The 57154-nt window shown below is 67.3% G+C and carries 54 protein-coding genes (2 of these 54 cut by a window edge); 19 read left to right on the top strand and 35 right to left on the bottom strand.

Going from position 1 to position 57154, the window contains the following annotated elements; all coding sequences use genetic code 11:
• A protein-coding gene (locus VMT40_RS28295) for a hypothetical protein (protein ID WP_326361924.1) crosses the window boundary here: on the top strand, window positions 1–46 show its final stretch. The gene continues 149 nt to the left of window position 1, outside the view; only the last 46 of its 195 coding nucleotides appear in the window; the start codon falls outside the window, past its left edge; the stop codon is at window positions 44–46.
• A 20-nt stretch (window positions 47–66) separates the two neighbouring features.
• Here the strand turns inward: VMT40_RS28295 and VMT40_RS28300 are convergent, their stop codons facing one another.
• Window positions 67–669: a DUF6461 domain-containing protein gene (locus tag VMT40_RS28300; protein WP_326361925.1), complete on the bottom strand. Its 603-nt coding sequence runs from the start codon at window positions 667–669 to the stop codon at window positions 67–69.
• 161 nt (window positions 670–830) lie between these two features.
• Between VMT40_RS28300 and VMT40_RS28305 the strand changes: the two genes are divergently transcribed.
• Together VMT40_RS28305 and VMT40_RS28310 are read left to right on the top strand one after the other, a co-directional pair.
• Complete coding sequence (locus VMT40_RS28305; RefSeq protein WP_326361926.1) at window positions 831–1556, top strand: PaaI family thioesterase; 726 nt, start codon at window positions 831–833, stop codon at window positions 1554–1556.
• A gap of 186 nt (window positions 1557–1742) precedes the next feature.
• Entirely contained in the window at window positions 1743–2246 is a 504-nt protein-coding gene (locus tag VMT40_RS28310) for a DUF4231 domain-containing protein (RefSeq protein WP_326361927.1), read from the top strand.
• 47 nt (window positions 2247–2293) lie between these two features.
• Here the strand turns inward: VMT40_RS28310 and VMT40_RS28315 are convergent, their stop codons facing one another.
• Genes VMT40_RS28315 through VMT40_RS28325 form a run of 3 tightly spaced genes read right to left on the bottom strand, consistent with a single transcriptional unit; the run spans window position 2294 to window position 4970 of the window.
• Window positions 2294–3583, bottom strand: a complete 1290-nt coding sequence (locus VMT40_RS28315; protein ID WP_326361929.1) for an acyl-CoA dehydrogenase family protein — start codon at window positions 3581–3583, stop codon at window positions 2294–2296.
• A gap of 2 nt (window positions 3584–3585) precedes the next feature.
• Window positions 3586–4227 (bottom strand): TetR/AcrR family transcriptional regulator, encoded by a 642-nt coding sequence (locus VMT40_RS28320; protein ID WP_326361930.1) that lies wholly within the window; start codon window positions 4225–4227, stop codon window positions 3586–3588.
• Complete coding sequence (locus VMT40_RS28325; RefSeq protein ID WP_326361931.1) at window positions 4224–4970, bottom strand: SDR family NAD(P)-dependent oxidoreductase; 747 nt, start codon at window positions 4968–4970, stop codon at window positions 4224–4226. Before VMT40_RS28325 ends, VMT40_RS28320 begins: the two co-directional genes overlap by 4 nt.
• 183 nt (window positions 4971–5153) lie before the next feature.
• Here VMT40_RS28325 and VMT40_RS28330 point away from each other — a divergent pair, with 183 nt between their 5' ends.
• The gene (locus VMT40_RS28330; protein WP_326361933.1) at window positions 5154–7337 is read left to right on the top strand and encodes a malate synthase G; all 2184 of its coding nucleotides are present in this window, start codon (window positions 5154–5156) and stop codon (window positions 7335–7337) included.
• A 104-nt stretch (window positions 7338–7441) separates the two neighbouring features.
• The gene (locus VMT40_RS28335; RefSeq protein WP_326361934.1) at window positions 7442–8029 is read left to right on the top strand and encodes a Uma2 family endonuclease; all 588 of its coding nucleotides are present in this window, start codon (window positions 7442–7444) and stop codon (window positions 8027–8029) included.
• 61 nt (window positions 8030–8090) lie between these two features.
• Here the strand turns inward: VMT40_RS28335 and VMT40_RS28340 are convergent, their stop codons facing one another.
• From VMT40_RS28340 to VMT40_RS28365, 6 genes are all read right to left on the bottom strand, one after another.
• On the bottom strand, window positions 8091–9239 hold the full coding sequence (locus VMT40_RS28340) for a serine hydrolase domain-containing protein (RefSeq protein ID WP_326361936.1): 1149 nt from the start codon (window positions 9237–9239) through the stop codon (window positions 8091–8093).
• 141 nt (window positions 9240–9380) lie between these two features.
• Window positions 9381–10592, bottom strand: a complete 1212-nt coding sequence (gene mtnK / locus VMT40_RS28345; RefSeq protein WP_326361937.1) for an S-methyl-5-thioribose kinase — start codon at window positions 10590–10592, stop codon at window positions 9381–9383.
• Window positions 10589–11617 carry an ABC transporter permease gene (locus VMT40_RS28350; RefSeq protein WP_326361938.1) on the bottom strand — a complete coding sequence of 343 codons (1029 nt, stop codon included), beginning with the start codon at window positions 11615–11617 and terminating at the stop codon, window positions 10589–10591. Before VMT40_RS28350 ends, mtnK begins: the two co-directional genes overlap by 4 nt.
• A gap of 37 nt (window positions 11618–11654) precedes the next feature.
• Window positions 11655–13202, bottom strand: coding sequence for a sugar ABC transporter ATP-binding protein (locus tag VMT40_RS28355; protein ID WP_326361939.1), 1548 nt, complete (start codon window positions 13200–13202; stop codon window positions 11655–11657).
• On the bottom strand, window positions 13189–14271 hold the full coding sequence (locus VMT40_RS28360) for a substrate-binding domain-containing protein (protein ID WP_326361941.1): 1083 nt from the start codon (window positions 14269–14271) through the stop codon (window positions 13189–13191). Before VMT40_RS28360 ends, VMT40_RS28355 begins: the two co-directional genes overlap by 14 nt.
• A 121-nt stretch (window positions 14272–14392) precedes the next feature.
• Window positions 14393–15529: an FAD-dependent oxidoreductase gene (locus VMT40_RS28365; RefSeq protein ID WP_326361942.1), complete on the bottom strand. Its 1137-nt coding sequence runs from the start codon at window positions 15527–15529 to the stop codon at window positions 14393–14395.
• A 141-nt stretch (window positions 15530–15670) separates the two neighbouring features.
• Here VMT40_RS28365 and VMT40_RS28370 point away from each other — a divergent pair, with 141 nt between their 5' ends.
• A complete protein-coding gene (locus VMT40_RS28370; protein ID WP_326361944.1) occupies window positions 15671–16285 on the top strand; it encodes a TetR/AcrR family transcriptional regulator in 615 nt (204 codons plus the stop codon).
• Between the two features lie 7 nt (window positions 16286–16292).
• Here the strand turns inward: VMT40_RS28370 and VMT40_RS28375 are convergent, their stop codons facing one another.
• The gene (locus tag VMT40_RS28375; protein ID WP_326361946.1) at window positions 16293–17267 is read right to left on the bottom strand and encodes a helix-turn-helix transcriptional regulator; all 975 of its coding nucleotides are present in this window, start codon (window positions 17265–17267) and stop codon (window positions 16293–16295) included.
• Window positions 17268–17375: 108 nt separating this feature from the next.
• Here VMT40_RS28375 and VMT40_RS28380 point away from each other — a divergent pair, with 108 nt between their 5' ends.
• Window positions 17376–18254 carry an alpha/beta fold hydrolase gene (locus VMT40_RS28380; protein ID WP_326361948.1) on the top strand — a complete coding sequence of 293 codons (879 nt, stop codon included), beginning with the start codon at window positions 17376–17378 and terminating at the stop codon, window positions 18252–18254.
• A 198-nt stretch (window positions 18255–18452) separates the two neighbouring features.
• Here VMT40_RS28380 and VMT40_RS28385 read toward each other — a convergent pair whose 3' ends face one another.
• The 7 genes from VMT40_RS28385 to VMT40_RS28415 all read right to left on the bottom strand — a co-directional run bounded on the left by VMT40_RS28385 (window position 18453) and on the right by VMT40_RS28415 (window position 25204).
• Window positions 18453–19415, bottom strand: a complete 963-nt coding sequence (locus VMT40_RS28385) for an NAD(P)-dependent alcohol dehydrogenase (RefSeq protein ID WP_326361950.1) — start codon at window positions 19413–19415, stop codon at window positions 18453–18455.
• Complete coding sequence (locus VMT40_RS28390) at window positions 19412–19639, bottom strand: helix-turn-helix transcriptional regulator (protein WP_326361951.1); 228 nt, start codon at window positions 19637–19639, stop codon at window positions 19412–19414. The genes VMT40_RS28385 and VMT40_RS28390 overlap by 4 nt, the downstream gene beginning before the upstream one ends.
• Window positions 19633–20058, bottom strand: a complete 426-nt coding sequence (locus VMT40_RS28395; protein ID WP_326361952.1) for a hypothetical protein — start codon at window positions 20056–20058, stop codon at window positions 19633–19635. The genes VMT40_RS28390 and VMT40_RS28395 overlap by 7 nt, the downstream gene beginning before the upstream one ends.
• A 71-nt stretch (window positions 20059–20129) precedes the next feature.
• A complete protein-coding gene (locus tag VMT40_RS28400; protein WP_326361954.1) occupies window positions 20130–21398 on the bottom strand; it encodes a cytochrome P450 in 1269 nt (422 codons plus the stop codon).
• A gap of 16 nt (window positions 21399–21414) precedes the next feature.
• The gene (locus tag VMT40_RS28405; protein WP_326361956.1) at window positions 21415–22758 is read right to left on the bottom strand and encodes an NAD(P)/FAD-dependent oxidoreductase; all 1344 of its coding nucleotides are present in this window, start codon (window positions 22756–22758) and stop codon (window positions 21415–21417) included.
• Window positions 22755–23972 carry a cytochrome P450 gene (locus VMT40_RS28410; protein ID WP_326361958.1) on the bottom strand — a complete coding sequence of 406 codons (1218 nt, stop codon included), beginning with the start codon at window positions 23970–23972 and terminating at the stop codon, window positions 22755–22757. Before VMT40_RS28410 ends, VMT40_RS28405 begins: the two co-directional genes overlap by 4 nt.
• Window positions 23969–25204, bottom strand: a complete 1236-nt coding sequence (locus VMT40_RS28415; RefSeq protein WP_326361960.1) for a cytochrome P450 — start codon at window positions 25202–25204, stop codon at window positions 23969–23971. Before VMT40_RS28415 ends, VMT40_RS28410 begins: the two co-directional genes overlap by 4 nt.
• A 207-nt stretch (window positions 25205–25411) precedes the next feature.
• Between VMT40_RS28415 and VMT40_RS28420 the strand changes: the two genes are divergently transcribed.
• From VMT40_RS28420 to VMT40_RS28445, 6 genes are read left to right on the top strand one after another with little or no spacing between them, the layout of a single operon-like run.
• The gene (locus VMT40_RS28420; RefSeq protein ID WP_326361962.1) at window positions 25412–27127 is read left to right on the top strand and encodes an AMP-binding protein; all 1716 of its coding nucleotides are present in this window, start codon (window positions 25412–25414) and stop codon (window positions 27125–27127) included.
• A complete protein-coding gene (locus tag VMT40_RS28425) occupies window positions 27114–27902 on the top strand; it encodes a ferritin-like domain-containing protein (protein WP_326361964.1) in 789 nt (262 codons plus the stop codon). Before VMT40_RS28420 ends, VMT40_RS28425 begins: the two co-directional genes overlap by 14 nt.
• A gap of 9 nt (window positions 27903–27911) precedes the next feature.
• Entirely contained in the window at window positions 27912–28454 is a 543-nt protein-coding gene (locus VMT40_RS28430; protein ID WP_326361966.1) for a PaaI family thioesterase, read from the top strand.
• Window positions 28451–28702 (top strand): acyl carrier protein, encoded by a 252-nt coding sequence (locus VMT40_RS28435; protein WP_326310475.1) that lies wholly within the window; start codon window positions 28451–28453, stop codon window positions 28700–28702. The genes VMT40_RS28430 and VMT40_RS28435 overlap by 4 nt, the downstream gene beginning before the upstream one ends.
• On the top strand, window positions 28699–29595 hold the full coding sequence (locus VMT40_RS28440; protein WP_326361968.1) for an SAM-dependent methyltransferase: 897 nt from the start codon (window positions 28699–28701) through the stop codon (window positions 29593–29595). Before VMT40_RS28435 ends, VMT40_RS28440 begins: the two co-directional genes overlap by 4 nt.
• 17 nt (window positions 29596–29612) lie before the next feature.
• Window positions 29613–30455 carry an acyl-ACP desaturase gene (locus VMT40_RS28445; protein ID WP_326361970.1) on the top strand — a complete coding sequence of 281 codons (843 nt, stop codon included), beginning with the start codon at window positions 29613–29615 and terminating at the stop codon, window positions 30453–30455.
• Between the two features lie 75 nt (window positions 30456–30530).
• Here the strand turns inward: VMT40_RS28445 and VMT40_RS28450 are convergent, their stop codons facing one another.
• Complete coding sequence (locus tag VMT40_RS28450; protein ID WP_326361972.1) at window positions 30531–31010, bottom strand: PaaI family thioesterase; 480 nt, start codon at window positions 31008–31010, stop codon at window positions 30531–30533.
• A gap of 164 nt (window positions 31011–31174) precedes the next feature.
• Here VMT40_RS28450 and VMT40_RS28455 point away from each other — a divergent pair, with 164 nt between their 5' ends.
• Entirely contained in the window at window positions 31175–32395 is a 1221-nt protein-coding gene (locus tag VMT40_RS28455) for a cytochrome P450 family protein (protein WP_326361974.1), read from the top strand.
• A gap of 7 nt (window positions 32396–32402) precedes the next feature.
• Here VMT40_RS28455 and VMT40_RS28460 read toward each other — a convergent pair whose 3' ends face one another.
• Entirely contained in the window at window positions 32403–34973 is a 2571-nt protein-coding gene (locus VMT40_RS28460; RefSeq protein ID WP_326361976.1) for a cytochrome P450, read from the bottom strand.
• Between the two features lie 119 nt (window positions 34974–35092).
• Here VMT40_RS28460 and VMT40_RS28465 point away from each other — a divergent pair, with 119 nt between their 5' ends.
• The 5 genes from VMT40_RS28465 to VMT40_RS28485 all read left to right on the top strand — a co-directional run bounded on the left by VMT40_RS28465 (window position 35093) and on the right by VMT40_RS28485 (window position 39162).
• A complete protein-coding gene (locus tag VMT40_RS28465; protein WP_326361977.1) occupies window positions 35093–36373 on the top strand; it encodes a glycosyltransferase in 1281 nt (426 codons plus the stop codon).
• Window positions 36370–37149, top strand: coding sequence for an ABC transporter permease (locus tag VMT40_RS28470; RefSeq protein ID WP_326361978.1), 780 nt, complete (start codon window positions 36370–36372; stop codon window positions 37147–37149). Before VMT40_RS28465 ends, VMT40_RS28470 begins: the two co-directional genes overlap by 4 nt.
• A gap of 47 nt (window positions 37150–37196) precedes the next feature.
• Window positions 37197–37676, top strand: a complete 480-nt coding sequence (locus VMT40_RS28475; RefSeq protein WP_326361979.1) for a hypothetical protein — start codon at window positions 37197–37199, stop codon at window positions 37674–37676.
• A 97-nt stretch (window positions 37677–37773) separates the two neighbouring features.
• Window positions 37774–38103, top strand: a complete 330-nt coding sequence (locus VMT40_RS28480) for a hypothetical protein (protein ID WP_326361980.1) — start codon at window positions 37774–37776, stop codon at window positions 38101–38103.
• 42 nt (window positions 38104–38145) lie between these two features.
• Complete coding sequence (locus tag VMT40_RS28485) at window positions 38146–39162, top strand: DUF4389 domain-containing protein (RefSeq protein WP_326361981.1); 1017 nt, start codon at window positions 38146–38148, stop codon at window positions 39160–39162.
• A 94-nt stretch (window positions 39163–39256) separates the two neighbouring features.
• Here the strand turns inward: VMT40_RS28485 and VMT40_RS28490 are convergent, their stop codons facing one another.
• From VMT40_RS28490 to VMT40_RS28560, 15 genes are all read right to left on the bottom strand, one after another.
• Window positions 39257–39646, bottom strand: coding sequence for a RidA family protein (locus VMT40_RS28490; protein WP_326361983.1), 390 nt, complete (start codon window positions 39644–39646; stop codon window positions 39257–39259).
• A 22-nt stretch (window positions 39647–39668) separates the two neighbouring features.
• The gene (locus VMT40_RS28495; protein ID WP_326361984.1) at window positions 39669–40616 is read right to left on the bottom strand and encodes a hypothetical protein; all 948 of its coding nucleotides are present in this window, start codon (window positions 40614–40616) and stop codon (window positions 39669–39671) included.
• Entirely contained in the window at window positions 40613–41263 is a 651-nt protein-coding gene (locus VMT40_RS28500) for a nitroreductase family protein (protein ID WP_326361985.1), read from the bottom strand. The genes VMT40_RS28495 and VMT40_RS28500 overlap by 4 nt, the downstream gene beginning before the upstream one ends.
• Window positions 41260–42279, bottom strand: coding sequence for a ScbA/BarX family gamma-butyrolactone biosynthesis protein (locus VMT40_RS28505; RefSeq protein WP_326361986.1), 1020 nt, complete (start codon window positions 42277–42279; stop codon window positions 41260–41262). Before VMT40_RS28505 ends, VMT40_RS28500 begins: the two co-directional genes overlap by 4 nt.
• A complete protein-coding gene (locus VMT40_RS28510; protein ID WP_326361987.1) occupies window positions 42276–43181 on the bottom strand; it encodes a nucleoside-diphosphate kinase in 906 nt (301 codons plus the stop codon). The genes VMT40_RS28505 and VMT40_RS28510 overlap by 4 nt, the downstream gene beginning before the upstream one ends.
• A complete protein-coding gene (locus VMT40_RS28515; protein ID WP_326361988.1) occupies window positions 43178–44272 on the bottom strand; it encodes an SDR family oxidoreductase in 1095 nt (364 codons plus the stop codon). Before VMT40_RS28515 ends, VMT40_RS28510 begins: the two co-directional genes overlap by 4 nt.
• Complete coding sequence (locus VMT40_RS28520) at window positions 44269–44568, bottom strand: acyl carrier protein (protein WP_326361990.1); 300 nt, start codon at window positions 44566–44568, stop codon at window positions 44269–44271. The genes VMT40_RS28515 and VMT40_RS28520 overlap by 4 nt, the downstream gene beginning before the upstream one ends.
• A complete protein-coding gene (locus VMT40_RS28525) occupies window positions 44565–48221 on the bottom strand; it encodes an AMP-binding protein (RefSeq protein WP_326361992.1) in 3657 nt (1218 codons plus the stop codon). The genes VMT40_RS28520 and VMT40_RS28525 overlap by 4 nt, the downstream gene beginning before the upstream one ends.
• 8 nt (window positions 48222–48229) lie before the next feature.
• Entirely contained in the window at window positions 48230–51010 is a 2781-nt protein-coding gene (locus VMT40_RS28530) for a phosphoenolpyruvate synthase (RefSeq protein ID WP_326361994.1), read from the bottom strand.
• 213 nt (window positions 51011–51223) lie between these two features.
• A complete protein-coding gene (locus VMT40_RS28535; protein WP_326361995.1) occupies window positions 51224–52366 on the bottom strand; it encodes an FAD-dependent oxidoreductase in 1143 nt (380 codons plus the stop codon).
• Window positions 52367–52432: 66 nt separating this feature from the next.
• Window positions 52433–53257, bottom strand: a complete 825-nt coding sequence (locus tag VMT40_RS28540) for a carbohydrate ABC transporter permease (RefSeq protein ID WP_326361997.1) — start codon at window positions 53255–53257, stop codon at window positions 52433–52435.
• Window positions 53250–54224, bottom strand: a complete 975-nt coding sequence (locus VMT40_RS28545) for a carbohydrate ABC transporter permease (protein WP_326361999.1) — start codon at window positions 54222–54224, stop codon at window positions 53250–53252. The genes VMT40_RS28540 and VMT40_RS28545 overlap by 8 nt, the downstream gene beginning before the upstream one ends.
• A gap of 3 nt (window positions 54225–54227) precedes the next feature.
• Complete coding sequence (locus VMT40_RS28550) at window positions 54228–55079, bottom strand: metallophosphoesterase (RefSeq protein WP_326362001.1); 852 nt, start codon at window positions 55077–55079, stop codon at window positions 54228–54230.
• Complete coding sequence (locus VMT40_RS28555; protein WP_326362003.1) at window positions 55076–56446, bottom strand: ABC transporter substrate-binding protein; 1371 nt, start codon at window positions 56444–56446, stop codon at window positions 55076–55078. The genes VMT40_RS28550 and VMT40_RS28555 overlap by 4 nt, the downstream gene beginning before the upstream one ends.
• Window positions 56447–56477: 31 nt before the next feature.
• Window positions 56478–57154 carry the 3' portion of an ABC transporter ATP-binding protein gene (locus VMT40_RS28560; protein WP_326362005.1) on the bottom strand. 460 nt of this gene lie beyond the right edge of the window, so the window shows 677 of its 1137 coding nt (coding positions 461–1137); the start codon falls outside the window, past its right edge; it ends in the stop codon at window positions 56478–56480.

Below are 57154 nucleotides of genomic sequence, written 5' to 3' on the forward strand. Positions count from 1 at the left end.
TGTCACCCCCGCGTGGTCGGGCGAGCCGCAGCATGGGCATCCATGACCTGGGACAACTCGACGCGGCTACAACCGTGAGGGTGGTGGCAGCAGACGGGCGCTGAGGACGGGGCGGTCGTTGAGGGCATCCAGCGGGAGCCCGACGCCGAGGTTCTCCGCGAGCCTGTAGAACAGTCCGCGGGGTCCCAAGGGGCCGTCTTCGTCTTCCTCCGGCCGAGCGCCGAGGGCCCGCATCTCGGTGTCGAAGCGGTGCGGATCGCTGCCCGTCCCGTCTGCCAAGGAACGCGTCATCGTGTCGAATCCGGTGACGAGGCGGCCATTCTCGGCGTACCGGAACACCACGCCCGGTTTCTCGTTGGCGTTCAGCACCAACGCCGCGGTTCCGATCGACGCGCGCAGCACCAGACCGCGGTCTTCCATACCTTTCCAACTGCCGTGCTCCCACGCCCAGGCCCAGCTTCGGTAATGCCCTGCGCTGACCACATATCCGTCGGACGCATAGAGAAATCCGCCCAACTCGTAGTGGAAGTCGTCCCGCTCGCGCACCGCCACGGTGTCGCGGTCGACACCCATGCGCTCCAACAGCTCCCGAGCGTTGATCTGACGCGCGAAGGTAAGGCTGAGCAGCGGCAAATCCCTGCCGTACATCCACCCGAGGCCACCGGTCATGGTATTCACCCGACCGACACTGCCATCGGCCACCGACAGACCTACGAAATCGGCGCTGGGCCAGCCGCGGAGGTGCGAAATCTCACGGGAACGGCGGTTGGGGTGGTGGGTATGGTCGAGGTGATGATCGGCCGCGTGGCCGGGAAAGGTTGGCGTTCAGCATGACCCAGGCGGAAGCGCTCACCATCCCCGAGCATATTCACGGGTACCCGGATGTCGCGTTCGGCGGCTATGTCGCGGGCCTGCTGGCACCGCATGCCGGGGCCGACACCGTGCGCATCGACTTCCGGCGCGCGGTCGGCGTGGGCACCCCGATCCTGTTGTCGCGGCCCGAACCCGGCCGCGCCACCTTCACCGCCACCGACGACACCGTGCTCGTCGAGGCGACCGCCGCCACCCTGCGGATCGACCCGGTCCCGGCTCCGTCCTGGTCGGACGCCACGCGCTCGGTCGAGACGGCCCTGTCCTCTCCCGATCGACTCGTCACCGACTGCTTCGGCTGCGGCGTGGCCTGCGCGCCGGGGCGCGGCCTGCGCCTGTTCCCCTGGAGGGTCGCGGGCCAGGAACTCATGGCCGCCGCCTGGACCCCCGATCCCGGCCTGGCCGACGAAAACGGTGAGCTGCCACCGGAAATCGTCTGGTCCGCTCTCGACTGCCCCGGCGGCATCGCGGCGTGGGTCTTCTCCAGGATGGGCCGCGGCGCGTTCACCGCCGCCCTCACCGCCACCCGGTTCGCCCCGGTCCTGGCCGGGGCCGACTACATCTCCCACGCCTGGGTCCTGCACCGCGACGGCCGCAAACACACTGTCGGCGTCGCCCTGTCGACCCGGGAAGGCGAGCTGTGCGCGCTGGCCGAGGCGCTCTGGATCGAACCGCGACACGGCTGAATCGAACCGCGACACGGCTGATGCGCGCCCGCGCGGCTGCTCGAACGCTCACCGGGTGAGTAGGCCCTCCTCGATCACGGCATAGGACAGCCCGGAACGTCTTTGGTTACCACCCGGAATGCCTTGGGTACCAGTCGGTCTCGCGGCCACAGCGCGGCACGCGGCCACTCGTGACACACTGACCGCGTGGCAGGTTCTTCATCGCCGAAAGCCCAGACCGACGCCATGGCCGCGGTCATCGATTGGGACACGGTCGGTTCCGCGTTCAAAGACTTCTGGACCAGCACCTACGCGCGCGAGGTCGCCGCCACCGGTCGACTCACCGGCCGATTCCGTAGCTGGGGACAGTTTCTGCGCTTCACCGCCATGGTCGCCAGCGCCGTGGTCACCGGTCTGGCCGGATTCGAGGGATCGCTCATTCGCGCCGCCACCGCGTGCGCGGGCGGTGTGGCGGTGGTGGCCACCGGCAGCGCCGCCATCTTCCACGCTGACCAGCGGGTCGCGACCAACCGCCGCACCCAGCAACTGCTCCTGTCCGAAGGCTGGCGTTTCGTCGCCGGTGCGGGCGACTACACCGGCGGCCCCACCGCCGCGAACGCCACCAAATTCCTGCTGTCCGTGGAGCAGATCCTCTCCACCTACGTCGACGACTACGTCAAGACCATAGACGACCCCAGCCCCGCACCCTGACCCCGCAGCACGCCGGAATGGCGTGCTGCGCCGAGTGGGCAAGGCGCTCAGAGGTTGCCGACGGTGTGTTCGAGGCGGTCGGCGACCAGTTGGCGGGCCTTTTCGCGGAGGGCGGGGCGATATCCGCTGGGGTACACCGGGTCTGCGGGGGCGTAGGTCTTCAGGACTTCCTTCGCCAGGGTGATCTTGTGGACTTCCGTCGGGCCGTCCGCGATGGCCATGATCTGGGCGTAGGTCATCATGTCGGTGAAGGGCAGGTCGCTGCTCACACCCAGCGCGCCGTGCAGATGCATTGCCCGCTGGGCGATGTCGTGCATGACCTTCGGCATGGCCACCTTGATGGCGGCGATGTCGTGGCGGACCTTGCGGTAGTCCTGCTCCTTGTCGATGCGCCAGGCGGTGCGCAGCACGAGCAGGCGGAATTGCTCCATCTCGATCCAGGATTCGGCGATCTTCTCCTGGGTCATCTGCTTGCCGCCGAGCACGCCGCTGCCCATCGGGCGGGACACGGCACGCTCGCACATCATGTCGAAGGCCTTGCGCACCAGGGCGACCGTGCGCATGGCGTGGTGGACGCGGCCGCCGCCCAGGCGGGTCTGGGCCACGACGAACCCGAGCCCTTCCGCACCCAGCAATGCGTCGGCCGGGACCCGGACGTCGGAGAACCGCAGGTGCCCTTCGTGTTCGCTGAAACCGGGCACGGTGAAGTTCTTGACGATCTCCAGACCGGGCGCGTCGGCGGGCACGATGAACATGGAAAGCCGCTGGTGCGGCGGCGCATCCGGGTCGGTGACGGCCATGACGATGTGGAACGTGGCGAATTCGGCGGCGGAGTTGAACCACTTCTCGCCGTTGATGACCCATTCGTCACCCTCGCGGACCGCCCGGGTCTTGAAGGCCGTCGGATCCGAGCCGCCGGTGGGCTCGGTCATGACGTAGCAGGAGCCGATCTCGCCGTCGAGCAACGGGCGCAGGTACTTCGCCTTCTGCTCCGGAGTGCCGAAGTGCGCGAGGATCTCGGCATTGCCGGAATCCGGTGCCTGACAGCCGAATACCAGCGGAGCCCACTGCGAGGTGCCGAGCATCTCGTTGAGCAGCGCCAGCTTCAGCTGCCCGTACCCGGGCCCGCCCAGCTCGGGACCCAGGTGGCAGGCCCACAACTGCTGCTCTTTCACCTTCTCCTGCAACGGCTTCATCAACGCCCGAATCTCGGGATTGGTGCGGTCGTAGGGGTTCGGGTAGATCAGGTCGAGGGGTTCCACCTCGGTCCTGACGAACTCCGCGACCCAGTCCAGCTTCTTTTGGTACTCCGGGTCCGTCTCGAAATCCCAAGCCATGGTCAGCCTTTCGTGCTCTTACGCGGTTGAATGAGTCCGTCCAGGACGGTGGTGCAGAGAATGTCGGCGATCTCCTCGGGCGTGTGCTGCCCGTCGGCGCGGTACCAGAAGGTCACCGAATTGAGCATGCCGAGCAGACCGTTGGTGACGACGTGGTCGGCGGTGCGCAGCACACCCGACGCCTTGCCCGCGTCGATGACCTGCTGCCACAGGTTTTGGATGCGGTCCCGCAGTTCCTGCAGTTCGCGCCCGCGCTCGCCGGTCAAGGCCGTGACATCGCGCAACTGGATCGCGACGGCCCGCCGATTCTCGAGGATCAGCCGCACATGACTGTGAATCAGCTTGCGCAACTTGGTGACCGGATAGTCGGACCCGCTCACGATCTGCTCGGCCTCGACCAGCATGAGCCGCGTGTAGTCGGCCAGGATCTGCCACAGCAGCTCCTCTTTGGACCCGATGTGGTAGTACAGCGCCCCGCGCTGCACATCGGCCCGATCCCCGATCTCGGCGACGCCGGTGCCGTGGAATCCCTTCTCCGCGAACAACTCCAGTGCCGCCCGCACGATCCGCTCCCGCGTCTCCCCCGGCCCGGCGGCCGAGGCGGGCGGACGTCCGCGTTTGCGGGCCGGTACGGCGGAGGTCACCGGAATCCCCCGTCCAGCGCGAGCGTCGCACCCGTGCAGAACGCGGAGGCGTCCGAGGCGAGGAACAGCGCGGCCCCGACAATGTCCGCGGGCACCCCGATCCGCCCGAGCGCGGTGTGCCGAGCCAACTCCGCGCGCATCTGTTCGGGCCACGCCTTGGCGATATCGGTGTCGAAGGGCCCGCAGCGGATCGTATTGACCCGCACGCCCGGCCCGTAGGTGTGCGCCAAACCCACGGTCAACGCCTCGAGACCGGCCTTGGCGGCGGCATACGGCACCGCCAGCGGCTCGGGATGCGCGGCCTCGATCGAAGATATATTTACGATCGATCCCCCGCCCGACGCGGCCATGCGCGCCCCGATCAGCGCCGAAAGCCGGAACGGCCCCTTCAGATTGGTGGCGATCACCTTGTCGAACATGGCCTCGGAAACCTGGTCCAAGCTGGGGTAGAGCAGTGACATCCCGGCGTTGTTGATCAGGACGTCGACCTTCCCGAATTCGCCGTAAGCCGCCTCGACAAGCTGCTCGCATTGCGCCCATTCGCCGACATTGCAGGCCACCGGCAGTGCCCGTTGCCCGGTCTTGGCTCGCACGTCAGTGGCTGTTTCCTCACACGCCGCAAGCTTGCGACTGGCGATCACGACATCGGACCCCGCCTCGGCGAGCGCGAGGACCATCTCCCGGCCGAGTCCGCGACTGCCGCCCGTTACCACAGAGACCTTGCCGGACAAGGGTTTTCCCATGAATCGCACCCTCCCGGGGAGCCGCCGAAAAATGTTCCACCCAGTACATTAAATGTACCGATCGATACAAACAAGACCCATCGATCGAGGCCCCAACCCCGAGGCCGTGAAATACCGCCCGGTAACCGCGAGTAATATGACGCGCGTACTTTTTCCACCCGGCTTCTCGAAATGAGGCAGTAGATGACAGAGCGGATTCAGGTCGGCGGGCTGCAGGTTGCCAAGGTGCTCCACGATTTCGTGGAGAACGAGGCCCTCCCCGGCACCGGTGTTGATTCCGCCGCGTTCTGGTCGGGTGCCGAGGCCGTCATCAATGACCTCGCTCCCCGCAACCGCGCTTTGCTGGCGGAACGCGACGACATCCAAGCCAAGATCGACGAGTGGCACCGCGCGAACCCGGGCGCAGGCTACGACAAGGCTGCCTACAAGCAGTTCCTCACCGAGATCGGCTATCTCCGTCCCGAACCGGCCGATTTCCAGATCGGTACCGAGAACGTGGACGCCGAAATCGCCACCCAGGCGGGACCGCAGCTGGTCGTGCCGGTGATGAACGCCCGCTTCGCCATCAATGCCGCGAACGCGCGCTGGGGCTCGCTGTACGACGCCCTGTACGGCACCGATGCCATCTCCGAGGCCAATGGCGCGGAGAAGGGCACGGGCTACAACAAGGTCCGCGGTGACAAGGTCATCGAGTGGGCCCGCAACTTCCTCGACGACGCGGTGCCGCTGATCACCGGCTCGCACGTCGGCTCCACCAAGTACTCGATCGAGGACGGCGAGCTCGTGGTCGGCCTCGAGGACGGCACCGAGATCGGCCTGGCCGACAACGATGCCCTGGTCGGCTACCTGGGCGATCCCGCGAACCCGACCTCGGTGCTGCTCAAGCACAACGGTCTGCACATCGAGATCCAGATCGATCCCGAATCTCCGATCGGCTCGACCGACACCGCGGGCGTCAAGGACGTCGTGCTGGAGTCCGCGGTCACCACGATCATGGACTTCGAGGACTCGGTCGCCGCGGTGGACGCCGAGGACAAGGTCCTCTGCTACCACAACTGGCTGGGCCTGATGAAGGGCGATCTCGCCGAGCAGGTTTCGAAGGGCGGCAAGACCTTCACCCGCACCATGAACCCGGACCGCGTGTACACCGCGCTCGACGGCAGTGAGCTTGTGCTGCACGGTCGTTCGCTGCTGTTCGTGCGAAATGTCGGTCACCTCATGACTTCCGACGCGATCATCGACAAGGACGGCAACGAGGTGCCCGAGGGCATCATGGACGGCCTGATCACCGTTCTGATCGCCAAGCACGCCCTCAATGGCGACACCAAGCTGAAGAACACCCGCACCGGCTCGATCTACATCGTGAAGCCGAAGATGCACGGCCCGGACGAGGTGGCCTTCACCAACGAGCTGTTCGGCCGCATCGAAGAGGTCGTGGGCCTGCCGGTCAACACCCTCAAGGTCGGCATCATGGACGAGGAGCGCCGCACCACGGTGAACCTGAAGGCGTCCATCTTCGCCGCCAAGGACCGTGTGGTGTTCATCAACACCGGCTTCCTGGACCGCACCGGCGACGAGATCCACACCTCCATGGAGGCCGGGCCGATGGTCCGCAAGGCCGAAATGAAGGCCCAGCAGTGGATCAAGTCCTACGAGGACTGGAATGTCGACACCGGTCTGGCCACCGGCCTGCCCGGCAAGGCGCAGATCGGTAAGGGCATGTGGGCCATGCCCGACATGATGGCCGACATGCTGGAGCAGAAGATCGGCCAGCCGAAGTCGGGCGCGAACACCGCGTGGGTCCCGTCCCCGACCGCCGCCACCCTGCACGCCACCCACTACCACCGGGTGGATGTGTTCAAGCGGCAGGCCGAGATCGCCAAGGGCGGCCCGCGTGCCACCGTCGACGAGATCCTCGAGATCCCGCTGGCTCAGGACATCAACTGGACCGCCGAGGAGAAGCAGCAGGAGCTGGACAACAACTCCCAGGGCATTCTCGGCTACGTGGTGCGCTGGATCGACCAGGGCGTCGGCTGCTCGAAGGTGCCCGACATCAAGGACATCGGCCTCATGGAGGACCGCGCCACCCTGCGCATCTCCTCCCAGCTGATGGCCAACTGGCTGCGCCACGGCATCGTCACCGAGGCCGAGGTCATCGCCTCCCTCGAGCGCATGGCCCCCGTCGTCGACCGCCAGAACGCCGGAGACCCGAACTACTTCCCCATGTCCCCGGACTTCAACGCCTCCATCGCCTTCCAGGCGGCAAAGGAACTGATCCTCGAGGGCACCACCCAGCCCAACGGCTACACCGAGCCCATCCTCCACCGCCGCCGCCGCGAGGCCAAGGCCTTCAACAAGACGGTGTAGGAACACATCCGCTCCGACACTTGGAACGAATCCCCGGTCGACAGCTGTCGATCGGGGATTCGCTTTACACTGGCGGAAGTTCCCTGACGAAAGGACAGGAGCTGGTGAGTGCCGCCATCCAGGACGAGTACGGCTATGGCCCGTACACGGTGGAAGACCTTCATAACCTGCCGGACGAGGGCAAAGCACACGAACTCGTCGATGGTTGGCTGATCGAATTGTCACCGAGTACCCGCCACGACTACCTCGCGAAAGCCCTGGCCCGCATCCTGGAACGTGCCGCCGAGGACTCCGGGGCAAATATCTACGTCCAAGCACCGATGGATATTTCGACACCGTCCGGCGCACGGAAGCCCGACGTCGCCGTCATGAGCGCGGAAGCTGCCCGGAGCGCACGCGATCTGGGTCTCTCGCTGTACCCCGGAAACGACGTGCGACTGGCGATCGAGATCGTGTCTCGCGGCTCAGGTAGCGAGCGAGAAGACCGTCGCCGCAAGGTGATCGAGTATGCCCGCACCGGAATCGATCAGTACTGGATCGTTGATTTCGAACCGCGCCCACGAATTCAGATCCTGCGCCTCAACGGTGCCGCCTACGGTGAGCCGATCGTCCTCGAGGAAACCGACGTCCTCGAAGTCTCCGACCCGTTCCCGATCGCCTTCCCCCTGTCTCGCCTCGCCGACTTCCGCTGACAATCCGCAAGTGGTGGAGTGGGTCCCCTTGCTGAGCAATGGATGTCGGCCGCGGGAAGGGTCAGGGATTCGGTTTCGAGGGGGCGCTGTCGCAGAGGGCGGTGGCGACGGCGGTGTTCATGTCCGAGATCTGGGCGTCGCCTCCTGGGTATTGGTTGGACATGGCGGTGGCGGTGCGGCCGTCGGTGGTGGCGGCGGTGAGGGTTCGGAATCCGGGGATGCCGCCGTCGTGGCCCCAGGAGAGGCCGCCGCAGGGTAGGGGCGTGCTCATCAGGCCCAGGCCGTAGGCGCTGCCGGAGCCGTCTTCGGCGGGGCGGGTTGTCATCATTGCCTGTAGTTCGGACGGGTGGAGGAGTTGGCCGTTCAGGAGGGCGGTGAGGAAGCGATTCATATCGCCCGCAGTGGAAATCATCGCTCCGGAGGCGCCCGCCACCGTCGGGTTGATCAGCGTCATATCGAGGAGGGCGTCCGCGGGTCGGGCGTACCCCTGCGGATGGACACCCGGGATCGCGGAGTCGTCTCCGGGAACGGAGGTGCCGTCGAGGGCGAGCGGGCGGGTGATTCGGCGCTCGATCTCCTCCGCGTACGGGTGCCCGGTGACCTTCTCGATGAGCATTCCCGCCACCACGTAGTCGGTGTTGGAGTATTGCCACCCGTCGCCGGGCGCGAACAGCCGCGGCTGGTCGAGCGCGAGGTTCACGAGATCGAGTGGATCATGGTGTGCGCCAGGGTTTCTGACCAGCTCCGTCAGGTCCAGATACTGCACGTAGTCGGGCAGGCCGCTGGTGTGCTGGAGCAGGTGGCGCACGGTGATGTCGCGTCCGTCGTTGCCATTGCCCTTGATCACGCCGGGCAGGTACTGCTCGACCGGCGTGTCCAGCGCGATCTTCTGCTCGCCCACGAGTTGCAGGACCACGGTGGCCACGAACATCTTGGTCATGCTGCCGATGCGAAAGCGGCTGTCGCCTGACAACGGGGTGTGGGTGTCGATATTCGCGACGCCGCGCGTCAGCACTGTCCGGCCGTGCGCGTCACGGACTTCGAGCAGTGCGCCGGGTGCGCCGTCGGCGCCGGTCAAGCGGTCCAGGATGGTGCCCACGTCGGCGTAGCTCGGTGCCGCCGGAGCGTTCCCCCGGCCGTCCGATCCGCAGGCGCACAGCGCCAACGCCAATACACAGGCGGCGCCAAACACCTTGGCGTATCTCAGCATTCGTCCTCCACAGCTTGGGCGGACCCTCATGCTAGGAAGCCGTAACCGGAGTACACGTCGGCCCGGGGAGCCAACTGACCCATCGCTATCCGGTACTCCAGAGCCAGACGTCCCTCACCCGTGGGGTGTAGTTGTGAATGCTCAGGCTCCCGCCGATGCGCTCTCGGACAGCACGCTCGACAACGCCGATCCCTCGATGAGCTCGGCGACGGCCGCCGGGTCGGGTAGGGCGGTGCGGCGCAGGATCAGTTCGCGGCCGATGAGGAGGGCGTGGCGGGAGGCCGGGGCCGGGTCGGGGAGGGTGTCGAGATCGGCGAGATGGGCGAACCCGATGATGCGCCGGACGAGTTCGGCTCCGGCGTAGCCGAGGGCATCGGTCCACACGCGATGGAGGAACCGTTCGAGGTAGGTGTCGTCGAAGAAGTGATCGGTCCGGGTGGGCCACAGGCGGCGGAATTCGGTGGTGAACGCCTGCCAGCTCAGCACGAGCTGCTCGCCGGGTGTACTAGGGCGGCCGAGCGCGCGGGCGCGAGCCTCGGCGGCGATGGTGTTTCCCCAGTACAAACCGAGGTCGAAGCCGATCGGCCCAACGAAGGAGAATTCGGGATCGAAAATGCGGACAACCTCCGCACCGTCGCGAGTGCCGACCATGATGCTGCCGGTATGGAGATCGCCGTGCAGCAGCGCCTGGGCACCGGTCATGAAAGTGTGTCGCAGATCGGCGATCTCGGTGCGCAAGGACGCGTCCGCGCGGAAGGCCGCGGCCAGGTCTGCGACCCCTTCATGCCAGTGATTGTGCTCATGCTCGATATACGGCTCCGCGAGCACGACATCCTCGGTGATCTTGCACAGATCGGGATTCACCGACTCCGCGATCAACGTCTTGCGTTCCCCGGAGGACAATCCGAAATCGCTGGTGGCGAAGGACAATCGGGCAACGAACACCCCGACCGCCGTCGAGACACTGCCGTAGCCACCGCCCTCGTTGAGAACACTGCGTAGCACGCGCAGGTCCGACAGATCCTCGAGAATCAGCGCGTAGTTGGCCGGATCGTAGTCGTGCAGCACCGGAACGGTTTCCGCCGCGACCGCCCGAACCCGTTGGTAGGCACGCGCTTCGGCGTCCGCACGGGCGGGACTCATGGGCCACGACGGCCCGGCCACCCGCACCCACGGCAAGGCCTGTTTCACCGCGACACTGCGTCCGTCGTCGCGTCGGGTCGCGATGAACACACGGTTCAGGTTGCCGTCGGACACCTCGTGGACGTCCACCTCGCCCGCTCCCCAGAAACCCCGCGCGCGCAAGTACTCCGGCACATCGGTGGGTTCCAGAATCCGGTAGTTCCCGGTCACGACCTTCTCCCTTCGGACAGTGTGAAACTGCAGACCAGCGCGAGGATGAGCACCACGCCTTCGACGACGTCCTGGGTGTAGTAGGGCAGTCCGGCGATGGTGAGTCCGGAGGAGACTATGCCGATGAGCACCGCGCCCAGCGCGGTCCCCCACACGTTCGGCCGACCCCGGCCCAGCACGGAGGTCCCCACCAGCGCGACCGCCACGGCCTCGAGCAGCTGCGAATTGCCCGCCGACACGTCGCCCTGCCCGATGCGCGCGGCCAGAATGAGACCGCCGGTGGCGGCCAGCAATGCCGAGAGCACGTAGGCCAGGGCGCGATAGCGGCCGACCCGCACCCCGGCCAGCCGCGCCGCCTCCCGATTCGCCCCGATCGCGTACAGCACTCTCCCCCAACGGGTTCGAGCCAGAAGAACCCAGGCCGCGAGCGTCAGTACCGCGAAGATCAGCACCGAGTTGGGTACGCCCAGCACGCTGCCGCGGTCGATGGACAGGAACCCGGAGGTGAATTTGCCGGGTGCGGTCGAACCGTCGGGCAGCGTCATGCCGGGCGAAATCGATTGCCCGTCGACCATCACCAGTTTCAGCCCGGAGATGGCGAACATGGTGCCGAGCGTGGCGAGCATATCGGGCACCCGCAGCAACACCACCAGGACGGCATTCACCAGACCGGCGGCCGCGCCCACCCCGAGCACGGCCAGCACCGCGATGACGCCGATCTGGTTGTGCACCACCATGGTCTGCGCCGCGACCGACACCGCGAGTCCGGCGACCGCGCCCACCGACATGTCCAGCCCGCCAACCGCCATGGTGAGCGTCACGCCCAGCCCGAGGATGGCCGCGACCGAGACGTACCGCAGCACATCCAGCAGGGTGGAGCCGCTGCGGAAGGTCGGTTCGCTGATGCTGAAGTACGCGAACAGCCCGGCCGTCACGACCAGGAAGCCGTATTTGACAACGAGGTCTCCGGCCCGCCGGACGCGCGGCACGGCGGTCGCCGAGGGCGCTTCTTCGATAATCGTCATGGAGTCTCTCTGTGGGACAGCGGAATTCGACATGGCGTCACACCGCCGCCAGGGCCTGCACGATGCGGTCGGGTTCGGGATCGTAGGTATCGAGCCGGATTTCACCGTCGACGAGCACGATCACCCGATCCGCGACCTCGAGCACCTCGTCGACATCGGCGGACAACAGCAGCACCGCACCGCCTTCGGCGCTCACCGCGCGGGCCCGCCGACCGATATCCCGGCGCGCGCCCAGATCGACGCCCCGGAACGGCTCGTCGAGCACCAGCACCCGGGGCGTGCGCGCCAGCCAGCGCCCGACCACCACCTTCTGTTGATTGCCACCGGAGAGTTCCTCGATGCGACTTCCCTCATCGCGTGCGACGACGCCCAGCGTGTCGATGACATGACGACCCGCGGTGGCCTCCCGGCCGTGCCCGATCCACCCCCAGCGACTCGATACCGTGCGCAGGAACGGCAGGGTGACGTTCTCCGCGATTGACCAGCCCGGCACCAAGGCGTCCGCATGCCGATCCTCGGGAACCAAATGCACTCCACCCCGAATCGCCTCGACCGGATGGCGGGGCCGAAATAGCTTGCCGTCCAACAGCATCGAACCACCATCGAACCGGTCCGCACCGAACACTCCGCGCGCCAGTTCGGTCTTGCCCGCACCGAGCAGCCCGACGACACCGGTCACCTCACCGGCCCGCAGGTCCAGATCCAGTGGCCGCCGCCCGGCCCGCAGCGGCACTCCACGCAGCGACAACACCGGTTCGCCACCGCGCGCGCCCGCGTCCTCGGGTCGACGCGTGGCCGCCGAATGCGCGGTGGCCAGCATGGCCCCCAGCGCCGCATCCCAGTCGAAGGGCCGCTGCTGAACATCGCTGATACGCCCCTCATGCAAGACGACCAGATCATCGGCCAGCGAATCGATTTCGCCCAGCCGGTGCGACACGTACAGGATGGCGATCCCGGCATCGCGCAGCCGCTCGACGATGGCGAACAGTCGCCGCGCCTCGGCCGCCGACAGCGCCGAGGTGGGTTCGTCGAGAATCAGCAGCCGGGGCCGCGTGGCCAGGGCACGGGCGAGAATCAGCAACTGCTGATCGGAGATGCCGAGCTCGGCGACATCGCTCCGCAACCGGCGGTCATCCCAATCCAAGTCGAGCACGGCCTGAATTTCCCTGGCGCGGGCCAGGATTCGAGACCCATTCAGCAGCACACCACCCCGTCCGCCCACCAGCTCCTCGAAGACGAGGTTCTCCGCCACCGACAGTCCGGGCACGATCGTGTCGCCGATGTGCTGATGCACGGTGCGAATACCCAGCCCCCGCGCCGCGGCAGGCGAATGCAGCCGCGCGGCAACCCCATCGATGCGAATCTGCCCTCGATGTCCCGGGTACATGCCCGAGAGCACCTTGATCAGCGTCGATTTCCCCGCCCCGTTCGCACCCAACAGCGCGACTACGCGACCCGCCGCGAGCTCCAGCGACACACCCTCGAGCACACTACGCCCGCCGAAGGACATCCCGACCCCGTCCAACTCGACAACGGGCGTGGACGCAGCGGCCTCGGCCGCTTCCCCGGAGTCAGTGCGCGACAACGGGAATCCAGTCCGCCGCACTGACCTGTCCCAGCGCCAGCGCGGGTACGGCCGCGCGCAACTGATCGAGATTCTGAATCTGCTTGGACACCAGCAGATCCCGGGTCACCACCACCGCGGGAAACTGCACGCTCGGCTTCCCGAGCTGCCCGGCCAGCTGCAGGGCAGCCGTCCGCACCACCGCCGCGCCGACCGCCGACGGATCGGTCCCCGCCGTGGCCACCCAGGGGCTGTCCGCCGCGGTAATGGCTTGGATATCGGCATTCGAGATGTCCGCCCCGACCACCTTCACACTGCCGAGCCGCTTGTTCTGCACCGCCAGCGTCGCTCCCTTGGCCAGTTCGTCGTAGGGCGCGAAGATCCCCTTCACCTCGCCGTGCTGGGTCAGCGCGGCGCTGACCAGCGGCACGGTGTCGGTGGCGGTGGAGTCGGTCACCTTCCCCACCTTGAACGCCTGGGTCCAGCCATTGTCGCCGAGTGCCTTCTGCCACACCGCATCTCGACGATCCAGGGGCGCGTATCCCGCGACGTTCACATAGCCGACCGGCGCGTTCTTCCCGATGGCCGTCGCCAGCGCCCCGATGGCGGCAGTGGCGATATCGGCGTCGTTCTGGCTGGTCGTCACCACTTTCGCATTGGTGGTGTCCACGTCGTAGGTCACCACCGTGATGCCCTTGTCGACGGCCTGATCGATCAGCGGTTCCAGCGTCGCCGGAAAGCCGTGGTCCACGATGATGGCCCGCACACCGGAGTTGATCGCGGTGGACAGATCGGTCGCCTGCTTCGCGTTGTCGGCCTGCGCGTCGTACACCGACAGATCGATGCCGAGCGCCTTGGCCTGCGCCTTCGCGCCGGTGCCCCACTGTTCGAAGTAGTCGCCCGCCCCGCTCTGACGCACCAGGGCCACCGGCACCGCGCCGTGATCGAACGGCGCGGGCCGGGGCCCGGTCGCCTGCGAAACCGTGGACGTAGCTTGCGGTCCCGTCGTGCCACCGGATTGGGAGCAGGCCGTCGCCAGCAGGACGAGGGCGAGCGCGGGCACGGTGAGGACCGAGGTCAAGCGTGACACGGTGGATTCTCCAGGGTCGGACGGAAAGACAAGACCGGGAACCTACCGATCGGAAGCTTTCCGCACACCGCATTCACTCACCGTGATCGCAAACCGGTCCCGTGACAGCGGCACGTGGTGGTCAGTCGACGAACATCTGGGCGGCCATGCGGCGAGAGTTGCCGATGGCCGCTTGGCCACGCGGGAGCATGACGGTTTGGTAGTCGGCGACGGCTGTGGTGAGAGACTTCTCTCCCTTTGTGGCGGAGAGGATTTCGTGGGCGAGGGTGGCGGCGTCGGCCAGTGCCGTGTTCGCGCCGACTCCGGCGGTGGGCGGCATGGTGTGGATCGCGTCGCCGAGGAGAGTGACCGGGCCTGGCCCCCAGTTGTCGACCGGTGCGCTGATTCGGAAGGTGATAGGGAAGAAGCTGTCGATGTCGGAGTGGGCGTAGATGTCGCGAATCGCGGGGTGCCAGTTCGAGACCACGTCGGTTGACAGTTTCCACAGCTCCTGCGCGGACATGCCGAAGAGCTCGTCGTCGATCACGCCGAGGCGGGCCGGGGTCGCGCAGAGGGTGACCATCAGGTAGTCGGGCCGTCCGTCCTCGGGTGTGCGGAAGATGACGGGGCCGAATCCGGCTCCGCACGTGCTGCCCTCGGTTACCCAGCACAGGCCGCGGTTGAATTCGTCGGGATCGAGACTGCCCGTGAGGGTCATGCGGCCGTAGATGCAGCGCAGGCCGAAGTCCTCGACCACCGCGTTCGGCAGCAGTCGACGCCGGATGACCGATCCGACGCCGTCCGCGCCGACCAGCAGATCGCCTTCATCGCTGCCGCCCTCGGCGAATTCGACCCGGACCCGGCCGGATTCGGTGATCCGATAGTCCGACACGGTCCGTCCGAATCGCACGACCTCGTTCAACCCGGTGAGCAGCCCGCGCCGGAACGCATTGCGGTCCACGGCGGTGACCATCTCCTCGGGGATGCCCGGGAATTCGAGCGCGGACACCAGCTCGAGTCCGCTCGTGAACGTCGTGACCAGGTCCCCATTGACGCTGCTGGAGCGACGCAACACATCGAAGACCTGCGGATCGAGGCACTCCCCCAGTGCCGCATTGCCGTCCGGATCGATGTGGATGCGATAGCCCTGATTGCGCGTCTGCGGCGTCGGGTCCTGCTCATAGACAACGACATCGACCCCTGCGGTGTGCAGCGCTTGCGCGAGCGTCAGGCCGCCGACTCCGCCGCCGACGATGAGAACCCTTGTGCTGTCGTTCATTTCGATACTCCTCGGTGCTTCCGATCAATTCCCCGCAGCTGCGTTACCCAGCGTGCGCCGCCCGCACCGCACTTGTCAATCATCTACATGAACTAATCAATCATTTATTTGATTAAACCAGGTGGATGTATGATCGCCTCCATGCCCGCGACGAACCCCCGCCGATCGCCCAAGCCGCAGGAGCGGCAGCGCGATCCCGAGCGCACCCGCGCCCAGATCCTGGACGCGGCGGTGCAAGAGTTCGGCGCACACGGTTACGCCGGTGCCCGGATCAGCGCGATCGCGGCCCGGGCCGGGGTGAACGTGCAGCTGATCTCGTACTACTTCGATGGCAAAGAGGGCCTCTACCAGGCCATCTCACAGCAGTGGCAGCAGCGCCGGGGCGAGATGGCGCCCGCGGACACGCCCTTGCCCGAGCAGTTGCGCCGCTACGCGCTGGAGGCGCTGCACAATCCGGCGGGCGTGCGGCTGCTGGCCTGGGCCGGTCTGGAATACGCCGGAGCCGGGACACCGTCGCACGCGGGCCAGTTCACCGACACCATCGAGGAACTGCGCTCGCTACAGCAGTCCGGTCGCCTCCCGGCCGATCTCGACCCGTCCGTTCTGACGGTCATGTTGATGGCGATGGCAATGGCACCCACCACGCTGCCGCACATTGTGGAGTCCGTCTGCGGCGAGGATCCGCGCTCACCGGAGTTCCTCGAGCGGTTCGCCGACCAGGTGGCGATCCTGGCCCGTCATATCGGACTCGGCTGACCGACTCTCACGCACGGTAGAGCCGAGCCATGGCCACTGCCTCGGCCGCGATGCGATCGCGGAGTTCTTCGGGCGCAAGGACTTCCGCGCCTGCACCGAGGCGGAGGATGTCTGGAATGGCCCGCTCGAGAGATTCGATGGGCAGGTGGATGTCGCGGTATCCGTTCGTATCGGGTTCACCGACGGTGGCGCGGGCGGCCTGGGCGGCGGCGGGGTCGAGGAGCTCGCTCAGACCCTCGAAAGTGGCGGAATCCAGGCGGAGCAGGGCCGAATCGCGGTGGCGGCGTTGGTCGAAGGATTCGACGTAGTCGGTCCAGTAGGCGGCCAGGTCGAAGTCGGGTGGGCGGTGGATCGGGGCGTCGAGTACCTGGAGTTCCATGATTCGTGAGATGCGATAGGTGCGGATTCCGGTGTCGGTATGACCCACCAGGTACCAGTTGCCGGATTTGAGGACCAGTCCGAGCGGTTCGGCGCTGCGAGTCACCAGATGCGGCGTGGCCCAGCGGATGTAGTTGAAGCGAATGGCCTGTTCGTTCCACACCGCGTTGGCGACGGCGGTGAGAAATGGCGTGGGCTCGGTTTCGGAGTACCAGCCCGGCGCGTCGAGGTGGAAGCGTTCGGCGACCCGCCCGGCCCGGTCGCGCAGTTCCGGTGGCAGCGCGGACATCACCTTCAGGTTGGCGGCGGTCACGATGGCCCCGAGGCCCAGATCCGAGGCGGCGCTGGGCAGCCCGGCGAGGAATAGCGATTCGGCCTCGTCGGCGGTCAGCAGATTCAGTTTGGCCCGGAAGCCGTCGAGCAGCCGGTAGCCGCCGTCATGCCCCGCATCGCCGTAGACCGGAATACCGGCCGCCGACAGCGCCTCCATATCCCGGTACACCGTCCGCACCGACACCTCCAGCTGCTCCGCGATCTCCTGCGCGGTTACGCGGTCACGCGTTTGCAGGAGCAGCAGGATCGACATGAGACGGCTGGCGCGCATGCGAGGAATTCTCCCCGAATCCACTGACACTAGGTGTCAGTGAAGCGCCCATACCTTGTTCCTCGTTCCGAACGCATCGGTTTCGAGACCGAATGAGGAGATGGCGCAATGCCTTTCGTTGAAACCCGCACCGGCACCTCGCTGTTCTACCGGGATTGGGGCACCGGGCGACCGGTGGTGTTCTGTTCGGCCTGGGGCATGGACAGCGTCGAACCGCGGGGTGTGATGGCCGAGCTGGTGGCGCACGGATTCCGCGCCGTCTCGATCGATCGCCGCGGCCACGGGCGCTCGGATGATCCGGGCCTCGGCTACGACTTCGACACCCTCGCCGATGATCTGGCCGATGTGCTCGACCACCTGAACCTGTACGACGCGATGCTGGTCGGCCACTCCATGGGTGGCGGTGAGATCGTGCGCTACCTGACCAGATACGGCAGCGCCCGCGTCGAACGCCTCGTGCTGGTCGCGGCCACCCTGCCGTTCATGATGCAGACCGCCGACAATCCCGACGGGGTGCCCGGCGCGGTGGCCGAGGCACTGCGCACCTCGTGGCGGCACGACCTGGCGACCTGGCTGGTCGACAATGCCGACCCCTATATCGGTGTGGGTCTGCCGGGTTGCGACGTCCCGACGGTGGCCCGCGACGCGGTGCTCGCCTCCATCTACGGCACGTCGCGACAGGCCGCCATCGAGTGCAACCGTGCGGTCGTGGAGACCGACTTCCGCGCGGAACTTCCCGAGATCACCCTTCCGACCCTGATCATCCACGGCGACAGCGATGCCTCGATATCACTGGAACTGGGTGGCCGCCGACAGGCCGAGCTGATCCCGAACAGCGAACTGATCATCTACGAGAACGGCCCGCACGGGCTCTACCTGACCCATGGCGAGCGTCTCACCGCGGACTTGCTGGCCTTCCTCGGTGATGCGCCTTTGCGCCATACGGTTTCGCTCTCGGAACAGCTCGGATACGCTCCGCAGCGTTAGTCACCGCGAGCATGAGGAATTATCGATGGGTTCAACCGTCATTGAAGTCGTCAACGTCATCCTGACCCACGTCAACGCGACCTGGTCCTGGCTCACCTCGGGCTCTTCCGGCCCGATCCCCTGGTAAGTCCCGACGCACAACGATTTCGCGAATCCCTTCGCCGCGCTCGCGGCGGAGGGATTCAGGCGTTTCGGGGGTCAGCCGACCACGAGGACCGACTTGCCGCAGGCGTGACCCGAGCCCAAATTCTCGATAGCCACCGCGGCCTCCGGCAGGGTGTAGGTGCGGGTGATGCGCGGGGTCAGCGCACCGGCGGTGGCGAGTTCGGCCAGAGTGCGCAGGGTTTCGGGTTTGGGCAGCGAGAGTAGCGAGCGTAGGCGTTGCCGGGTGAACGGTGAGAGCAGCTGGGCACGCACCGAACGGCCGAGCCCTCCGAAGAAGCGACCACCGCCCTCGCCGCCGCCGAGCACCAGCGTGCCGGAGTCGGTGAGCAGGGAGCGCAGCAGCGGCAGGGGACGGTTTCCAGCCATGTCGAGGATGAGATCGTAACGGCCGGTGAGCTTTTCGGTGGTGTAGTCGATGGTGCGGTCCGCGCCGAGGTCGCGGACGAACTCGGCGGAGTCACCGGAGCACACGCCGGTCACCTCCGCGCCGTAGTGCTTGGCCAGCTGCACCGCGAGGTGACCGACTCCCCCGGCCGCGCCGATGATCAACACGTGCTGCCCGGCTTCGATATGCCCGGAGTCGCGCAGGCCGTTGAGCGCCGTCATGCCCGAGATCGGCAGCGCCGCAGCCTGTTCGAAGCTCAGCCTCTCGGGCTTGTGCGCGAGCTTGAGCGCCGGAGCACAGGCGAATTCGGCGAACGAGCCGGGCACCGTGCCGAAAACCTCGTCACCGGGCCGGAATTCGCGCACCCGCGGCCCGACCTCCTCGACAATCCCGGAGACATCCCACCCGCGCACCCGTTCGCGCGGGCGCCGCAGCCCCAGGGCCAGCCGCGCGACCAGCGGTTCGCCGGTCATGAAATGCCAGACACTGGGATCCACCCCCGCGGCGCGGACCCGGATCAGTACCCCGTCCTGCCCCACCTCCGGCATGGGAATGTCGGTGTAGGACAACACGTCCGTGCCGCCGTAGACCTCTTGCGCGATAGCCTTCATGACTCATCTTCTTCCGGATACTCGAAGACCTCGTCCAGCGGTGCACGGAACACCCGGGCGATTTGGAACGCCATCTCCAATGATGGCGAGTATTTGCCCTGTTCGATGGCGATGACGGTCTGGCGGGTCACCCCGAGCCGGTCGGCCAGGTCGGCCTGTGTCATCTCGCCGTGCGAGAAGCGCAGCGCGCGAATGTTATTGCTCACCTTGGTCGGTTTCACCATGGCCACAGCCCCCGCCGGTAGGCGATGAGTTTGGCGGCGGCGCTGACGATCGCGCCCAGGGTGAAGCCGAGGTAGATGGCGTTCGCGATCCAGAAGCGATCCGCGTCCGCGAGGGTGAGCAGCAGTCCGCCGCCCGCGCCGAGCGCGGTGAACGCGCCGCCGATCTGCGCACCGCGCAGGTCGATCTCCTTGTCCCGCTGATCTTTTCGGTCTCCCTCACGGGAGGTGATGGCAACCAGGATGCTGCCGAGGATGGAGACCAGGATCGAGCCGCCGACCGCCCACAGCAGCGGCGCGGCGAACGATACCGAGGTGAAGGCCCGGCCGTGGGCTCGCACGAGCACCACGACCAGGTAGATCACATACGAGACGACGGCCGCGACACCCAGGATCCAGGTTCGCTTCTCCTCGAAGGGCATGCGACCAATGTAAAGCAAACCCGACACGATGTACAGAATCTTTTACATCACCGGGTGCGCGGCCGACGGTCTCAGGCGGGTTTGAATCCCACCCGCAGGGATTCGAGGCCGCGGATCACCACGTTCGGCTTGAACGGCGGGTTTTCCGAAAGCAGTTCCATGGCAGAGACTTTGCGCAGCAGGACGTCGAGCAGCACCTCCATCTCGAGCAGCGCCAGGGGCGCGCCGAGGCAGTAGTGGATGCCGAGGCTGAACCCGAGGTGCTTCTTGGCTGGGTTCATGGGATCGGAGTAGCGGGCTACATCGGTGCGGTCGGGATCGGGGAAGACCCGCTCGTCATGGTTGGCGGAGTTGATGAGCACCACCACGCCGTCGCCGGTCTGGAAGTCGTGCCCGGCCACGGTGATCGGCCGGGTGGCGGCTCGGGTGGTGATCTGCACCGAGGGTTCCAGCCGCAACAGTTCGTCGGGGGCCGAGACGGTCAGCTCGGGTCGATCGCGCAGGGCCTGGATCTGGTCGAGCGCGCGCAGCAGGCGCAGCATGCCGGTGCCGACGAGGTTGGCGGTGGTCTCATGCCCGGCCACGAAGGTGGTGATGCAGGTAGCCAACAACTCCTGTTCGGTGAGCACGTCGCCGCGATCCTCGACCAGCGAGAGCGCGCTCAGCAGATCGTCTTTCGGATCGGTGCGCCGCTGGTTGAGCAGCTCCCGGAAGTAGCCCATGAAGCCGCGCGAGGCCGCACTGCGCGCCGTCAGGCACTCCGGCGGCAGCGTGTAGTCGTGGTCGAATCCGCGCGCGAGATCCTGCGACCACCGATGCACCTGCTCGTATGCCTCCTCGGGCACGCCGATGAGCTCGCAGGCGATGATCAGCGGCAGCGGATACGCGATGGTCTCGACCAGATCGAACTCGCCCGCCTCGAGAGCTCGATCGACGAGCTGCTCGGCGAGTTCCTCGATGCGCGGCCGCAATCGAGTCACCATGCGCGGGGTGAAGCCCTTGGTAACCAGGTTGCGCAGCCGCGTGTGGTCCGGCGGCTCCATCCACAGGAACGACGTCGGCAGTTCCTCGGGCGCATCCTCGGGAGCGACGGTCGGATGCATCATGCCCGCCTCCTCCGCATGACTCCACGCGGTGGTGGACAGCACGGCAGCGCAGTCCTCGTAGCGGGTCAGCACGTGATGCCCGAGCGGGGTCAGATGGATCGGCCCGGCATCGCGCAGGACCTTGGCGGGGGTGTACGGATCGGAGCGGCCGTCGGGCCCGAACAGCTGGGCCAGGGCGGCCAGCACGGCCGGATCCTGGTGCTCGGCCGCGGTATTCACCTCTGGGGCGACCATGGTGGTCCTCCTGATTTCAGTGGTGGTCTGACAGGGTGGTCGCGGCCCCATTGCCGCGCAGCATGATTCGGCCCGCGGTCACCGGATGCCCCAGTGCGGCGGGCGGTTCGACCAGGTGCGCGACCCGCATGAAGGTGCGCGCCACCCGGGGATCGTGGTGGGCGGCGCGATGTGCTCGCGCCACATAGGCATTGGTGAGGCGGATGCGCAGGGTGCGCGGGCCGTGGACGCCGGGGTGGCTCAGATCGGAGGAGGCCGCGAGACTCCAGGCGAGACTGACGGAGTCGGCGGCGGTGGCGTAGAAGCGGGCGGGCAGCTCGGCCGGTGCGGGATTGCTCCGGAGGGTGTCGCGCAGGGCCGCGGCTTCGAGCGCGGCCACGGTCATGCCCTGGGCATAGAGCGGGTTGAAGGCGCATTGAGCGTCACCGAGGACGATGAGACCGGCCGGGAGGGCGGTCTGCCGATCGAAGCGGCGGCGCACCGAGGCCCGGAAGCGGTAGCGCACGGGGTCGTCGAGAGGTTCTGTGCCGGTGATGATCTCGTGAATGTCGGGCGCGGAAAGGTTGGCGGCGTAGCGGTGGAAGTCCTCGGATTCGACCGGCGGGTGGTCGCCGAGCATGCCCGCGAGGGTGACCAGCCAACGGTCGCCTTCGACGCGCACCGCTCCCCCGCCGCGACCGTTCGTACCGGTGGAGATGATCACCGACGCATGACCGTCCAACTGCCCGGGCCGATACCGGTACATCCGCGAGGCATACCCGAGATCCACGTCCAGGCGCTCCTCGGCAGGCGGCTCGGCCCCGATCGCACTGAGCCACTCCATGATTCGTGAGCCACGTCCGGTCGCATCGATCACGAGGTCGGCGGCCAGGATCTCGGGCCCCGCCACGCCGATCGCGCCGACGCCGCTCACGCTGCGCGCGTCACCGATCAACCCTTGGACTGCGATCCGTTCGCGCACCTCGATATTCGGGTCCGCCGCAGTACGTTCCCGCAGCACCGATTCCATGAGCGTGCGAGTGGCGATGACAGACGTGAGCCCGGTCGAGGTGGGTATGAGCCGGGAACCGCCCACATACCACCGGGTGTCGACAAGCACCTCGGCCGTGGTCGCGCCGCGCCGTACAAGTTCACCGGTCCACCCCGGATACAGCTCCTCGATGAGCGCCCGCCCCCGATCCAGCAGCCCATGCAGGTGCCGCCCCTGCGGCACCCCACCCCGCCCCACCCCCTCGCGCCCACCAGCATCGTCGCGTTCGAGAATGATCACGCGGAAACCATTGTCCGCCAGCACCCGCGCCGCCAGCAGTCCCGCGATACCCGCACCCAGGACGAGGGCGTGGCGGTCCGCGGGGCTCATACCGACACCGGTAAGGACATCACGCCGCGGTGGATGAGGCTGGGGCGGTATTCGATGGTGTTGGTGGACAGGCGGAGACCGGGGGCGCGGGAGAGGAGGGCGCGTAGGGCGGCGGCGGCTTCGATGCGGGCCAGGGGTGCGCCGACGCAGTAGTGGATGCCGAGGCTGAAACCGAGATGTTTGCGGGCGGGGCGGGGGCCGGCGTAGCGGGTGATGTCGAAGTGGTCGGCGTCGGGGAAGACTCGGTCGTCGCGGCTGGCGGAGGCGGTGAGCACGACCACGCCGTCGCCGCGCTTGAACTCGCGGTCGCCGATGACGGTGTCGTTGAGGGCGACGCGGATGGTGAATTGGGTGGGGGCGTCGTAGCGGAGCATTTCGTCGAGGGCGGGTTCGACGAGTTCGGGTCGCCGACGCAGGATTTCGAGCTGGTCCGGATTTCGCAACAGCGCGAGCAGGCCGTTGCCGATGAGGTTGATGGAGGTCTCCATGCCCGCTACCAACAGCAGCAGCGACATGCCGATCACCTCGGCCTCGGTCAGCGATTCGCCGTCCGCGCCGACGGCGAGCTGGCTGAGCAACTCGGTTCCGGGCTCGCGCTTGCGTCGCGCGACGAGTTCGCCGAAGTACCCCATGCACGCCAGCGCCGCCTCGGTCCGTGCGGAGACGGCCGCCTCGTCGAGCAGCGAGTCCGGGTCGCTGCCGCGGGCAATGGCCAACTGCCACTCCCGGAATCGCGCCCCGTCGGCCGGGTTCGCGCCGAGCAGCCGCACCGGGATCATGGCGACCGCCAGCGGCACCGCCAGATCCTCGAGGACGTCGAACCCGCCGCGCGCGAGGGCAGTGTCGACCAGTTCGTCCACCACCTGTCCGGCGACGGGTGCGAGGTCGGCGACCATGCGCGGGGTGAAGGCCTTGGCCACCAGCTTGCGGTAGCGGCCGTGTTCGGGCGGGTCCATGCGCACGAACGAGCCCGGGATGGCGGCGGTGGTGTCGCGGAACGGGCTGATTCCGGCCGCGTAGCCGTGACCCCAGTCCGAGCCGGTGAGCACGGCCGCGCATTCCTCGTAGCGGGTCACGAGAGTGACCGGGACGCCGTCGAGTTCGTAGGGGAACAGCGCCGCGGCGTCGCGGACCCTCCGATAGGCCGGGTACGGGTCGGCGCGGTGGTCGTCGTCGAAGGCGTCGAAGGTGATCTCGGGTACGGCGGTGCTCATCGGCCCTCCACTCGGACACGCAATTCGGACATGCCGCGCACGACCACATTGGGCCGGTACGGCGGTTCGGCCAGCAGGCTCAGATCGGTGACGCGAGTTCCCAAGGCGTGCAGGATCGTTCGCATCTCGAGGCGGGCCAGGGGTGCGCCCAGGCAGTAGTGCAGGCCCAGACCGAACGACAGGTGCCGCTCGGTGCGGTGCCCGGGCAGGTAGCGCGTCAGGTCGAAGCGGTCCGCATCGGGAAAGGCGGCCGGATCGCGGTTGGCGGAGCCCAGCAGCACGATGACGGCGTCGCCGGGCGCGAAAGTCCGCTCACCGACGGTGATTTCGGCACGAGCGGTGCGAGTGGTGAGGTGCACGGGCGCGTCATAGCGCAGCACCTCGTCGACGGCCGGACCGGCCAGATCGGGATCGGTGCGCAGCCGATGGAATTCACCCGGCTCGCGAATGAGGGCCAGGACTCCATTGCCGATCAGGTTGACCGAGGTCTCGTGTCCGGCGACGACCAGAATGAGCAGCGTGCCGATGAGCTCGGTGTGGGTCAGGCGCACACCGGCTTCCTCGGCCTGCACCAGCGCGGTGATCACATCGGCCTGCGGGTTCTTGCGCCGCTGTTCGACGAGATCGCCGAAGAATTCCGTGAATTCGTGCACGGCCGCCGTCCGCGCGGCCAGTTCCTCGGGGCTGAGCAGCACGTCCGGGTCGAGTCCGCGGGCGATTCCGGCCGACATGGCCCGCACCTGCGCGTGCGCCTCGGCGGGCACACCCAGCATTTCGCAAATGAGGGTGATCGGCACCGGATAGGCCAGGGTCTCCAGCAGATCCACCTCGTGCTCGGCCAGGATCGCGGTCAGCAGCTCGTCGACCAGCTGTTCGGCACGAGCCTGCAGCGCGGTCACCGTCCGCGAGGTGAACGCCTTGCCGACCAGCCCGCGCAGCCGAGTGTGGTCGGGCGGCTCCATCCACAGGAACGAGCCGGGCAGCTCCACATCACTGTCGCCGTGCAGCAGGTCCGGTTCCTCGGCGTGGCTCCAGCGCGGATCGATCAGGATGGCCTGCGCCTCGGCGTGGCGGGTCACCAGGTGGGTGTCGTGCGGTCCGGGCACGAACGGCCCGGCGGCGCGCAGGATCTCGTAGCTGTCGTAGGGGTTGTGCCGGAACTGCGGCGCGATGCTCTCGATGACCGCCTGCTGCACCCGGGTAATTTCCGCGACCGCGGGATCGGAACTCACCGGCGACTCCTGAATTGTGCGGACCGATTTCGGCATTCATCCTCAACTGCCGCCGACCCGCACCGTCCGGCCATTGTCGACGCCTATCGGCCGATCGCGGTATCGCTTTATCGTGCACGGTAATTGGCCGATCGACGCTGCTTATCACCGCTCACGATTAACAGGCCGTTCAGCGCCCGGACACAATTCGCTGTTGTCGTGATCGTCATGAATTCCTCGAATTCGCAAGGCACGCTGCCGGATCGGCTGGCCGACATCGCGGCCGCGCATCCGACGGTCGCCACAACGTTCTGGTCGACCGGGCAGCGCCTGGAATACGCGGAGCTGCACCGGCTTTCGCTGGTGGCCGCAGCGGAGTTGGTGCGGCGCGGGGTCGGCCGCGGTGAGCCGGTCGGCATTCTGTGCCCGAACGCGCCGGAATTCCTGGTGAGCTTCTTCGCGGTGGCCGCGGCGGGCGGTGCGGCCACTCCCCTGCCCTTGCCCGCGAGTACGCGACGCGCGGGTGGATATCCGCAGCAGTTGGCGGCCATTACCGCGGCGGCGGGGATGCGGACCGTGCTGGTGTCCTCGACCTTCGCGGAACTGATGCCGTTGCTGCACGGCAGCGTGAATGTCGAATTCGTGGACACCGCACGACTTACCGAGGCTGACACGGCACGACTTACCGAGGCCGACACCGCACGACTTACCGAGGCTGATGCCGCACCCGCCGTCGAACTGCCGCACCCCGAGCCCGATGACCTCGCCGTCGTGCAGTTCACCTCGGGCAGCACGGCACTCCCCAAGGGCGTGCGCCTGACCCATCGTCAGGTGTTGGCCGGGCTGGCCGCCATTCGCCGCGGCATCGCCCTCGACCTCGACGATCAGGGCGGCTTCTGGTTGCCGCTGTTCCACGATATGGGCCTGTTCGGCACGCTATCGGCCATCCTGCGCGGCATCCCCTCGCACCTGTGGTCACCACTATCGTTCGTGAAGGATCCCGCGCGCTGGCTGCGCGAGTTCGCCGCCAGCGGGACCACCATTACCGCCATGCCGAGTTTCGGCTACGAGGCGTTGCTGGCCGCGGTCGATCCGGAGCAGGTCGCAGAGCTGGATCTGCGGCACTGGCGCATCGCTTTCAATGGCGCGGAACCGATTTCGCAGGATGTGGTATCGCGGTTCCTGGAGCGATTCGCCCCCGCCGGATTCGCGCCCAGCAGCATGTTCGGGGTGTACGGCATGGCGGAGGCCACCCTGGCCGTCGCCTTCCCACCGCTGGGCCGCGAGCCGGTGTTCGAGTGGGTGGACCGGGCGCTGCTGGCGGATGCCGGTGTCGCCGAACCGATTTCGCCCGAGCTGTCGTGGGCGCGTGCGGTGGCCGGTGTCGGGGCGGCGGTGGATGGTCTAGAGCTGCGCGTGGTGTCCACCGACGGCGGCATCGACCTGCCCGATGGCCGGGTGGGCGAGATCCTCATTCGCGGCGCGTCCGTGACCGAGGGCTATCTGACCGCCGACCCGGACGCGGTGGCCGATCGCTTCGTCGACGGCTGGCTGCGCACCGGCGACCTCGGATATCTGCGTGCCGGTGAGCTTTTCGTGACCGGCCGCTGCAAGGACATGATCACCGTGCGCGGCGTCAATCACTACGCCCAGGACGTCGAGGCGGCGGTCGCCGACCTCGACGGCATCTACAAGGGCCGCTGCACCGCCGCCGCGGACCCCGACGGCGCGGACATCATCGCCGTCATCGCCGAAACCGAATGCGAGGGCGACGCCGCCGACGCGCTCACCCGCGCCATCAAGGACCGCATTGCCGCCGATCTCGGCTTGGCCGCGGTCGAAGTCCACCTCGTTCCCCCACGCACCATCCCCCGCACCAGCAGTGGCAAGCTCCGCCGCCTGGCCGCCCGCGACCTCATTGGAGTATCCCGTGCACAGTTATGACGTCTTCCGCCACTACGAGCGCCTGCACTGGAAGCTGAGCGACCTCGACGTCGACTCCATCGACAAGGACCTGGTCCGCCCCGAGTACATCACCCTGGCCAAGAGCGCGGCCATGGGCGAATCCAATGTCATCGCCGCCGTGCACGGCTTCCTGGCCGAGTTCGTCGACGACTACGACTTCTCCACCTTCGCGGTGGTGTGGGGCTATCAGGAGGTTCAGCACCACTACGCCTTCCGCACCTGGCTGCGCGCCATCGGCGAGGACGTCCAGGACAAGGCGGTGGACGCCATGCGAGAGCCGTACGCGCCGGGCACCACGCCGTCGGCGACCCTCGCTACCAACATCATTTCCGAGCTGACGGTCAACCACGTGTACCGCGCGGTGTCGGCGTGGGTCGAGGAGCCGGTGCTGAAGCAGTTGCTGCTCAACGCGAGTCGCGACGAGGCCGGGCATGCCCGCGAGTTCATCCACTACGCGACCGGGCGGCTGGAGCGGCGGCCCGAGGAACTGCCCTCGGTGCTCGAGACGCTCTATGTGTACAGCTCCGAGGCCAAGATCAAGCATCCGGTGAGCACGTTCAAGGCCGGGATCGCCGAGCTGGGCGATCACGAGACCATCGACACCGGGTTCGAGCTGTTCCTCGAAAAGGTCGCCGCCGACGGCGAATTGGAGGTGCTGCACGACAAGGTGCGCCGCACCTTCGGGACCATGACCGGTCTGGAACTGTCCAGCAATGCCAAGGTCCGCCGCGCGCTGGCCGAGGCCATCGCCTAGGCCGCCGGTATGTCAGCGCCCGCTGATCCGGCCGCCGTGCGCGTGCCGTGGTCGGTCATTCCCGACTATCACTGCTTCGGCTGCTCCCCGCACAATCCGTCCGGGCTGCGGCTCTCGTTCACCCCGCACGGTGACGGGTTGCGGGCCCGGTTCCGCCTCGACCGGTCCTTCGAGTCGTATCCGGGCATCGTGCACGGCGGACTCACCGGCGTCATCTGCGACGAGGTGATGGGCAATCTCATCGTGCTGGCCCGGCACGTGCCCGCCTTCACCGTCTCCCAGCGCACCCGCTTCCTCACCCCGCTGCTCATCGACCGCGAATACAGCTGTGTGGCAGAGCTTTCCGACTCCGGTCCGGACAGCCTCATCCGGGCGTCGGCCGAGATCCGTGATGCCGCGGACGCCGTGTGCGCCGCCTCGGCCGCCACCTATCAGCCCTTCGCGCTCGACGCGGTGCGCCATCAGCTGTCCCTGCGCGACGACGAGGTCGCCCTGCTCGCCCAGGCCCTCACCACGGCAACCGCCCTGTCCCCGAACGGAGTTCACCCATGAGCACCAACGACATCCTGCGCACCGTCACCGAGATCGCCGCCGCCGAGACCGGACTGCCGGAATCGACGCTGACCCCCGACGCCGACCTGCGCGGCATGGCCGGGGTGGATTCGGTGCGCGTACTGCGCATGATCGCCCGCATCGAGCGCACCTACGACATCGAACTCGAGGACGAGGACGTCTTCGGCACCGCGACCCTGGCCGAGGTGGCCGCGGTCGTGGACAAGGCGCTGCGGGAGGCCGCGTGAGCACGCAAGCACACAGCCTGAGCGCGAAGGCCGAGAGCGTGAGCACGAACGGCCAGCCTGTGAGCGTCACCGCCGACACCAATCAGCACTACGATCTCGATCCGGAGATCTTCGGCCAGTTCCTGGATCCGCTGCGCAAATACAGTTCCGCGCTGTACGACACCGGCTGCGAGACTTTGGAACTCGCACAGCGCAACAAGCTGCGGTTCGTGGCCAAACGGCTGGGGATCAACGGCGGAGAGCAGTTGCTCGACATCGGCTGCGGTTGGGGATCGCTGATCCTGTTCATGGCGCAGGAGTACGGGTGCGACACCCTGGGAATCAGTCCCGCGCCACGACAGCACGAGTACATCGCGGCGCAGGCCGCCGAACGCGGCGTTTCGCGTCAAGTGCACACGCGCGTCGGGCATTTCGAGGAGATGGACCTGCCCGCGAGCAGTCAGGACGCGGTCACCATGCTCGGGTCGATCGTGCACATGCCGGATCTGGATCTGGTGTTCCGGCGGGCGCGGGCGGTGCTGCGGCGGGGTGGTTCGCTCTACGTCTCGGAGAGCTGCTTCCGTAATGCGGCCGCGCGCAGGGCCTTCGACGAGCGCGCCGGGACCGAGTTCGTGCGCAACGACATCTTCGGGTGGGGTTCGCTGCGCCCGCTGTCGGAGCTGGTCACCGCCGCCGAGGACGCCGGGTTCTCCATCACCTCGGTCGACGATCTCACCGATCAGTATCGACGCACCATCGAGGACTGGATCGCCAATGTCGACGCCGCCGCCGACAGCATCGACGCCCGCCAGCCGGGGATGGCCGCCAAGCTGCGGCACTACCTCGAGGTCGCCAATGCCGGATGGGGCTACACCACCAAGCATTACGCACTCGGCTGCCGCAAGGCGCGCTGACGGTCGGGAAGGCTGACATGACAATGGAACAGTCCCTACTACCAGTGGACGAACTGGTGGCGGCGGTGGACGGATTCCTGGCCGCTTCCCCCGCGGCCCGGGCCTGGGATGTGGAGACCGCCTTCGACTGGGCGGCCGCGGATGCCGAGCGGCTCACCGACGGACAGCGGTCGGCGGTGCGGTTCGTGACCTTCATCGAGGATCACCTGCCCGGGTATTTCGATGTGTACCAGCGGTTCTTCCCAGTCGACGACAGTGTCGAGCTGCCCGCGTTCATCCACAATCGCGAGCTCTACCACTTCACGGTGCGTTGGGCGCTCGAGGAGGACACGCACGCGCGGGCGTTGAATCGGTATCAGGTGGCCTCCGGCATCGCCGAACGAGATTCGCTGCGTGCGGAATTGGCGATCGAGGGGCAAAAGCCGTTCGATCTGCCCTACGAGCATCCGGTGCAGTTCTTCGCCTACGCGCTCGTGCAGGAGAAGGCGACCCAGATGTACTACCACCAGTTGCGGGATGTGTCGGGTGATCCCGTGCTGGCCGCAGTGCTGTCGCGGTTGGCGCGTGATGAGGCACGGCATTTCAGCTTCATGGCCGATGTGGTGAGCCGATACCTGCGGGTGCAGGGCGATGACGTGGTGGAGCCCATTCGCGATGTGATCGCGAACTTCCGTATGCCCCTGGCCGATACGATGCGCGGCTACTGGCGGTGGGCGCTGCGCATTGCCGATGTCGCCGACTACGACCACACCGCCGCCTACGAGCATCTACTCAAGGTCCTGGACCGCGCGGTCGACGCACGCACCGATCGCATGGGCGAGCTGGCGGAGTTCATCGGCCAATGTCGCGCGCTGGCCTGAGCCACCAGTCGCCGACGAGCCCGGTTCCGCAGGGAACCGGGCTCTTTCGTTGGTCTCAACCCCTTCGTCGGCCTGTCAACCCTGCGGGCCCAACACCAGAATCGTGGTGGAGCCGTGAGCGATCAACTTGCCGTTCGCGTCGGTGATGCGGCCCTCGGCGGTGGCGGTGCGACGGCCGACGTGCACGGCATTCGCCTCGCAGGTCAGGCGGCTGCCGTCGATGGCCACCGAGCGAATGAAGTTCACCTTCAATTCGAGCGTGGTGTAGGCGGTGTTGTCGCCCAGCTTGGTGAAGACCGCGCTGCCCATGGCGGTGTCCATCAGCGTGGCGATCACGCCGCCGTGCACGGTGAACATGGCGTTGATGGTGGCCGGGTTCGGGTCCAGGTAGTAGCGGGTGTAGCCGTCGCCCGCCCGGTCGAGGCGAATGCCCAGTGAGGCACCGACTCCCAGCTTCTCGTCGAGGCCCCGCTGGAAGACCGTGGTCAGTTCCTCGACGCGAGAAGCGACCGTCGCGTCGATCTGGGCCTCGCCGTTCACGTGTGTGCTGGTCATGGATGCGCCCTCCCTGGGTTGCGGTGTCAGGCGAATTCGACCAGCCCCCGGTGAATTGCGGTTTGCCGCAGGCCATTCCATTTCCAGCTCCGATCGGGCGATCGAGAATGCCGTGTGACGAATCGTTCCTCGCCGCAAGCGATTACATCGGATAGTGTCGCGTTATGGCCGACATCGAAGCCCCGGACCGTATCGAAACCATCGGGCCGGATTTCTTCGCCGATCCGCATTCCCATTACCGCCGCTGGCGCGAACACGGTCCGGTGCGCCGGGTTCGCTACCCGGACGGGGTCATTCGCTGGGTCATCCTGGACTACGCTGCGGGCCGCGCCGCGCTCAACGATCCGCGGCTGGCCAAGAACTACCTCGCGACCAATGGCCTGCTCGCCGACAAACGCGGTCTGCCGCACCCGGATCCGAGGGATCTGGTGCTGTTCAACAATATGCTCAATATCGATCCGCCCGACCACACCCGGCTGCGCAAGCTGATCATGCGGGCCTTCACCCCGCGCCGGGTGGCCGAGTTGACGCCGCGTATCGAGGAGATCGCGGCCGCCCTGCTCGACACGCTCGACGGCCGCGCCGAGGCGGACCTGCTGCGCGACTTCGCCGAACCGCTGCCGATCACCGTGATCTGCGAACTGCTCGGCGTCCCGCTCGCCGACCGCGCGAACTTCCAGGCCTGGACCAAGGCGCTGGTCGCGGTGGCCGGGGTCGAGGAGGAGCGGGATGCCGCCACCCGGGCGATGGCGGCCTACCTGACCACGCTGGTCCGGGAGAAGGCCGAGCACCCCACCACGGATCTGCTCTCCGCCCTGGCCGTGCCCGCCGACGACGGCGACGCCCTCACCGAGACCGAACAGGTCGGCATGGCCTTCCTGCTGTTGGTCGCCGGGCACGACACCACCGTCAATTTGATCGCCAACGGCACCTTGGCCCTGCTGCGCAATCCCGAACAGTTGCGGGCCCTGCGCGCCGAGCCCGAGCTGATTCCCACGGCCGTCGAGGAATTCCTGCGCTTCGACGGCCCGGTGAACATCAGCACGATCCGGTATACGTCCGAACCCGTCACCATTGCGGGGGTCGACATCCCCGCGGGCGAATTCGTCTTCATCGCGCTCATCGCCGCCAACCGCGACGAGGACCGCTACCCGAATCCGGACACCCTCGATATCACCCGCGACACCTCGGGCCATATCGCCTTCGGACACGGCATCCACTTCTGCGTCGGCGCGCCCCTGGCCCGCATCGAGGCCCGAGTGGCGTTCTCCGCCTTGCTCTCCCGGTTCCCGAACCTCCGCCTGGCTCCCCGCGACGCGGCCCTGACCTGGCACCCCAGCACCCTCATCCACTCGCTGCAGGAGCTGCCGGTGCTGCTGGACTGACGGTCGGTCACCGTCGTGTCAGGGTGACCGGCAGGGCGTTCGGTGACAGGACGAAGTCGCGGTTGGACGCCCGGACCCGATGCTTGGGGTCCGGCGTCAACCGCCAGCGAGACAGTAGGGCCGCCGAGGCGAGGGCGATTTCGAGCATGGCGAAGTGGTCGCCGAGGCAGCGGCGGCGGCCGACGCCGAAGGAGATCATGGCCTTCTTGGCGGTGTCGGCGGCGTTCTCGGCGTTCCAGCGTTCCGGGTCGAAGGTCTCCGGGTGGGCGAACCAGCGCGGATCGTGCTGAACCATGTAGGGGCTGAACATGATTGCCGAACCCGCGGGAATGGTGACCTCGCCGATGGGGAGGTCGGCGCTGGCATTGGCGGCGCTGATCCAGGGGCCCCAGAAGCGGATGGTCTCCGACACCACCTGTTTCAGGTACGGCATCTTCCCCAGGTGTTCGGGTCGCACCTCACCGGTCCCGACCACGGAATCCAGTTCCGCGTAGAGCTTCTCGGCGATATCGGGTCGCAGACTCACCTCGTGCCACAGCCATCCGGTCAGCGAGGCCATCGATCCCACGCCGCCCGCCAACATCAGAATGGCCTCGTCGATGATGTGAGCGTCCGAGAGCCGCTCGCCGGTCTCGCTGTCGGTGTGCCGTATCAGGGCCGACACCACGTCGTTGAAATCCTCGTCGCGCCTGCGATATTCGGCGACCACCGCGCCCACCGCATCCCGCAGATGCCGCGCCTTGCTCCGCCACCGGTAGTTGGCGATGACCCGCAGCTTGCGCAGCTGCGGCGGCAATGCGGTCCGCACGATCACCTGACTCAGCAGCCACGGCACACTGTCCCGGATCTCACGGCGGGCACTGTCCCCGAAATCGGCGGTGAACAACGTCGCCGATACGGTGTCGAGCACCAGTCCGTGCGCCTCGTCCATCAGGTTCACCCGCTCACCCACCGGCAGCGCCGCCGCCCAGGTGTTCGCGATATCGGCGGCGGCCTCGGCATATTCGGCGAGTCGACTCTGCCGCAGGGCGGGTGAGATCATCCGCCGCCGCAAACGATGCTCCGGACCCCGCAGCACATTGACCGCGCCCCCTGCGATATCGGCGATGGCCTCCCGTAAGTCCTCCCGTTCGAATTCCGCGTCGCTGAGGTTGACTTCGCGCAACAGATCCGGCGTCGTCAGCACATACCCGGTCTGTCGCCCGAAGTGCACTCGCACGATCGGGCCCAGCGCGGGCAGGGAGGTGACAAAGCCCGGCGCGTCGGTGAGTGCGCGCAGGCTGTGCCCGAGCACCGGGACTTTGCCGGGCGCGGTCGGGATCTCGGCCAGCGTGCGCGGCATAGTGGTCGGGAAGGCCGTCGCGTTCGGGGAATCGTCCAGGAATCGCGCTTGGGCCTGCACGTATACCTCCACAACCTTGGCGATCTGGCGTGACTGGCGGACGTCCTCGGTGTGTCCGGCGAGGGTGGCACGCAGGTCGGACAGGATCGAGCGGTCGGCGGCCAGTTTGGCGAGGGTTTCCGCCAGCGCCTCGACCGAGGCGTCGGCGGCCGGGACGCCCGCGGGGATCGATTCGGCCAGGGCCGGGTCGCTGTAGACGACCGGCAGGCCCATTGCCTGGGCCTCGAGCAGCACCATGCCCTGGGTGTCGAAGCCGTGAGACGGGAAGAGGAGGGCGTCGGCGGTGGCCATGGCGTCCAGGCATTCGGACTGGGATACCCGGCCGTGCAGGCGGATTCGGTCGCCCAGGCGGCGTTCGACGATCTTTCCGACGGCGGCGCCGTGCAGGTCGCCGTCGCCGTAGATGTCGAGTTCGCAGTTTTCGGTGCGGCGGACCGCTTCGATCGATTCGAGCAGGCGCTTTTCCGCCGACAGCCGCCCGCACCAGATCAGCTGCAGTGGGCCGTCGTCGAGGTGTCTCCGCTCGGCGCGGCCGTCGAGCAGGGCGTCGTCTACACCGTTGGACACCACCGTGATCGGGCGGGTCACGCCGTGAGCGAGGAGCAGGTCCGCGAAATGTTGCGTCGGGGCGATCACCTGGTCCGCGGTTTGGGCTTGGCCGCTGATCGTCCACCAGGCGTGGCGGGCCGCGGCCGATTCCTCGGCGCGGTGGGGCATGTGGTGGATGTGGGGCACGTAGCGGCCGTGCAGGAGCCGGAGCACCAACGCGGTCGCGTGCGGCGCGGGTGAGGTGAGTTCGATGAAGGCGTCATCACGGCTCTGCGCGGTATGAACCAGCGGGATGCGGTGTCTCCGTGCGGCTTTCATACCTGCGATGGCCACACCGTAGGTGGATTGGGTGTGCACGATATCGACGGGGCCGCGAGCGGCGAACTCGGCGTCGATGAGCTCGGCATTGCGGCGGGTGGGCGCGACCACCTCGAAGCCGTTGATCGCCGGAATCGAAAGCGGGTGCAGTGCAACGATATCCGAGTCCGGTGCGGCGTTCTCGTCGGGAGCGACGAACAGGGTGACGCGGTGGCCCGCCCGTTCGAGCCCGCGGCGCAGTGCGCTGACGGCGGTCTGCACCCCGCCGAGCGAGGCCGGGTGGTAATCCACGAACATCGCAATGTGCATCAGCGGAACCCTACCCACGCGCGCCCCGCTGTGAAATGCCCACATTTCCTCCGTCTGGACTTGGGCCGCGGCAGCTACCAGAGTCCATTGTTCCCACCAACTGTGTCGAAAGAGGCCGCATGCGCATCGCGATACCGCTGACCGGAACTCGCGGCGATGTCCACCCGATCGTGGGCCTCGGCGTCGAGTTGCGGCGACGCGGCCACGAGGTGCACGTGGGCGCGCCGCCGAATCTGGTCGACTTCGTCACCGCCGCAGGACTTCCCGCGCAGTCCTGCGGACCGGACGTACAGCAGCTGTACAGCTCCGAGGAAGGCCAGCGGGCCTTGGCGGCCGGGAATACGCTGCGGCTGATGCAGTTGGTGGGCAAGCAGATGTCCGAGTACGCCGAGCGGATGAACCGCGAGGTCATCGAGGTGTGCTCGAAGGCGGAGCTGATCGTGGCGACCACGGTCACCGAGGATCGGGCGTCGTCGATCGCGGAGGCCATGGGGGTGCCGCTGGTCAGCCTGCACTATTACCCGTGCCGGATGAACAGCGCCTATCCGTTTCCGGGATTGCTTCCGGCGTACTGGAATCCGCCGGGGCTGGTGAATCGGGCGACGTGGACGCTGGCGGAGAACCTGCGTCGAGTGGTGTTCATGCGCTACCTGAATCAGCTGCGCGGGACGCTCGGGCTGCCCAAGTCGTATGCGAGTCCGGCGGCGGCGCTGGCTCGGGCTCGGGTTCCCGAGATCCAAATCTATGATCCCGCACTCGTTCCCGGACTCGGCGAGCAGTGGGGCGAGCGGCGTCCCTTCACCGGATTCCTCACCCTCGATCGCGACACGCGCGCGGCCGTCGGTGAGTTGTCCGGCAGCCATGACGAGTTGCTCGCCTGGATCCACTCCGGCGACGCCCCCGTCTTCTTCGGGTTCGGCAGCATGCCGATCCAGGACGCGGCCAGCGTCTTCAGGATGGTCGAAGAGGTGTCCACTCGGCTCGGTGTCCGTGCCCTCGTGCACGCGGGCTGGAGCGATCTGGATGTCGCCAATACCGTCACGGACGAGCGAATCAAGCTGGTGAGCAACAGCTTCGCCTATGACGAGATCTTCCCGCATTGCCTTGCCGCCGTCCATCACGGCGGGATCGGCACCCTGTTCGAGAGCCTGCGGGCGGGTCTGCCGACGGTGGTGTGCTCGGTGTCCTTCGAGCAGCCCATGTGGGGCGGGCAGGTCGAAAAGCTCGGTGTGGGTGCGCATCTGCCCTTCACGAGCTTGAGCGCGGAGCGCCTGGAGGCGAAGCTCGCCCCACTGCTCACCGCCGAAAGGCGCACGCGGGTACAGCGATTCGCCACCACCCTGCGTACCTCCGGCACCGCCGAGCGCGCCGCCGACCTGATCGAGGCCGCCGCCCGGTGACCTCCCCCGCCCTGGCCGCGGCCCGCTACCTCATCCCCGACACCCTGGTGATGTTCCGCCGCTGCGCCCGCCGCACCCTGCGCAGCACCGACACCCTGGTCATCTCCCTGACCATGCCCATCCTGGTGATGCTGCTGTTCACCTACGTCTTCGGCGGTGCCATCGAGGTCGGCGGCCCGTACCTCAATTACGTGGTTCCCGGAATCATGCTGCTGTGCACCGGTTTCGGCGCATCCATCACCGCCACCAGCGTCTGCACCGATATGACCAAGGGCAGCGTGGACCGTTTCCGCACCCTCCCCATGTACCGCCAGGCCCTCGCCGCGGGCCACGTCACCGAGGGCGTCGCCCGCACCATGGCCGCCATAGCCATCGCCGTCACCGTAGCCGTGGTACTCGGTTACCGCCCCGCCTCCGGCCCGCTCTCCTGGCTCGCCGCAACAGCCCTCATCTGTCTGTTCGTCATCGCCATCACCGCCATAGCGGTAGCTCTAGGCATGGCCGCCTCCAATCCCGAAGCCGCAGGCGGCCTCACCTACGCCATCACCTTCATCCCCTACGTGAGCAGCGCCTTCGTCCCCACCCACACCATGCCCACCTGGCTCCGCGGCATAGCCGACCACCAACCCGCCACCCCGGTCGTCGACACCATCCGCTCCCTCCTCGACAACACCGCCACCCCCCGCACCCTCCCCGCCCTCCTCTGGTGCACCCTCCTGGCCGCCCTCGGCTTCACCTGCGCCGCAATCTCCTTCCGCCGCCTCAACCACCGCTGACGAAAAGTCACTTGTCCCAAAGCTCCACGTGGGCGACTCTGACCCCAATGAGCAGAAGCTGGAGAACCGATCCCTACGAGATCCGAGCGGCCCGCAGAACCCGCGGCCCGGTACCGATCCGAGTCACCGCCCCACGCCCGGGCCACCTCCACCCGGCAAGCCCGAGCGACATCCGAACGCTACTCACCGAACTCGGCCCCATCGGCACCTACGGCGTACGTCGCATCGAATTGCGCCAACAGGAATCCCACCGCGGTGCGAAAGAACTCTTCGGCCAAACCCGCTACCCCGGCCTGATCCGCCTGTACGAACAGCCCCACTGGCGCACCAGCCCCCTGGAGGGCATGACCCTCCGAGAGTTCATGCTGTACGTCCTACTCCACGAACTAGGCCACCACATCCACGACCACCGCTCCGGCAAACGCCCGGCCCCCACCCTCCGAACCACCGACGCCGAGCACACCGCCGACCTCTTCGCCCGCCGCCACACCCCGACCCTGGCCCGCCTACGACATCAGCTGGTTTAGGCCGGACCGTGACTGAATTGTCGCCTTTTAGTGGGTTCTGACTGGTTGCGCCTGGTTAGGATCAGCCGTTAGTGATCTTGTCAGTCGATTCCTGCCCATGAATTTGCCCCGTCCGTCAGTGCGGTCCGGCTATGAGGATTGGTGGTCGCAGATGAGATGTACACGCTGGTATGCGGTGATGATGCTCGCGGGTATTGCCGTCTTCGCGCCGACGGTCGCGTCGGCGTCGATCCCGCCCGGTGTTCAGTGTGCCGGAACCATGTGCTGGAACGACACCGATGAGCCGCTGCAAGTCACAGGCTCGGTCGTGTGCCCCGGGGTGGGCCCCTTCACCGAGGTTCAAGCCACCGTGCCCCCACACGGCTCGACAATGATGCCGGGCGCAGCCTGCCCAAACGGCGAACAGCCCGTCGGCATCAACTACTGACCGTGCAATCCCACACGATCTCCCCGAAAGTTGGTGCAGCACATGACAACAGGGTTCGCCTCCGAGGCTGAATTCACACCGCCGCCCGCGTCACCGCCGCTGCCGGTCGAGCTGGATGTATTCCCGCCGCAGCGGCAACGGCGCTGGACGGTGCTGTTGCGGCTGCTGTTGGCGATACCACAGTTGATCATGGTCTGGGTGTTGGGAATCGCGATCGAGGTCGCGATGTTGTTGGGCTGGTTCGCCGCGCTCGCGATGGGGCGGCTACCGACGTGGTGTGGTGAAATCATCCGCACCTGTGTGACTTACACGGTGCGGGTGTACGGATACCTGTTGTTGCTCGTGGATCAGTACCCACCTTTCTCGATGGATCCCCCGGTCGACTATCCGGTTCGGGTGTACTTCCCGCCGCCGACTCGATTGAACCGGCTCGCCGTGCTTTTCCGATTACCACTGGTACTGCCGATGCTGCTGCTGACCGGCCTGCTGTTCATCGGCTGGGGCGTGCTGGCGGTATTCATATGGTTGATCACCCTCATCCTCGGCTATTTGCCCCGCCCGGTATTCCAGGCAAGTGCGGCTCTGCTGCGGACCCAATTGCGCACCTATGCCTACTTCGGGATGGTGACTCCCACCTACCCGTTCGGCGCCTTCGGCGACCGCGCCCCCACAACCGAATTCGCACCCGCATCGGCCAGCCCGACACGCCCCCTGGTGGTCTCCACAGCCGGGCGAATACTGCTGATCGCCTTCCTCGTCATCGGAGTGCTCTACTACGTGGGCTCGATCACCCTCAGCGCCCACAACGCCAGCAACAGCCGTGTCCACTATGTCTCCAGTGAGACTGTCGCCGACCATGTTTCAACCGTCTACACCAACACCTACGGCCACCCACCGCAGCAGGTCTCCTGTCCCGCCGATCTGCCCAGCCAACTCGGCGCGAACGAGTCCTGCATCGTCGACGACACCACGCACCCCGCCACCGCCGAAGTGACGGTCACCGATGTCCACGGTCGAAACGTCTCCCTCCGCATCAACATCCAACCCCCACCACGATGAGCACCGCATCGAGTAACCGCAGTAAGGAATGACATCGGTCGACTCGGAGCGTGAGACGCGAAAGTGACAGCTCCTGGCCTTGGTTCGGGGTGGGTTAGGTGGGCGACCAGGCGGTGGCGTCGATTTCGACTCGTAGGGCTGGGGAGGCGAGGGCGCTGACGTACATGAGCGTCATGCAGGGTGCGTGGGTGCCGAGAAAATTGGCCAACGCCGTGCGGCGTGTATCGCTGTCGATTTCGCCGACCAGGTAGATGGTCAGCTTGACGATGTCCGTGACGGTCATGCTTGCGGCCGCGAGGTTGTAGCGGATGTTTTCGAGCGCTATGGCGATCTGGTCGGCTGCGGCGTCGGGGACCGAGCCGTCGGGGCGCATGCCAATCTGGCCGGACAGCATCAGCCAGCGGCCGCCGGGGCCGATTTCGATTTGGTGGGTGTAGGACGCCAGGGGTGCGTGAACTTCTCGCGGGTTGCGTTCGATCTTCACGAGATCCAAGCCTAGGGGGCGATCACTGGTGGGTTGCCACCACTGCTTGGGTGATCAACGTCAGATAGAGGGTGAGGATGAAGAGGACGGCGGGGAGGATTGGGTAGTCGGTGGACTTCGAGCGGAGGAAGCGGTAGGTGCCGATCAGGGGAATCAGGGTCAGTGCCAGCGGGATCCAGCCGATGACTGTGGCGGTGCCGTGCCAGTCCCAGGGCTTGGCGAGGGCGATTTCGCACAACGCCGCCAGTACCGCGCACGCCGATGATGCGATCGCGCTGCCGGGGCCGCCCAAGGCGTTGGAGTAGTACATTTCGCCGGGGCGGGGGGTGTGGGAGGTTTTGCGGGCGAATTCGAACTGGAGGAAGGCGCCTGCGAAAACTATTGCGACCCAGGCGACTCGACCGCGCGCTGCGGCCTCGCCGGTGTCGATTGCGGACAGCACGACGTAGGCGGTGACCAGGAGTTGGACCGGGTAGGTGACGACCAGGTTGAGGAGGATGTTGGTGCGGATTGTGGTCGAGAGTTGTTCGAGGGCCCAGAGGATCAGGCCGTAGGCGAGGACGGCGGTGATGGCGATTGCTGAGCGGAGGGAGAGGGCCAGGCTGCCCGCGATCGCGATCAGGGCGATTGTTGCCATGGCGGCGCGGAGTTCACCGGCGGTGACCGCGCCGGTGACCAAGGGGCGGTCGGGGTTGTGGATGCGGTCGTAGTCGAGATCCTTTTGCTCGTCCACCATGCGGAGGTAGAGGAGGACGATCGCGACTATGGCTATGCGGGCGGCGGTTGCGCCGGTGGGGTGCCAGCCGACGGTGGGGTTGGTCAGGAGGGCGGCGGTGCCTTCGAGGGCGAAGACCCAGAGGATGCCGTACAGCAGGTAGTGGGGCTTGTACATCACCCGGGTGAACTTGGCGATGCGCCCGATCGAGGTGAAAAGAGTTGTCCGAACAGGCATGTCGGCGAGTTCTGTCACGGCTCCGAGCCTCCTTGACTCGCCGCAACGCGATCCGAGGGCGGCCAGCCATCCCAGCCGGTGAGTTCTGCTGCGGGCGTGCGGCGCACCGGTTTGTCGGAGCCGGGGAGGAGGTGGGCGACCGGGAGCATTGCTACCTGGGTGACCTCGTCGAAGGGGATGCCGAGCAGGTCGGCGATCTCGCGTTCGTAGGCCAGGTGCGCGGTCGTCAGAGTGGAACCGAGACCTCGGGCGCGCAAGGCCAATTGGAGATTCCAGACGGCCGGGTAGATGGAGCCGTAGAAGCTGGCCAGGCGCAGTGGGGAGGGGTCGGCGGGCGGGCGGCCCAGGGAGCAGACCAGGATCAGGGCGGGGACTTCGGCCAGGTGGTCGGCGAGGTATTGGCCGGAGGACAGGTCGGCGAGTTGGTCGGGGCGGGGCGTGCGGCCGGAGAGGTTGGCGGCGAAGGCCTTTCGGTAGTACTCGGCGATCTGGGACTTGAGGGCGGGGTCGCGGACCACCACGAAGCGCCAAGGCTGGCGGTTGGAGCCGCTGGGGGCGTGGACTGCGATGTCCAGGCATTCTCGGATGTCCTGGTCGGCGACCGGGCGGTGCAGGTCCAGACGTTTGCGGGCGGCGCGGGTGGCGGTCAGCAGGTCGAGGGTCATCGGCTGACTTCCTCCGAAGCCGTTGCGGGCTGCTCGAATTCGAGATCGATGCGGGCGGCGATGCCACCTGCCTGGCGGATCTCACAGTGCACGACAGTGGCCTCGACGCCGGAATCGGTGCGTTCGGCGACGCAGACGGCGGGCAGGTCGAGTTCCACGAACTGGTCGAAAGCGCTTGTCACGCTGACCAATCGGGGTAGGTCCGGTCCCATGGTGGTGAGCGCGGTCTGACGGCAGGCCTCGATGAGCAGATTGCCGGGCACGTGGTCGAGCTGGTGATCGAACAGGATCGGGTGGGTGGTGTCGGCGACCACCGCGGCCCGCGCCCGGGACTCGGTGGCTTCCGGGACGCCGATCACCACATTGCGCGGATTCTCGCGGCCAACGAGTGCCGCCGCGGCCCGAGGTCCGGCCGAGGCGGGAGTCTCGAATGGCCCGAGCCCCAGGTGTTTCCGGTAACCGGCGCGAATGGCGGCCCACTGACGCGGATCGACCCAGGAGAACGAGCCGTCGACGGTGCCCATGGTGACACCCCGGCTGGAGATCTCCAGAACCAGGTCGAGCCCCTCGAGCCGTTCCCCCCGATGATGCTTGCGCAGCGCACGCACCCGCATCTCCAGATCGGCGGGAGCGACGCCGATTTCCCAAGCGGCACTGTAGATTCCACTGCCATTGAAGGTACGCACCAGGAATGCCATGTCGGTGGGCACCTCATAGAACTCGTGCGTCACCGCGATGGACGCCTGCCGCGCCGCCTCCATGACCGCGATCAAATCATGGTGCCGACCCAGCGCCCCGGCGTGATCACCGTAATGGCCGTGCATACGCGGCAATTGGGCACCGACCACGAACCTGTCGGTCGCCTCGGCCTCCAGGGAGGTGACGAACACCTCCGAGACCGCGTGCCGGTGCGCGAGCGAGCGCGGAATGGTGCGCACGTGGCTGGCGCGCACCCCCGGCCGCACGGCGGCCGGTGCCACGGATTGTGTGGTGCGTATGGGCTGTGTGGTGGTCACGGTCTTGCCTCCAGCCAATCGGTCGCGCCCACGGGTCGCAGCGTCTGAGATCCGGACCCGGTGCGCATGGGTAGTACGTAGGAACCGAGCACGATGAGCGACCACGGGTCCAGATCGCGCCCGGACGCCCACGCCACATCCAGGAGCGCGGCGTCGTCGCTGTGCTCGGGGGATTCCGCTGCCGCGGATCCCAATTCGTCGCGCAGCCGAGCGGCGGCATCGGAACGTTCGAAGCTGCGGGCCAGGGTCACGTCGTAGAGCTCGCGCCCCAGGGCGGCCGCGTCGCCACTCCGGCCGCGACCTTCCAGAGCGCGCGCGAAGACGTCGGCGCGCGTGTGCTCGTCGAAGTAGATGGCGAGCTCGCGCAGCACATCGGCCGGATCATCGGGCGAGTGCACCAGATTGAGCAGGTAGTTGTGCCGCCCCAGCAGATACCGCAGGTCACCGGGCCGCCGCTTGCGAGGATCGGTCGCGCCCTTGGCTTCCGCGAGCCGCACGGGTGTCGGCAGTTCCCCGACCGGCCCCCGGACGACCAGGACCAGCACATCGGAGATGCCGACGAGCAGATCGGCCAGCCGCCGCCGCTCCGGTGAGGCGATATTCCAGGCGAAGTACCACAGCGCCCGCGCCACATGCCGATCCACGACCACCCGCCGAGCATCGACCACCTGAAACTCATTGGCGGCCAACCACTCCAGTGTCGGATCGACCGCGCGGGCGACGATCGCGTCGGGCTTGAGCAACAGCAGCGAGTGCTCGTGGGAGAAGCGCTCGACATCGATCCCCAACGCCTGTGCCTGATCTACGGTTTCGAGCACGTAGGTATCGGCGAGGTAGGCGTCGACCTTCTCCTTGGAGGGCGTGAGCGCTGTCAGCAGCGTGCGCAAGGTGTCGTCGGTCATGACCGCGCACCTCCGAAAGCACCCGTGCGCGCCAGGATCTCCTCGATGGAAGGCAGTGGCGCGCCCAGATATCCGGACTCCAGGCAGTGGTCCAGGAGCAGCCGCAGGTATTCCTTGCCGGTGCGCGGCGGCAACCGGTCGAGCAGGCGATCGGCGGTGCCGGTGTCGAAGCTCAGGCGGCGCTGGAAGTAACTGGTGTACAGGGCACCGATGCGCAGGTAGTACTCGCGCTCGATCGGGTCGAGATCGTCTGCGCGGAAGGACGATTCCGGGACGAAGGTCGCCACTTCGAACGATGGGTATTCGGCCAACACATCGGAAACCTCACGCAGCGAGAGCGTATCGCGCCCGACGGCATGCATGGTCGCTCCCTCGACGCTGTCGAATTCCGTGGCCGCGGCGGCGATCACGTCGGCCACATGGTCGACCGGAGCCAACGCGAGAGTGGCGTCGTAGCGGCCGGGCAGGGTGCGCAGCTTGCCCTCCACCATGAGCTTCACGACGGTGTAGAGGTTCTTGTACTCGCGAATCACGCCGTCGGCGAGCGCACCGGTGACGATGCCCGGCCGCACGACCGTCCACCGCAGTCCCCGCTTGCCCGCCTCGCGCACCAGTTGCTCGGCCCGCAGCTTGCTCTGCTCGTACCCGTTTCCGAAGGACTGCCCGGCATCCAGCTCGTCCTCACCGATGACGCCGTGCCGCAAACCGCACACGTACGCGGTACTCACGTGCACCAGCGGCACATTCCACGACAGGGCCAGTTCGACGGCGTGCTCCGCACCGCGCACATTGAGCTCGTCATAGGTTTCGGGCAGGGCGTCGAAGGCCGTGGTGGCCGCGCAATGCACGATCATGCCGACCCGGTCGGCGAGTTCGGCGGCCGTGGCGGGGTCCAGCCCGAAGCCGGGGCTGCGAATATCGCCGGGAACCCGCACGTCCGGCTCGAAAGGCGTGCCGTCATTGCGACGGATCTCCGAATTGCTGTGCAGCACAGCCGCGACGGGCCGTCCGGCCGCGCTGAGCCGAGCGGCCACCTCCGCACCCACGAGGCCGCTTGCACCGGTCAGCAAGACAGTGTCACGTCCACTCATGCGCTCACCTCCAGGGTGCGGTTGACCAGATCGATGACCTGCCCGACCCGCAGCACTCCCATGAGTTGTTCGGGCCGATACCGCGGCAGGTCGAACCCACGCTCGAGCACCACGGTCAATTCCATGAGCCGCAGCGAATCGAATCCGAGATCCTCGATCAGCCGCAGCTCGTCGCCCAGCTCGGCGACCGGTCGCGGTGCCATTCCGCCGACGATCTGCCGAACTCGCTCGGCCACCGGGCTTTCCGCGCCCGCCACAGCGTTTTCCGCGCCCGTCACCGCGTTTTCCGTGCTCATGACTGCTCGCTTTCTCGCAGATGCGGCTGCTGTCCGCCACTGGCCAACAGATCCCGGGCCTCGTCCAGCGGCAGCGAGGCATCCAGATATCCGGCCAGCCGCAGCCAGTCGTAGCCGAGGGTGAGGGTGCGCTGCCACTGCTCCCGCGAGTCGAAGGAGGCCGGGAACTCCTGCCCCGCATCGGCGGCCAGGCGGCGCACCAGGGTGACGACGGTGTCGATAGTGGAAAGATCGTCCAGCGCGTCCCCGCCGTTTCGCAGCGTGGCCGAGAATCGCACGCCGACAGCGGATTCCAGCGCCGCGAGCAGCGCGCTCCGCTCCGGAGCCGTCTTCGGCAGCAGCCGCGCGACCGTGCCGACGGCATCCACATCCGCAGGCAGCGGATGAATCCCGAACGCACTCAACAAAACCCGCACACTCATGGCGACAAGCCGATGCGCGGCAATGTCGGCGACATCGCCCTGCCCATCCTTGATCGCCCCGACCAGGTCTTCCCGCGCGTTCTCCAGAACCACGTTGGACCACACCAGATTCAACCCGGCACCGATGAACCGCCCTGCCGACAACGACGACAGCGTGGCGATCCCGTCATCCCGCACGGCCCCGGTCAACCCGAGCGACGGCGAGGTCCCGGAAGCAACCGGCGTATAGGGCTCCACCACCTTGCACATCGCCAACGCGGGCTCGATCACCTCTCCCCCACGCCACTGCAATCCGACAAACCCCAACCGCACGAACTCCGCCAACTCCGCCCCGATATCGTGCGTGGCCCGAGCGAGAACATCGCGCACCGAATGCCGGAACACCACGGACCGCCAAGCCCGCGCACCCGCATCCGACAGCACGAAAACCTCACTGTCCGACCGCAACACGTGCAGCCGTCCAGCCAGCGGCCACGTGGTCACCGCGGGCCGCCGAGTGAAGACCACCTGATGCGGGTCATCCGCAACGCCGTCCACGCCGAGATCGGCCGCCAACTCGAACCATGCCGCCCAGGGCCCGGAACCTTCGGCTTCGGAGACACGTGCCTTTGGCGTTGAGCCAAGGCCCGTAATGGAGTTCGCGCGCGTTGCGACCGCGAGCGCATGGCGATGGCCATCGACTGTGTCCCAACCTGGTGTCTGGGCGAGCGCGCGGTAGCGGTCGACCAGCGGGTCGGACCCCACCCGATCCAGTTGCTGCGGCAGCCACTTGGTCTCGAGGTAGGTTTCGCCGCGTCGGGCCAACCACCCCTTCATGGCCTGCGCCAGCCCATCCTCGGCCCAGGCCGCCGCCTCAGTGTGCGCACCGAACGCAAGCAGCGCGACCGCATAGCGGAGCGCGTGACGAGCCCGAGCGGTCCACCAGTCCGCCGCCACCGTGGCGAAGGTGTCGTGGTCGAGCACGGCCCGCAGTTCCTCGATATCGACCGCTCCCGGCCGCACCACGGTCGCTCGCAGGAAGCGCTGACAGCGATTCAACACATCCTCATCGGGCGCGGTCGCCGCCTGCTCCAACTGTCGTCGCAGCTGGGCGACAGAGCGTGTCCGAACCTCCACGCGCCGCCCGTCGACGAACAGCACGGTCGGTAGGGTCGGCAACTCGTCGGAACCGGGTGCGACCACGAGGAAGTCGATATCCGAGCCCGCATTGCCGAACCCCTCCGCGAGGGAACCCTCGAAGAGAATCGCGGCGTCGGCCGGGACGGACACCGAACGCAGAGCGCTATCGAGCAATTGCCGCAACCGTTCGAGCGGCACACCCGTATGGGCACCGCGTGCATCAGGTTCGTCGGCAGTTGTCGCCGTGTTCTGGGCTCCCGCCGCACTGCCCGCTCCCGCCGCGCTGCCCGCTGCCGCCGCAGGCACACTGTCCACTCCCGCTGTACCGCTACCCGTCCGAGCGTGCGCGTCGCGACCAGCCGCACCAACGTCGGCTCCTGGAGCTGCGCCTGCGGCACCTGTCGCGGCGCTCTCGGGCCGGACCAGCATGTCGTCGGCCGCGTGGACGACCGCACCTTCGAGCGCGCCGTCCTTCAGCAGCTGCCACATGTGGCGGCGGCGGGGCTTGCCGCTGGAGGTGCGGCGGATGAGGCCGCGCGGCCCGGTGACGATGTGCACGGTTTGGGCGGGGCCGAGGTGGCCCCGAATCAGGGCGCGGGCCTCGGAGATCCACTCGCCGGGCGCGGTTTCGGCGAAGAGCGCGACGCCCTGCAGGCCCGCTTCCACAATGCCGACGGCCGCGAGTTTGCCCTTGGTGAGGCCGGTTTCCTGGGCTACGCGGGATTCGATGTCCTCCATGAACACGGAGCGGCCGCGCACCTTGATGCTGGTGCCCATGCGGCCGAGGACGAAAACCTCACCGTTGTAGAGGAATCCGGCGTCACCCGAGTACAGGGTGCCGTTCTCTAGGCGGGTCGACGAGGTCGCCGACGGCGCGCCGGAGTACCCCAGCGCCACCGAATCGCCGCGGACGACCATCTCACCGAGGACACCGTCGGGCAGTTCCCGGCCCTCGTCATCGACAACGGTCACGGTCGACTCCGGGGTCGAGAAGCCCAGCCCGGTAATCCAACCCGCCCCTTCGACACGGTGGGTGTCGTCCAGGATCGCGGCTTCGAGGACCGGAACCGGTTCTCCGAAGCGAAGATTCGGGTTGTCCAGGCGCAGCGCGGTGATCGGGCGTCGGGTCGGCGACGACGTCACCATGAGCGTCGCCTCGGCGAGACCGTACGCGAGGGTGAACGCCCCCATCGAAAAGCCCTGCGGCCCCACCAAATCGGTGAAGGATTGCAGATCCGCGACCTCGACGGGTTCGGAGCCGATGGCAAGCGTGCGCCAGCCCGACAGGTCCAGATCGGCAATGTCCTCGCCCCGCACCCGGTGCGCCACGTAGCCGAGCGCGAACGACGGTGACGGCGCATGTTCGGAATGGGTCATGGCCCGCAGCCAGCGCAGCGGATCGCGCACGAACTGGTCCGGCCGCATCAGATACAGGTCGGCCTGATTGGTAACGCCTTGCAGGAACGCACCCACCAATCCCATGTCGTGATAGAGCGGCAGCCACGACACCATGGATTCGCCCGGCTGCCAATCGATGAGCCGGGTGATCATGTCGATGTTATTGGCGAGATTGTGCCAGCTCACCCGCACCCCGCGCGGCGCGCCCGAGGAGCCCGAGGTGAACTGCAGCAGCGCCACTTCAGCGACCTCGGCCAGCTCGCGGACCTCGGGTGCGGCGGGCAGCTTGGCGGCGTCGATCACCAGCGGCTCATCGGTGCGTCCGGCGGCGACGGCGGCGGCCCGCACGAAGGTCTCGAATTCGGGCGAGGTCACCACCAGCCGCGGCGCGGCCTGTTCGAGAATGCCCGCGATGTGCGCCACGATCTGTTCCAGGTCACCGAACATGGGCGGCGCGACCGGCGTGAACACACCCCCGCACGCCCACACCGCGTAGAACGCCGAGACACAGGGGAATCCGGTCGGCATGATGACGCACGCGCCATCGCCGCTGCCGAATCCGTTGTCCCGCAGCACCGCGGCAATGGCCCATACCTGGTCGCAGATGTCGCGATAGCTGCGAAACTCCCATCCGTCGGCCTCGTCGGCGAGGTGAATACCGGTGTCGGTGGACGGCGAGATCAGCCAATGCCGCACGGCCGCTGCATCATTCACGGGGTCGATCACAGTTCTCCTTCGGGCGGCACCGTGTTCGCTTCGGTCGGCTGGGTGTCCGCGTCGGTCGACAGGGTGTGGGCGTCGTCCAGGACGGTGACGGTGCCCGCCGCCCCATCGACGCGAATGCGCATCCCGGTGCGCAATTGGCGGGTGATGTCGGGCAGCTGGACCACGGTCGGCACCCCCAGTTCCCGCGCCACGATGGCGACGTGGGTGAGCGGGCTGCCACGCTCGATGACCAGCGCCGACGCCGAGGGCAGGGCCGCCACCCAGCCCGGATCGGTGCGGTAGGCGATGAGGATGCCGCCCGCGACGTCGCGGGGTTCGTCCACGATCACCGCGGTGCCCTCGACAATGCCCGCCGCCGAGGGCGTTCCGGCGAGGACGGTCCCGGGCACGGCCGCCTCGGTCGCGGTGACCGGCACCCAGCCCTGCTCGGCCAATTCCACATTGCCCAGCCGCGGTCCAACGGTCTGGAAGCGCGCCGGTGCGACCAGCGTGGAGTCCTTGGCGCGCAGTGACTTCCGCCCGGCCACGACCTCTCGCAACCGCGTCGTATCCGCACCTTCGTAGGCCCCGCGCAATTCCTCGACGGTCAACTGGAAAACATCGTCGAACTCGTCGATCACGCCTCGCGCCACCAGATCCCGCCCCATGACCCGAATCATGCGCTTGACCATGCCGAACGCCCGGGTGCGGCAGAACCGCAACCGCTCCCGGTGCGCCGCGCACCGATTCACCTTGCCGCGCAACCGTTCATAGATACGCCGCCGCACCCCGTGACCGAGGTGCTCATCGAGATACGCGTCGGCCTCCGCGGACCGGTTGGCCGTCACGGTGTCCCCGACCCGCCCGACCGCGCTGCGCAACATGATGAACAGATTCGCCGGATTCTCGCGCAGGTCAGGCGTTTCCAGCTTCAACTCGTCCAGACTCCGGTACCCGTATCGGTCCAGATAGTCGTCGAGTGCGGCGAGGAACTCGGTCCGCTCGGCGGCCCGCAGCGCGTCGTGAATCTTTTCCGGCGGGGTCGAGTTGATGAGCTCGGTCAGCTCGGCATCGGCGCGCACGGTCCGCGCCAGTTCGGTCATGGCGCGCGCGGGCTCGGCGGATTCGACCTCCGCGCCCGGCCCCACCACGGCGTAGAGGAACCATTCCGGGGCTTTGGGCAGAAACAGCTGGGTGAGCAGGAACATCAGGCCGGTGGTGGTCAGCAGGATGGCGTCGAGCACCATGAGCGGACCCCACCGCTCGACCAGATCACGATCCACCGTGCGGTACGCCCGGTAAGCGTCCTCGCCGGTCAGCGTGGTGTAGTCCAGGGTGTCGTATTCGTCGTAGACGCGATAGAACTCCGCGGTGAACGCCTCCATCATGTCGTCGATGCCGAACAGCCGCCGGACATAGACCGCCGTGGTCACCGCCCGCGACCGCAACCGCGCGGCCGGACTGTCGAATTCGAACGGGCGCAAGGTTTTCGCGAGCTCGGCGGGCAGGGGTTCGGCCACGCCCAGCGCCGCCTCGAGCACCCGCCGATTGAGCGGGTAGCCGGGCGCGATACCGACCATGCGATACCAGTGCAGCAGGTTGTAGTACACGCGGCCGTGGAACGTGCCCAGCAGGACCGGGGTCCAGGTATCGGTCTGGCGCAGCTGTTCCGGCGGTACCCGCAGGGACGCCGCGTAACCCCGATACACGCGACCGTAGATATCGGCCGCGGTGGTGAAGGTCAGCGGCGAGGTAATGCCGCTGAAGCTCTCGATAATGTTGGAGTTGTCCCAAATTCGCAGGTCATTGGGGCCGACCCGCTCGCCCGCGCCCCGCAGTTCCGGCGAGGGCGTACCCGCTGTCGTCGTGATCGGTCGAGTCTGCAGCAACCACACGCCCTGGTCGTCGATCGCCCATTCGATGTCCGCCGCCGTGCCGCCCGCCTTTTCGATAGTCCGCGCGAGCTTGGCCAGTTCGGCGATCTCGGCGTCGGTGAGCACGCGCGCACCGCGCAGTTCCTCGGCCACCTCGACGGTGACGCAGCCCTGCCCGTCCACGGCATCGATCCGAATATCCTTGTCCCCCAGGGTGATATCCAGCAGCGCCCCGGATTCCTTGTCCAGGACCAGCGAATCGGCGTCGACCGCGCCCGAGACGAGCCCCTCCCCCAGCCCGTAGACGGCGCTGATCACCAGCTCGTCGTCCGCGCCGGTCATCGGATTTCGTGTGAAGACCACGCCACTTGATCGCGCCGCGATCAATCTCTGCAACACCACCGCCGGTGCGAACGCGCGCGAAATGCCGTGCGCGAACGCGTATCGCACCGCACGCTCGGAAAACGCCGAAACCCAGCAGTCCCGCACCCGCTCAACCGCCGCCTCGACACCGCGCACATTCAGATGGCTGTCGAACTGCCCGGCGAACGAATGCTGCGCGCCGTCCTCGGCCGACATCGACGACCGCACCGCGATCGCACCCGGACCCAACCGCTCCCACCCCTCGGTGACCAATTCCCGAACCCCCTCCGGCACCTCGGCCGCCGCCAGTGCCGCGCGCAGCTCACCGGCCCGCGCCACGGCCGCCTCCACCTCGTCCAGGGCCGCGAACTCCCGCAAGGCCCCTTCCAGCCCCGCGCCCCGCGCGAACCCCTCGAAGACCCCCGTCCCCAGCACCACCCACTCCGGGACCCGCACCCCCCACTGCTCCAGCGCGAACAGCCCCCGCGCCTTCCCACCTCCACTCGCGGTGATTTCCACCGAATCCGACCAAGGGCCGAGCAACCGCACAACCTCTCCCATCCCCCTGAGGTCAGTCGCACCACAGCAGGCGCCGGAGCAAGATCAGGGGTGCCTTTCTGGGTAATCCCCTTTTCAAACTCACACCAGCCCAAGGTTCTTGGGTCTGGGTTACCCGGGCCGCGTCGGGGAGCATCTGCGATGCGAAACCCGCACGGTGCGAACCACATTTCGAGTGGCGCACCGCGCGACCAGCGGAGATCGTGTGCGACCCGGCTAGGCGGGCGGCTCCCAGGTCAGCACCGAATCGAGGCTGCGCAGCATGGCCGACCTGGGCGAGAGACGAATCACGGTGTCGCGCAGCACAGTTGCGGGCAGCCAGGACAGCTGCGCGACGGCGCCGATCATTCGGGACCGGCGCACCATGGCCGTGGTGCGCGGACGGCGCAGACGATCGTAGGCGTCGAGGGCCTCCCCCACCGGATGTTCCGTGAGCACCGCGGCCAGCGTCACCGCGTCCTCCAGCGCTTGATTCGCGCCTTGGCCGAGGTTCGGGGTCATGGCATGCGCGGCGTCGCCGAGCAGCGCCACGCGACCGCGCACGTAGGTGTCCAGGGGCGGTAGATCGTAGAGGTCGTGATGCAGCACCGTCGCGGGATCGACCTGGGCCAGCGCCTCGGGGATGGGCGCGGGCCAGTTCGCGAATCGTCTCCGCACCTCGGCGAACTCACCGTCCGGGTGCCGGTCGCCTTCGGGCGCATCGGCGACGCCGAAGAGATAGGCGCAGCCGTCCCGCAGTGGTACGACGCCGAAACGCTCACCGCGACCCCAGGTTTCACTGCCGCTCACCGAGAAACCCAAGGGACCGGTAATCATTCGCCACGCGGTGTAACCGGCGTACCGCGGCCCCTGCGCGTCGGGCCATAATGCCGCACGGACCACGCTGTGGATGCCGTCCGCGCCGACCACCACATCCGCCTCGGACACGCCCGAGGTATGAGTCACCGCGACACCGTCCCCGGCATTCTCGATACCGGTCACGGTGACACCCGGGCGCAGGACCTCCCCCGGAAGCGCCCCGGACAGAATCGCGAACAAATCGGTCCGCCGGATGGCGACCAGCGGCCCGTACCGCCGCGCCAACTCGCCGGTATCGGTCTTCGAAAGCCACCGCCCAGCCCGATCGCGTATCCCACCCTCGGTCTCCACCAACCCAGCCGCCCGCACGGCATCCCCCAGACCCAGCGCGTCCATCGCCCGAATACCATTCGCCCACAGCGATATACCGGACCCAGCCTCCCCGAACTCGGCGGCCCGCTCCAGCACCTCGACCTGCCATCCACGGCGAATCAGCGCGATGGCGGTTGCCAGCCCACCGATACCGCCGCCGACCACGACAGCCTTCCCGGACCCATTCATGACGACCCCCTCTACGACCTACGACACCCTCCGATCCTATTGCGCGGCTGTCCTGTCCTGATCCGATCACTTCAGGCCGGAGCGAACGAAGGCGTTGACGATGTGGCGTTGGAGGAGCAGATAGAGCAGTAGAACCGGGAGGCAGGCCAGGCCCGCGACGGCCATCATGGGGCCCCACTGGTCGCCCTCGGTGCCCATGAAGCTGCGCAGGCCCAGTTGCAGTACACCGTTGGAGCGGCGCAATACCACCGCGGGCCAGAAGTATTCGTTCCAGGCGTTGATGAACAGCAGGATTCCCAACGCGGCCAAGGCCGGTCGCAGATTGGGGACCACCACCGTCCACAGGATCGACCAGCTGCCGCGGCCGTCGATGCGGGCGGCGGCCACCAGTTCCTTGGGGAAGGCCGCCATGTGTTGGCGCAGAAGCAGCACCGCCAGGGCCGAGCACAGGGTGGGCAGTACCACGCCGATCACGGTGTCCAGCAGGCCCAGTCGGGTGAGCAGAATGTAGTTGGGCAGCATGGTGACCTGGAACGGCACCAGCCAGCTGCCGACGAAGGCCAGGTACAGCAGACGCTGGAATCGGAAGGTGTAGATGGCGAACGCATAGGCCGCCAACAGCGCGATCAGCAGCTGGCCGAGTGCCGAAAGGGTCGCCATCGCAAAGGTATTCACGATGAGACCGGTGATGTCGACCTGGCGGGCCGCGTCGGAGAAGTTCGACAGCGAGATCGGCCACGGCAGCGGCGAGAGCGAGGTCACGTCCTCGGGCCTGCGCAGGGCGGTGGCGAAGAGCCAGTAGATCGGGAACACGCACACCAGTGACGTGCCCGCCAGCAGCGCGTGGCCACCGGCGGACCGCAGCCGCTCGCGCGGCGATGACTCAATCATCGTGGAAGGCAACCTTTTCCGAGATCCAGACCAGAGCCGCCGCCAGCAACCCGAACCCGGCGAACATCAGCACACCCGCGGCCGCGCTGAGCCCGGCGTCGAAGTTGTGGAAGGCGTATTCGTAGAGCAGGTAGTAGAGATTGGTGGTGGCCTGTGCCGGGCCGCCCTGGGTCATGGTGTCGATGAGCGGGAATGTCAGTGTGGGACTGAGCAATACGGTGGTAAGAGCCAAGAACAGCAGGGTCGGCGAGAGCAACGGCAGGGTGATCCAGCGGCGGATCTGCGCCGGGCTCGCGCCGTCCACGCGCGCCGCCTCATCGTAATCGCCGCTGATACCGGCCAATCCGGCCCACACCACCAGCACCGCGAAGCCCAGCAGCTGCCAGCCGGTGATGCCGATGATCACCCAGTGCGCGGTCTGAGCGTCGTAGACCCAGTTGCGTTGCGACCCGAGCACACTGTCGACGAAGCCGGTGCGCGGATGCAACAGCCAACGCCAGACGGCGGCCGCCGCCACGGGTGCGACCAGAAACGGCGCGAAAATCAGTGCGTGATAGACGGTTCGAGCCCGCTGCCCCACCCGCCGACTGGCCAGCCCGATGAGCACCGGCAGCCCGACCGTGAACGGCAGCAGACCCACGATCAGCACACCGGTGCGACGCACCGACGCCCAGAACGCCGGAAGATCCACCAGTCGTTCGTAATTGGCCATACCCACCGACCGCATGGGCTGGGTCGGCAGCAGGTTCCACGAGTAGGTCGACAGCTGCACCGCCTGCGCCAGCGGCTGATACGTCCACACCACCAGCAGGAACACCGCGGGTGCGAGATACAGGTAGGGTGCCGCACCCCGTCGCACCCGCCCCCACAGCGCGCGACGCGGACGTGCCGCCTGGGCAGGAGTCGCCACCGCCGGGGCCGGGGCCAGCACCGGCGGCGTGTCCTCGCGTTCGATCGTGACGAACACCGGCTACCCGGCTTCCGCCGCAAGCGCCGACAATCGCTCCTGCACCTCGGTGTCGGACTTGTCATAGATCCGATTCACTGGGATCGCCTCCACGGCGGTGGCGATCACCGTGTCGCCCAGCACATCCAGGCGCGTGAACCCGGCCCCGGCATACGCCTGCTGGCGTCCGGCCGGAGCCATGGCGTCGATCCGGTAGGCCATCGCCGGACCCACCCACACCGGGACACCGGCCAGCGCGGCGGCGGAGGTCATGTGGTTGTGTCCGCACAGGATCATGCGCACATCGCTGCCCGCGATCACCTCGGCCAATAGGTCGGCACCCTGCAACTTCAGAAACTCCGCGGCGGGAATCGCCGAGGGCAGCGGCGGGTGATGCAACACCAGCAGGGTCCCGCGCTCGGCGGGCCGCCGCAACTCCTCGGCCAGCCAAGCCAACTGCTCGGGTTCGAGTCGTCCGTCATGTCGGCCCGGCGTGGTGGTGTCCAGGCCGATGAGGCGCAGGCCGTCGACCTCCACGATCCGGTCGTGCGGCCCGGTCTCCGCGCCGGGCTCGAGCCCGAGCAACTCCACCCCGAACGCGCCACGCTCGTCGTGATTCCCCATCACGTACAGCACCCGCGCACCGAGCTCGGCCGCCGCCGGTTCGACCGCGTCCCGCAGCCGCCGGTACGCCTCGGGCGAACCATTGTCGGACAGGTCACCGGACAGGATCAGCGCGTCGATGCGTCGCCCGCCGCCACGCAGCCGCTCGAGCACGCCCAGCAGGACCGCGTGGGTGTCCACCGCGTCGAGCACAGGCTCACCGGCGGCGCGGATATGGGTGTCGGTGAGCTGCACCAGAGTCAGTTCGTTCATGACGCGGGCAGCAACTTGGCGCCCTCGGCGCGGGCGGCGGTGAGGGTGGACTGGGCATCCTTGCCCTGGAACACGACCGACTCGACGGCGTCCATCATGCCGTCGCGAATCTGCAGATAGTCGTTGCCGGGCATGGAAACCCACGGCTCCATGGTGGCCAGCTGCGCGATATTCGGTGTCAGCAACGGGTTCTGGGAAGCCCAGGCACCCAGCACGGAGGTGTCGGTGACCATTTCCGAACGCAGCGGCAGATAGCCGATGTTCTTGGAGATCTGCATGTAGGACTCCTCGCTGGTGAGGTACTTGATCAACTCCCAGGCGGCGCGCTGCTTGGCCGGGTCACCGGTCAGAATGTGCAGTCCCGCACCGGAATTCGTTGGTACGGGCGGTTTGTCGCCGAACCGCGGCATGGCGGCCGCGCGCAGGTCCCACTTGTCCCTGGCCCCGGCCACGAACGTGCCCTGGATGGCGCTGGTCTCGAGGATCATGCCGATCTCACCGCGCGCGAACGCCTCGTAGCCCTGCTTCTGGGCCAGCTTCGGCATGGCATTGGAGTTGACGAGATCCTGGGCCATCTTGGTGACCTCGACGCTCGGCGCGTCGGCGTAGGTGAGGGTGTGCCGGTCCTCGGAGATGACGCGGCCGCCATTGGAGCGCACCAGCGACTGGAAGCACCAGTCCTTGGCGGACTTGGTCAGGCAGTCCAGGTAGACCCCGCCCTGGCCGGTCTTGGCATTGATGGCCTTGGCGTCCGCGGCCACCTCCGCCCAGGTCACCGGCGGCTTGGCCGGATCCAGTCCGGCGGCGGTGAACAGGCTGGCGTTGTAGTACAGCACCGGGGTGGAGAACACGAACGGCACGCCGTAGGTGTGGCCGTCCCAGTCGTCCAGCACGCGGGCGCGCGGGTGGAAGTGGAAGCGCTGGCCGTCGAAATTGGCCTGCACGGCCTGCTTGCCGAACAGCGTGTCGAGGGGCTTCGCGCCGAGCTGGTGAATGGTGAAATCCAGGTCGCTGAAACCCAATTGGGCGACATCGGGCGGGCTGCCCGCGACGATCTGGTTCTGAATGCTGGAGATGGTGTCGCTGGCCGGGTTCGGGCTGTTGCCCTGCGGCTTCTGGGCGGTCACCTTGATATTGGGGAACTTCTTGGAGAAGTCGGCGATCAGGGCGTTGAAGGTGTCGGTCCACGCACCCGCGAGACCGTAGTTGTAGGACTCGAAGACGATCGAGACCTTCTGGTCTGGACCCAGTTCGGGGACCTGCGAGGTCGCGGTCGTCTCGGTGGCGGTGGTGCCGCCCAGCCCGCAGCTGGTGAGCGCGAGGCAGGCGGCGAACACCAGGCCCAGGACGGGCACGGTGCGTTTCACGGGTTTCTCCTCATCGAGTGGTGATCGAAGTTCATGCGACCGAGGCCGCGGATCCGGCGACCTCATGCACGGCCGGGCTGGTCGAATCCGGCTCCTGCCAGGTCAGTCTCAGACCGGAGGCCGGGTCGAACAGGTGGATGTCGGCGGGGTCCGCGCGCAGGCCGATGTCCTCGCCGACCGCGACCCCGGCGGGGCGTGACGTGCGCACGCACAACTCCACGGTTCCCGCGCTGACGTGTACGAGTTCCTCGCTGCCGAGGTTCTCGACCATGGTCACGTGGCCGCGCACGGCCGACGCGGTGGGATCGATGCGCAGGCGCTCGGGGCGGATGCCCGCGAGCACCGGTGTGTGCTCGTCGGATTCGGCGGATAGACCGAGCGCGGCGTCGATGCCGTCCGCGCGCACCCGCAGCTGCCCGTCCTGCGAAACCACATCCGCTGCAAACAGATTCATCGGCGGGGAGCCGAGAAATCCGGCGACGAAGGCGGTGCGCGGCCGGTCGTAGAGTTCCTCGGGCGTGCCCACCTGTTCGACGCTGCCCGCATTGAGCAGCGCGATGCGGGTGGCCATGGTCATGGCCTCCACCTGGTCGTGGGTCACGTAGAGGAACGTGGCCCCCAATCGCCGGTGCAGCCCGATGAGTTCGGCGCGGGTGGCGCTGCGCAGCTTGGCGTCCAGGTTCGACAGCGGTTCGTCCATCAGAAACG

Source organism: Nocardia sp. CDC160 (assembly GCF_035818795.1).
GTDB lineage: Bacteria > Actinomycetota > Actinomycetes > Mycobacteriales > Mycobacteriaceae > Nocardia.

What these genes read in the sequence shown, in the direction of transcription:
- VMT40_RS28325 (WP_326361931.1), bottom strand. Translation starts at nt 4,970, where the DNA reads ATGGGAAAACCCTTGTCCGGCAAGGTCTCTGTGGTAACGGGCGGCAGT.
- VMT40_RS28350 (WP_326361938.1), bottom strand. Translation starts at nt 11,617, where the DNA reads ATGACGATTATCGAAGAAGCGCCCTCGGCGACCGCCGTGCCGCGCGTC.
- VMT40_RS28530 (WP_326361994.1), bottom strand. Translation starts at nt 51,010, where the DNA reads ATGGGAGAGGTTGTGCGGTTGCTCGGCCCTTGGTCGGATTCGGTGGAA.
- VMT40_RS28520 (WP_326361990.1), bottom strand. Translation starts at nt 44,568, where the DNA reads ATGAGCACGGAAAACGCGGTGACGGGCGCGGAAAACGCTGTGGCGGGC.
- VMT40_RS28500 (WP_326361985.1), bottom strand. Translation starts at nt 41,263, where the DNA reads ATGACCCTCGACCTGCTGACCGCCACCCGCGCCGCCCGCAAACGTCTG.
- VMT40_RS28400 (WP_326361954.1), bottom strand. Translation starts at nt 21,398, where the DNA reads ATGGTCGCCCCAGAGGTGAATACCGCGGCCGAGCACCAGGATCCGGCC.
- VMT40_RS28380 (WP_326361948.1), top strand. Translation starts at nt 17,376, where the DNA reads ATGCCTTTCGTTGAAACCCGCACCGGCACCTCGCTGTTCTACCGGGAT.
- VMT40_RS28410 (WP_326361958.1), bottom strand. Translation starts at nt 23,972, where the DNA reads ATGAGCACCGCCGTACCCGAGATCACCTTCGACGCCTTCGACGACGAC.
- VMT40_RS28475 (WP_326361979.1), top strand. Translation starts at nt 37,197, where the DNA reads ATGAGCAGAAGCTGGAGAACCGATCCCTACGAGATCCGAGCGGCCCGC.
- VMT40_RS28430 (WP_326361966.1), top strand. Translation starts at nt 27,912, where the DNA reads ATGTCAGCGCCCGCTGATCCGGCCGCCGTGCGCGTGCCGTGGTCGGTC.
- VMT40_RS28340 (WP_326361936.1), bottom strand. Translation starts at nt 9,239, where the DNA reads ATGCTGAGATACGCCAAGGTGTTTGGCGCCGCCTGTGTATTGGCGTTG.
- VMT40_RS28305 (WP_326361926.1), top strand. Translation starts at nt 831, where the DNA reads ATGACCCAGGCGGAAGCGCTCACCATCCCCGAGCATATTCACGGGTAC.
- VMT40_RS28385 (WP_326361950.1), bottom strand. Translation starts at nt 19,415, where the DNA reads ATGAAGGCTATCGCGCAAGAGGTCTACGGCGGCACGGACGTGTTGTCC.
- VMT40_RS28510 (WP_326361987.1), bottom strand. Translation starts at nt 43,181, where the DNA reads ATGACCGACGACACCTTGCGCACGCTGCTGACAGCGCTCACGCCCTCC.
- VMT40_RS28395 (WP_326361952.1), bottom strand. Translation starts at nt 20,058, where the DNA reads ATGCCCTTCGAGGAGAAGCGAACCTGGATCCTGGGTGTCGCGGCCGTC.
- VMT40_RS28365 (WP_326361942.1), bottom strand. Translation starts at nt 15,529, where the DNA reads ATGAACGACAGCACAAGGGTTCTCATCGTCGGCGGCGGAGTCGGCGGC.
- VMT40_RS28550 (WP_326362001.1), bottom strand. Translation starts at nt 55,079, where the DNA reads ATGAACGAACTGACTCTGGTGCAGCTCACCGACACCCATATCCGCGCC.
- VMT40_RS28435 (WP_326310475.1), top strand. Translation starts at nt 28,451, where the DNA reads ATGAGCACCAACGACATCCTGCGCACCGTCACCGAGATCGCCGCCGCC.
- VMT40_RS28370 (WP_326361944.1), top strand. Translation starts at nt 15,671, where the DNA reads ATGCCCGCGACGAACCCCCGCCGATCGCCCAAGCCGCAGGAGCGGCAG.
- VMT40_RS28485 (WP_326361981.1), top strand. Translation starts at nt 38,146, where the DNA reads ATGACAACAGGGTTCGCCTCCGAGGCTGAATTCACACCGCCGCCCGCG.
- VMT40_RS28330 (WP_326361933.1), top strand. Translation starts at nt 5,154, where the DNA reads ATGACAGAGCGGATTCAGGTCGGCGGGCTGCAGGTTGCCAAGGTGCTC.
- VMT40_RS28460 (WP_326361976.1), bottom strand. Translation starts at nt 34,973, where the DNA reads ATGCACATTGCGATGTTCGTGGATTACCACCCGGCCTCGCTCGGCGGG.
- VMT40_RS28450 (WP_326361972.1), bottom strand. Translation starts at nt 31,010, where the DNA reads ATGACCAGCACACACGTGAACGGCGAGGCCCAGATCGACGCGACGGTC.
- VMT40_RS28405 (WP_326361956.1), bottom strand. Translation starts at nt 22,758, where the DNA reads ATGAGCCCCGCGGACCGCCACGCCCTCGTCCTGGGTGCGGGTATCGCG.
- VMT40_RS28455 (WP_326361974.1), top strand. Translation starts at nt 31,175, where the DNA reads ATGGCCGACATCGAAGCCCCGGACCGTATCGAAACCATCGGGCCGGAT.
- VMT40_RS28375 (WP_326361946.1), bottom strand. Translation starts at nt 17,267, where the DNA reads ATGCGCGCCAGCCGTCTCATGTCGATCCTGCTGCTCCTGCAAACGCGT.
- VMT40_RS28515 (WP_326361988.1), bottom strand. Translation starts at nt 44,272, where the DNA reads ATGAGTGGACGTGACACTGTCTTGCTGACCGGTGCAAGCGGCCTCGTG.
- VMT40_RS28480 (WP_326361980.1), top strand. Translation starts at nt 37,774, where the DNA reads ATGAATTTGCCCCGTCCGTCAGTGCGGTCCGGCTATGAGGATTGGTGG.
- VMT40_RS28300 (WP_326361925.1), bottom strand. Translation starts at nt 669, where the DNA reads ATGACCGGTGGCCTCGGGTGGATGTACGGCAGGGATTTGCCGCTGCTC.
- VMT40_RS28535 (WP_326361995.1), bottom strand. Translation starts at nt 52,366, where the DNA reads ATGAATGGGTCCGGGAAGGCTGTCGTGGTCGGCGGCGGTATCGGTGGG.
- VMT40_RS28540 (WP_326361997.1), bottom strand. Translation starts at nt 53,257, where the DNA reads ATGATTGAGTCATCGCCGCGCGAGCGGCTGCGGTCCGCCGGTGGCCAC.
- VMT40_RS28465 (WP_326361977.1), top strand. Translation starts at nt 35,093, where the DNA reads ATGCGCATCGCGATACCGCTGACCGGAACTCGCGGCGATGTCCACCCG.
- VMT40_RS28420 (WP_326361962.1), top strand. Translation starts at nt 25,412, where the DNA reads ATGAATTCCTCGAATTCGCAAGGCACGCTGCCGGATCGGCTGGCCGAC.
- VMT40_RS28315 (WP_326361929.1), bottom strand. Translation starts at nt 3,583, where the DNA reads ATGGCTTGGGATTTCGAGACGGACCCGGAGTACCAAAAGAAGCTGGAC.
- VMT40_RS28445 (WP_326361970.1), top strand. Translation starts at nt 29,613, where the DNA reads ATGACAATGGAACAGTCCCTACTACCAGTGGACGAACTGGTGGCGGCG.
- VMT40_RS28390 (WP_326361951.1), bottom strand. Translation starts at nt 19,639, where the DNA reads ATGGTGAAACCGACCAAGGTGAGCAATAACATTCGCGCGCTGCGCTTC.